We start from the raw sequence: 56596 nt of genomic DNA, 5'->3' as shown, positions 1-56596 counted from the left end.
CCACGTCGTTCGCAGTCGAGCAGTCCGGCCTGGCGCAGCACCTTGAGGTGATGCGAGATTGTCGGCTGAGACAGATCGAACGTGTCGGAAATGTCGCAGACGCAGGCTTCTCCACCCTTGTGGCTGGCCACCAGGCTCAACAGGCGCAGTCGCACGGGGTCGCCGAGTGCCTTGAACATCCGGGCCAAGTCACCGGCCCAGTCCTCGGTCAACGGTTCGCGGACAAGTGGGGTGCAGCACGCGTCGGATTCCGGCACGTCTTGATTCGACATTCGTCAATATTGACAGATGTCGAAATAGGGCGCAATTCGGCGATGGCCGAACCGTCGCTCGAAGACCTCAGGCGGACTCGGCCGCTGATCTCCGTTCGAGAAGAACGGTGTCGCGCCAGATGCCGTCGAGTTGGGCGATCTTCTCGCGGATGCCGACGGTGCGGAACCCGGCGGAGTGATGCAGTGAGATCGAAGCGCGGTTTTCGGGGAAGATCGAGGTCTGCAAGGTCCAGAAGCCGTCATCGTCGGCGGACATAACCTGCTTGCGTAGCAGTGCTTTTCCGACGCCTCGGCCACGCATCCCGTCGGCTACATAGACGGAATTCTCGGCAACCCCGCGGTAGCAGTCTCTCCCGGAGGCTTGGCTCAGAGTCGCCCATCCCACGACGAGATCGTCGATGGTCGCGACCCAGCGGTGTTTTGGCAGCCACTGCACATCGAGTTGCTCGCGGGTAGGAACCTCGACGGCGAAGGTGGCGTTGCGGGTGTCGATCCCTTCGCCGTAGATCCGTAGGACCGCGTCCCAGTCTTTGTCGGCCATCGCCCGCACGGTGACGTCGTCGGGCAGATCGGTCGGGCAGCAGGGCCGCGGCGCGAGAACTCCCATGACGATGTCGGCCGGCTGCGGCAAGGCAACGCAGCACGTCGGACTCATCGCAACAACGGTGCTGGTTCCATCCTTGCGCAGATCTACGAATCCCACGTCGGCGAGCTTGCGTAGATGGTGGGAAACGGTTGGTTGTCCGATTCCCAGAGCTTCTGCGAGTGCGCCGACGGTAATCCCGCCGGAAGCGCTCGCGACCCGGTGCAGGAGTCGGACCCGCATCGGCTCGGCCAGGCAAGCGAACCACTGTGCATACGTGTCGGCGTCACTCTGTTCGATCAGGTTCGAACCGATCTGGCCCTGAGCCGAATCGCCGATGCGAACGGCCGGAGTCTGCAGCGATGTCATATTCACACTATATCGATAACGGTCGATGGTTGCATTCATCGACGTTCGTCAATATAGTCGGATTAAATATTGATGACTGTCGATGAAGGAGTGTTGGTGATGGATGAACTACCTGTTGTGGTGATCGGAGCCGGACCGATCGGTCTCGCTGCCGCTGCGCAGTTGCGCGAGCGCGGCCTCGCACCGCTGGTGTTCGAGCGCGGCGAGGTGGCGGGCGCAGCGATATCCGAATGGAATCACGTGCGGCTGTTTTCGCGTTGGTCCGAACTTGTCGACCCGGCGGCTCGGCGCCTGCTCGAGCAGAAGGGATGGAACTCGCCCGACGCCGATACTTACCCGACTGGGCAACAATGGCGACGGCTCTACCTCGAGCCGCTCGCCAAAGCCCTCGGCGATGTGGTCCAGTTTGGCACCGAGGTGGTCGGCGTTGCCCGGCGCGGCCGCGACCTGGTCGTTGACGACGGCCGGGACTCGGAACCCCTCTCGATTCATATTCGTCGTACCGACGGGACCGAGGATCGAGTCTTCGCTCAAGGTGTTGTCGATGCGTCAGGGACCTGGGGAGAACCCAATCCTCTTGGCGGGGAAGGTTTGCCGGCGCTCGGGGAAAATGCGGCCGGGGATGTGATCACGTACCGTGTCCCCGATCTCGACGACGAGGCCGTGCGCGCACGTTTCGCGGGAAAGCACACCGTCATCGCGGGCAGCGGTCATTCGGCGCTGACGGCGATGGTCGCTCTGGCCGCACTCGAGGCGGAGGGCACCCGAATCACCTGGGTGGTCCGGCGGGGGAATGTCGGTTCCGCGTTCGGCGGCGGCGAGTCTGACGAGCTGCCCGCTCGCGGTGCGCTCGGACTGCGCGCGAAGAAGGCCGTCGACGACGGGCTCCTCACACTGGTCGCCGGATTCCGCACCGCAAGTGTCGAATCCGCGGGGGACGGCCAGGTGTCGCTGATCTCCGATGGCGGTCACCGGGTCGAGAACGTCGACAATGTCGTCGCATTGACCGGCTTCCGTCCTGATTTGTCCTGGCTCTCGGAAATCCGCCTCGGTCTCGACCCCGTATTGCAGGCACCGACACAGCTCGCGCCGCTGATCGACCCGAACGTCCACTCCTGCGGCACGGTGTATCCCCATGGCGCGAAGGAACTTCGACACCCCGAACCGGGTGTGTACCTGGCGGGGATGAAGAGCTACGGCCGCGCGCCGACGTTCTTGGCCATGACCGGATACGAGCAGGTTCGCAGCATCGCCGCCGAACTTGCCGGTGATCACGAAGCTGCTGCCCGGGTGGAGTTGATTCTCCCGGAAACCGGAGTCTGCGGTGGGGCAGGAGTTTTCGACGAACCCGATACAGCGGAAAGTGAAGGTGGTTGCTGCGCTACACCGGCTCCGCAACTGATTTCACTCTCCGGCCGCGCCGGTAGTGCCAACTCCTGCGGATAGAACCCAACCGATGACCACCGTCGAGGATCCGTCCGTTGCCCTCGCTCCTTCGGGTCTGCGGCGGGTCCTGGCGGCGTTGTGCCTGACAGAAATTACCAGTTGGGGAATCCTGTACTACGCGTTTCCTGTTCTGTCGGTGTCGATCTCACGCGACACCGGATGGTCGATCACGGTGATCGTGGCTGCGTTTTCCGTCAGTCAGCTGATTGCTGCCGCAGTCGGGATTCCGGTCGGGCGAGTCCTTGACCGACACGGGCCCCGCTGGGTCATGACCACGGGTTCGGTGCTTGCGGTCCCTGCGGTTGTCGCCATTGCGACAGCACCTACGATCCCTGTCTTTTTTGCCGGGTGGGTACTCGCAGGAGTCGCTATGGGGGCGGTGCTGTATCCACCGGCATTCGCCGCGTTGACGCGTTGGTACGGTGACGGCCACGTCAAAGCGCTGATGATTCTCACACTTGCCGCCGGTTTGGCCAGCACGGTATTCGCGCCGATTTCCGCTGCTCTTGACGATCGATTCGGTTGGCGCACAACGTACTTGGTTCTCGCGCTCATTTTGGCTGCAGTTACTATCCCCGGGCATATCTGGGGTTTGCGAGGTTCGTGGCCCGAACCGGTTCGCCTTGCCGGGGCGCACCCAGCCGATTTCCGAAACGCCGTCCGCAGTCCTGCGTTTCTGGCACTCGCCATTGCTCTCGCAGCCGGGGCGTTTGCCGCGTCGGCGGGAGTGTTCAATCTTGTGCTGCTGTTGATCGAACGAGGTTTCAGTCCCGGTCTTGCCGCTCTGACGCTCGGGTTGGGCGGCGCCGGCCAGGTTGTCGGCCGACTCTTCTATCTGCCGTTTGCGGCACGAACGACCGTTCGTATGCGCACCGTATCCGTTATTGCAGTCGCCGGACTGAGCACCGCCGGACTAGGTCTCACTGGCGTGGCCACCGTATTGATCGGTCTGGCAATCGGCGCGGGATTGGTCCGCGGAATCTTCACCCTCATCCAGGCCACTGCGATTACCGATCGATGGGGAAGAGAGCACTACGGCCGTCTGAGCGGAATCATGTCGGCGCCGATCGTCATTGCCATGGCGCTCGGGCCGTGGGCCGGCAGCGTGCTCTCGATGTGGTCCGGGAGTTATGCCCACGCCTACCTGATTCTCGGAGCGATCGCCGTCGTTGCCGCCGCGATCGGTGCCGCAAGCATTCCGGTTGCGGTCTCTCAGAAGTGAGAGAATCTTCCTCAATTGTCGGTGCCTTCCTTTACCGTTGGCCCATGACACTGACTCTGGGAATGATCACATTCGACAGCCTTGATCCAGGTCCACTCGCGCGATGGTGGGCTGAGCAGTTGGGCGGCAGCGTCACACAGGAGAACGACGGATGGTTCTACGTCGTCGAGGTCCCCGGCGCCTCCACCAATTTTGCCTTCCAGAAAGTCCCGGATCCCACGGCCGGAAAGAACCGAATCCACCTCGATCTGTCCAGCGAGGATCTCGACGCTGAAGTGTCGCGGCTGATCGAGGCCGGCGCTTCTGAGCATCACCGCGAGAACATGGACGGATTCCGCTGGGTGACACTGACAGACCCAGACGGCAACCAGTTCTGTGTGTCCGGCGCCCACAGCTGAGTGGTGGCTAGTCGGGCATGATGAAGGACATGACTTCCCACCCTTCTCTGACCGGGGCCGACGCTACTGGCCTGTGTAGTTTCGTTGATTCGTCGCCGTCACCGTTCCACGTGTGTGCAACAGTGGCGTCGCAGCTCACAGCCAGCGGATTTGTGGAACTGCAGGAGACCCAGGCGTGGCCGTCGGAGCCGGGACGGTATTTCCTGGTGCGGGGCGGTTCACTGATCGCGTGGAGTACCGACGGAGTCAGCGATTCCGCGCCGTTCCGCATCGTCGGTGGTCATACCGACAGCCCGAACTTGCGGGTGAAGCAGCATCCGGATCTGACGTCGGCGGGCTGGCAGATGGTAGGCCTCGAGCCGTATGGCGGAGCTTTGCTGAACTCGTGGCTTGATCGCGATCTCGGTATTTCCGGCCGTGTGAGTGTTCGGGTGGGAAACACTGTGGAGCAGAAGCTGGTTCGCATCGACGACCCGATTCTTCGCGTCCCGCAGTTGGCGATCCATCTGTCCGAGGACCGGAAGGGCGTCACACTGGATCCGCAGCGGCATGTCAACGGAATCTGGGGTGTGGGCACCAAGCCCAAGTCCTTCATCGGATTTGTCGCCGATCGGGCCGGAGTGGCTGAATCATCCGTTCTGGGTTGGGAGTTGATGACTCACGACCTGGCGCCGAGCGCTGTGGTTGGCCTGGGCAAAGAGCTCGTCAGTGCGCCGCGGCTCGACAACCAGGGCACGTGTTATGCCGGGACACAAGCACTTCTAGCCGCCGCCGAATCTCCGGGGAGCCATGTGCCCGTGCTTGCGCTCTTCGATCACGAAGAGGTGGGCAGCATGTCGGATCGCGGTGCGTTCTCGGATCTGCTCAACACGGTCCTCGAACGAATAGTGTTGGGCCGCGGCGGTGGGCGCGGCGAATTCCTACAGGCGATGGCAGGTTCGGTGTGCGCATCCGGCGACATGGCGCACGCGACGCATCCCAACTACCCAGAACGTCACGAACCCGCGCACCGCATCGAGATCAACGGTGGTCCGGTACTCAAGGTCAACCAGAATCTGCGATACGCGACGGACGCTGCAGGTGCCGGTGAGTTCGCGCTTGCCTGCGACCAAGCGGGAGTTCCGTTGCAGCGCTATGTGCATCGGGCTGATCTGCCGTGCGGTTCTACCATCGGACCGATCACCGCATCGCGTACCGGGCTGTCCACCGTGGACGTCGGGGCGCCTCAGCTCGCAATGCACTCGGCTCGCGAGTTGATGGGCGCCGCCGACATCACGATGTATGCGGACGCTCTCGGCGCATTTCTTACACCAAGGAGTTAGAGGCCATAGCGGGGAGTTTCTCGAAGAATTCCGTGGTCGGGGTGAAGAACATCGAACCCGTCACGGCTGTCGAGAAGTCGAGAAGGCGGTCGTAGTTACCGCGCGGTGAGCCGAGGAACATGTTCTCCAACATGCGCTCGGTGATGGCGGGAGTGGCGCAGTACCCGATGAAGAATGTGCCGATCTCGTCATCACCGAGGCGTCCGTAGGGCATGTTGGCGCGCAGAATTTCGAGGGAGTTGCCGTCGTCGTCCTTGATCGCGTTGAGCGCGACGTGTGAGTTGGCCGGCATGACGTCCTTGGACATCTCGATGTCCTCGAGTTTGGTGCGGCCGATGACGCGTTCCTGTTCGTCGACTGTGATCGCTTCCCACTCACGCATGTTGTGGATGTATCGCTGGATGTGGACGTAACTGCCGCCCGAGAAATCGGGATCTTCGTCGCCGACGGTCACGGCAGCGATCGCGGCGCGGCCCGACGGGTTCTCGGTTCCGTCCACGAAGCCGATGAGGTCGCGGTTCTCGAAATACTGGAAACCGTGAATCTCGTCGACGACAGTTGCCGCGCCGTGCAGGCGCTTCGTGATCTGACGAGCTACCTCGAAGCACGCGTCCATGCTCATCGCACGAATGTGGAAGAGCAGATCTCCGGGCGTCGACGGCGCGTGATGGACGTCTCCCTGCAGAGCCGTGAACGGTCGTAGCAAGGCGGGCCGTGGACCGGCGAACAAACGATCCCAGACGTCCGAACCGATGCTGGTCACCACGTCCAAACCGGAACCGGGAACGCGCAGACCCACCGACCGCTGCAGGCCGGCCACATCGGCGAGCAATGCGCGCGTTGTGTCCTCGCCGCCAGGATTCACCGTCGCAACCAGGAAAATCGCCGCGGGAGTCAGCGGGGTCGTCACCGACTGGGATTGAGCCGTGACGTCCGACTGACGCACATCCTGTGGCATGGGGAAACCTTCCGTTCGAGTACCAAGCGACACCGGACCGAAAATAAAAACCGACCGGTTACCGAAACCGTAAACGAGTGTGACGGGGACGACTTCGAAGACCCACTGCTCGCGTCGGTGCCGCCGTCTGCGGAAGTCGTCGGCCCACCCCGATAGACTGTCTCCCGGCACGTTCTTTCGTTGGGCACATTTGTGGTGTCCCGCTCCGCGCCGGCTCGCTCTTGACTCCCGTAGGGAAGGGACCCCTCTCCAGTGTCTGCTCATCAGGTCGATACCGTCACGCACGCATCGGCTGATCCCGATGCCGCTCAGCCGTTCAAGGAGCTAGGTCTCAAGGACGACGAATATGCCCGCATCAAGGAGATCCTGGGTCGCCGTCCCACGGACGCCGAACTGGCGATGTACTCGGTGATGTGGAGCGAGCACTGCTCGTACAAGTCCTCCAAGGTCCACCTCGGCTACTTCGGCAAGACCACCACCGACGAGATGCGCGCCAACATGCTGGCCGGTATCGGTGAGAACGCCGGCGTCGTCGACATCGGCGACGGTTGGGCAGTCACGTTCAAGGTCGAGAGCCACAACCACCCGTCCTACGTCGAGCCATACCAGGGTGCGGCAACCGGCGTCGGCGGCATCGTCCGCGACATCATGGCAATGGGTGCCCGGCCGATCGCCGTCATGGATCAGCTGCGTTTCGGCGCTGCTGACGCCCCCGATACCCGTCGCGTCGTCGACGGTGTCGTGCGCGGTGTCGGTGGTTACGGAAACTCCCTCGGCCTCCCCAACATCGGCGGCGAGACCGTCTTCGACGAGTCCTATGCCGGTAACCCACTGGTCAACGCCCTCGCTGCCGGCGTCATGCGCGTCGAGGATCTGCACCTTGCCTTTGCTTCGGGTGCAGGCAACAAGATCATCCTGTTCGGCGCACGAACCGGTCTCGACGGCATCGGCGGCGTCTCGGTTCTCGCGTCGGCAACGTTCGACGGTGACGGTGGCGGTCGTAAGAAGCTCCCTGCGGTTCAGGTGGGCGACCCCTTCACCGAGAAGGTGCTCATCGAGTGCTGCCTCGACCTTTACAAGGCCGGACTCGTTGTCGGTATCCAGGACCTCGGCGGCGCCGGACTGTCCTGCGCCACCTCCGAGCTGGCTGCAGCAGGTGACGGCGGAATGCACATCAACCTCGAAAAGGTTCCGATGCGTGCCACCGGAATGACCCCGGCCGAGGTTCTCTCCAGCGAATCGCAGGAGCGCATGTGCGCCGTGGTGACGCCCGAGAACGTCGACGCGTTCATGGAGGTCTGCAAGAAGTGGGACGTCCTGGCCACCGACATCGGCGAGGTCACCGACGGTGAGCACCTCACCATCTCCTGGCACGGCGAGACCGTCGTCGACGTTCCCCCGCGCACCGTCGCTCACGAGGGCCCGGTCTACCACCGTCCCGTCGAGCGTCCGGCCACCCAGGACGCGTTGATCGCGAACACCACCGCAGGCCTCAAGCGTCCCGAGACGGATGAAGAACTCGAAGCCACCCTGCTGAAGATGATTGCTTCGCCTGCGCTATGCAGCCGCAAGTGGATCACCGAGCAGTACGACCGCTACGTCCGCGGAAACACCGTTCTGGCCGAGAACGCCGACGGCGGCGTCATCCGCATCGACGAGAAGACCGGCCGCGGAATCGCGCTGTCCACCGACGCCTCGGGCCGCTACACCGCGCTCGACCCGTACACCGGTGCGCAGCTCGCTCTCGCAGAGGCATTCCGCAACGTGGCAGTCACGGGCGCAACGCCCAAGGCCGTCTCCAACTGCCTCAACTTCGGTTCCCCCGAAGACCCGGGCGTCATGTGGCAGTTCCAGCAGGCCGTTCGCGGCCTCGCAGATGGTTGCGCCACACTCGGAATCCCGGTCACCGGCGGCAACGTCAGCTTCTACAACCAGACCGGCACCACGCCGATCCTGCCGACACCGGTGGTTGCCGTCCTCGGTGTGATCGACGACGTTCACCGCCGTATCCCGACGGGCCTCGGACTCGAGCCCGGCGAGACGCTGATCCTGCTCGGCGACACCCACGACGAGTTCGACGGTTCCATCTGGTCGCAGGTCGAGCACGGCCATCTCGGTGGCGTGCCGCCGAAGGTCGACCTCGCCCGTGAGCAGCTTCTCGCCGACATCCTGCTCGCGTCGTCGCGTGACGGCCTCGTCACCGCAGCCCACGACCTGTCCGAAGGTGGACTGGCGCAGGCAGTAATCGAAGCAGCACTGGCCGGCGAAACCGGCTGCCGCATCCTGCTTCCCGAAGATGCCGACCCGTTCGTGGCACTCTTCTCCGAGTCCTCGGGTCGCGTCCTGGTGGCGGTTCCGCGCACCGAGGAAACGCGCTTCACCGGAATGTGCACCGCTCGCGGCTTGCCGTGGACGCGTATCGGCGTCGTCGACGAGGGCAGCGACTCCGTGGAGATTCAGGGACACTTCTCCGTCACGATGGCCAAGCTCCGTGAGGCCTTCGAGGGAACGCTGCCTGCCCTGTTCGGGTGATAGATGGTCGATTCCGGAGAACTGACTTCTTCTGACAGCCAGCCGCAGGAACACCACCTGCGGCTGGCTGTTCCCGCATCTCTCGAGAAGCTCGACAATCCCTTCACCGAGTGGGCGTGGGGGCTCCTCAAACTCGACTTCACCGGCATTGCGTTTGCCGCGTTCTTCTTCTGCTGGTCGCTGACTCCTTCGCTGTTGCCGCGTGATTGGCTGTTCCAAGGTTTGATCGGCGGTATCAACTCGGCCATCGGTTACGGCGTCGGAACGGCAATCGGGTGGGCCGTGGAGCGGTATTTGCTCAGTGGCCGTCGCTGGTGGCCTCTTCCCGAACCGGTGCCGAGCGCGATCAAGATCTTTGTTCCGGTCGCGTCGATCGTTGCCTCGATCATCATGCTCGTCTACGCCGCGGGGTGGCAGCGCGAAATCGCCGCGCTGACCGACGCGGAAGGCACCACCACCAGCGGATACATTCGCACTCTCGGCCTGAGCGTGCTCATCGGTGGTTCACTGATCGCGTTGTGGCGGTTGCTTCACGATCTGGTGAAACTCATTGCGCGCGTGCTGATGCGACGCTTCCGCTGGTCGCGGTCGGTTGCCAACGGCGTCGGCGTTGTGGTTGTGACGGTTCTGTTCTTCATGTTGGTCGACGGCGTACTGGTGCGCGGAATCTACGCCGCGACCAACTCGATTTTCAGTCTGCAGAACTCCACCACGCGCGACGGCGTCGTAGAACCACAGGATCCGATGAAATCGGGCAGCCCCGAATCTGCCGCGCCCTGGGACACATTGGGGTTCGAGGGACGGAACTTCGTCTCACGCGGATTGAACGCACAGGAACTCGAAGCGGCTAACGGCAAGCCCGCGACGGACCCCATCCGCGTGTATGCGGGCTTGGAAAGTGCCGAAGATCCGGATGAGCGCATGGATCTGGTCATCAAGGAACTCGAGCGGACCGGCGCTTTCCAGCGCAAGGTGCTCGTTGTCATTCCGACGACCGGTACCGGTTGGGTGAATCCCACCGCTGCGCAAGCGATCGAGTTGGTCGGAAACGGCGATACGGCGCTGGTCGCCAGCCAGTACTCGTATCTGCCGAGCTGGATCTCTTTCCTCGCAGATCAGGAAAAGGCGCAAGCTGCCGGACGCCTCTTGATCGAGCGGGTTCACGAAAGATGGCTCCAGGAACCGGAAGCCACCAGACCCAAGTTCATGGTTTACGGCGAAAGCCTCGGCGTCATGGCCGGCGCTGGAGCTTTCGACACTCTTCAAGCCGCCCGCGAGACCGCTGACGGAATCTTGTGGGTGGGCCCGCCAAACGCCACGTCGCTGTGGCGTTCGATTGTGCAACGACGCGACCCCGGCACAACCGAAGTGGCTCCCGTCTACGCTGACGGTCTGGCTGGGGTCCGGTTTGCGGATCGAGCCGAAGACATTCCGACCGCCGCAATGGTGTGGCCGGACCCCCATGTGCTGTTCATCCAGCACCCATCGGATCCGGTGGTGTGGTGGTCGCCCGACCTCATGTTCAACCGGCCACCGTGGTTGAAGGAGATTCCTGGATTCGACCGGTCACCGTCGATGAAATGGTTCCCGATCGTCACGTTCTGGCAGGTCTCTGCAGATCTCGGTAATGCTGCGGGTGTTCCGGACGGGCACGGCCACAACTACGGAACCACCGTGCTCGACGGCTGGGTCAGCGTCGCTCAACCAGAAGGCTGGACGGCGGCAGACACCGAGCGAGTGCGGGCGTCACTGGTTGCCGCGTTGCAGTCTCAAGGCCCGGAGAAATGAGGGGAGTAGCGTCGATTGCGCTCTCGGTAGCTGCGATCACGTGGAGCAATGCGGTGCTCCCGGCGTTCGGACTTTCACCCCGCGCGCGGGCAGTGGTCAACACCGTGGTGGGGTGCTCGGCCATCGGAGTCCTTCGGGCGCGCGGTTACAGCCGTGAGGAATTGGGTTTGGCCCACACCGGTATTCGTGGCGGTGCGCAGTTCGGGGGAGCTGCGGCCGGGGCAGTCCTTACCGGTTACAGCGTTGCCTTGGCCGTTCCGTCGTTGCGCGCGACCCTCGCTGCCGACGAGCGCGCGGACGGTCGCGAAGACTTCCTCGAATGGATCATCCTGCATATCCCGTTCGGTACGGTGTTGTCCGAAGAATTGTTGTTCCGCAGCGCTATGTCCGCAGTCTGGAATCGTGAACTGAACCGCCCAACAGCGCAGGCCGTGCATGCTCTCACCTTCGGGTTGTGGCACGTCGCGCCGGCGCGCGGCGCCGGCGACAATGTCCCTGCCGCAGTGGCCTTTACGGGCGCGTCGGCGTTGCTGTTCGAGTGGCTGCACCGCCGAGGTGGCAGCGTCCTCGCGCCGGCGTTACTGCACCTGGCGACCAATGCTGGTGGAGCACTTGCCGTTCGAATCGCCACCAATGGACAGGGAGTGAACTGATGCCACCGCGCCGCGCGGTCGACCCCGCAGAATTTCGTGCCGCGATTCTTGCTGTCGGACCTTGGCTTCGAGATCCGGAGCTTCCGAAGCCTTCTCGTGCTGAACTCGGTGCGGCAGTGAAGATGAGTGCGCGCACTCTCGAACAGATTGCTCCTGGATCGAGCGTCGAGGTGCGGGTCCCACCCTTTGTCGCGGTGCAATGCATCGAAGGTCCGCGTCACACTCGCGGAACCCCACCCAACGTCGTCGAAACCGATACTCGTACATGGTTGTTGATGGTGACCGGCCTGCTCGAGTTCGGTGAAGCTGCCGCTGACGGCCGGGTTGATGCATCCGGCAGTCGGGCTCCCGAAATTGCGCACTGGTTGCCGCTACTGCGATTGTGACATCAAGCTACGAACGGTTAGCTGACGAAACACTCAGTAGGGGGTTGACGTCGTAGTGGGGTCCGAATCTCTCGCGAGCGACTGATGCAGCCCTGACATGGTGCAGGTGGATCGACCGGGCGATCACGACGCTCAATTCGAGAATGAGAACGGTCGGCTCATCAGTGGAGATCCTTCCAGGCGATATCTTTTTCGGCGAATACGGAGTAGTCGGTTGCGGGGCTCCGAACTGAGTGGCGCGCCGTGAGCCATCGCTGAAATTCGCCGCGGCGACTGCAGAGACTGATCGGTCCGATTCAAGGCAAGGTTGCCCTGGGCAAGGCACGAGGAGAATTGGCCGTAGACTGTGTATGCCCCCCAACCCCTGCCCACAAAGGGAGCGCCACGTGACTCGTGCCGATCTGTCGGTCAACAGTCCAAATCTCCTCGCTACGAACCCGTCCGACGAGGACGAGAACGAGCCCCGCGAAGAATGCGGTGTATTCGGCGTCTGGGCGCCGGGAGAGGATGTGGCGAAGCTCACGTATTACGGACTGTATGCGCTACAACACCGTGGTCAGGAAGCTGCCGGCATTGCGGTGGCCGACGGCTCCCAGGTGCTGGTGTTCAAGGATCTCGGCCTGGTCAGCCAGGTGTTCGACGAGCAGACCCTCGCAGCGATGCCAGGTCACGTCGCCGTCGGACATTGCCGCTACTCCACGACCGGGTCCACGACGTGGGAGAACGCGCAGCCCATCTTCCGCACCACGACGGCAGGCACGGGCATCGCCCTCGGCCACAACGGCAACCTGGTGAACACCGCTGAACTCGCGAGCCGCACTCGCGCAGCCGGCCTGGTCAACGACAAGCGCCCAAACGCTGCGACTTCCGACTCCGACCTCATCGGTGGTCTGCTGGCACACGCTGCCGGCGACAGCACCATCGAGCAGGCCGCCATGGAACTGCTTCCCACTCTGGAAGGCGCGTTCTGCCTCACCTTCATGGACGAGCACACGCTCTACGCAGCGCGTGATCCACACGGAATTCGTCCGCTCTGCCTCGGTCGCCTGGATCGCGGTTGGGTGGTTGCCAGCGAGACCGCAGCCCTCGACATCGTGGGCGCGTCGTTCGTCCGCGACATCGAACCCGGTGAGCTGCTCGCGATCGACGCCGACGGCGTCCGCTCCTCCCGTTTCGCGAACCCGACGCCCAAGGGTTGCGTCTTCGAATACGTCTACCTCGCCCGTCCCGACAGCGTGATCGGTGGCCGTTCGGTCCACTCGACCCGCGTCGAAATCGGCCGCCTGCTCGCCAGCGAGCATCCTGCCGAGGGTGACTTGGTCATTCCGGTTCCCGAGTCCGGCACTCCCGCAGCAGTCGGGTACGCACAGGGTTCAGGCATCCCCTACGGCCAGGGACTGATGAAGAACGCCTACGTCGGCCGTACCTTCATCCAGCCGTCGCAGACCATTCGTCAGCTCGGCATCAGGCTCAAGCTCAACCCGCTCAAGGAAGTTATCCGCGGCAAACGGCTTGTTGTGGTGGATGATTCGATCGTCCGCGGCAACACGCAGCGTGCGCTCATCCGGATGCTCCGCGAAGCCGGCGCCCTCGAAATTCACGTCCGCATCGCTTCGCCGCCGGTCAAGTGGCCATGCTTCTACGGCATCGACTTCGCCTCACCGGCCGAATTGATCGCCAACGGAGCAGGCGGACAGGATGCCACGTTCGAGGAGATGCTCGACGGTGTGCGTCGTTCCATCGGAGCGGACAGCCTCGGCTACATCTCCACCGAAGGCATGATCGCGGCTACCGAGCAGCCCGCAAGCCGTCTCTGTGCTGCCTGCTTCGACGGCACCTACCCGATTGCGCTCCCGAAGGAGACGTCGATGGGTAAGAACGTCCTCGAAGGCATGCTCGAGAGTGCGGCCGGTTCGGCTGCCACGCGCGACAACGACAACGCGAGCGCACTCAGCCGCCCGTAATCCGCCGAAACGGATAATTTGCCGCCCCGATTGTCGGGGCGGCAAATTTTTTTATGTTTCCGGTCACGTCAAGTGTCGCGGCTATCTGGCATAGTGCCCTCGTGGCGCAACTGAGAATGGATGGGCATCGAGTCCTGGTCGCGGACTTGATGGGGGACACCATCAAAGCGATCAGCGGATCTATGGTGGCGTACGAGGGTGCGGTCACCTTCAAGAACGCCGGAATGGGCGGAGGCGGTGGAATCCGCGCTGCGCTCAAACAGAAGGCAGCCGGAGAGTCGCTGTCCTTGATGGAAGTCAGTGGTCAAGGCACCGTTTACTTCGCCGTGGACGCCCAGGACATCACGATCATCGAACTCAACAACGACGCTCTCCACGTAGAAGCATCACAGCTGTTGGCAATCGTGGGACAGCTACGCACCGACGTGAAATTTGCCGGCCTCCGCGGCGCCGGCTCCGGCCAGGGATTGTTCACGACAGTTGTCAGCGGCACCGGTCTGGTGGCCGTGCTGTCGAAGGGCGGGCCGATCATCGCCCTCGAAGTCAGCCCGCAGTACCCGCTTGTTGCCGACCCCGACGCCTTTGTCGCCCACCGCGGACAACTGAATCAGAGCTTCGTCACCGACGTCACCTGGCGGTCCGCGATCGGCGGTGGCAGCGGTGAGGCGTTCTCGCTGCGCTTCGACGGATCCGGCGTCGTCTACATCCAGCCCGAGGAGCGCTGAACCATGCCGTTGGAAAAGGTGAACAGCAAGGTCGTCAAGTCGACTCTCGTTCCAGGGCAGAACGTGCTGGCCCGAACCGGATCGATGCTCTACTACACCGGCGACGTCAGATTCGTCCCGCACAGCATGGGCGGCGGTCCTGGTGCGATGCCGAATATGGGTGGCATCGCGGGCATGGCCGGCCGGATGATGTCGGGCGAACATGCACGCATGATGGCGGCAGAAGGACAGGGCGAGGTCCACTACGGTCACGCCGGACTGTACGTCGACGTGATCCATCTGGACGGCTCGTCCATGCTCACCGTGGAAGCAGATCGTCTTCTAGCGCATGACGCCTACCTGCAAAGTTCGATCGTGGCCTTGACGTCGCAAGGTGGTGTTCGCGGCGCCGTCCGCGGTGCGATGACAGGGCAAGGACTGTTCACGACACAACTGCACGGGCAGGGAAGCGTCGCGGTGCTCTCGCACGGCGGGGCAATTCCTCTGCAGGTCGGTCCGAACAATCCCCAAGTTGTGGTGGACCCACAGGCGTACGTGTGCCACCTCGGGCAGATCACCGTCGACATCTCCGCCAACGTCGGCTGGCGTGAAGCCGTCGGCAAGGGCTCGGGGGAGTCCATTCAGCTGAAGATGACCGGTATGGGCACCGTCTGGGTTCAGGCGTCCGAGCAGAAGTTCTGAGGGAGAAATCGAATGAGTATCGAAATTCACACTCCGGCATCTCTGCCTGCGAACGACAACGTCCCGGGGAATGACTACGCCTTCTGCATCGAGCTGACCGGGCAGCCCTGGTTCACGTCCAAAGGCGCAATGATCGCGTACTACGGCATGGTCAATTTCGAGCCGCTCGGACGCACGAGCATGTCGGCGATGGTGGCGGCCAGATTCTCGTCGCCGCTGTACGCGGACGACTGGGTAATCGCCCAGGGCCAAGGCAAGCTGATTCTGGGCGACCGGGGATTCAACATCAATTCCTACGATCTCGACGACGGCAACCTCACGATCCGCGCTGCCAACCTGCTTGCCTTCGAGAACGGGCTCGAACTCAAACAGTCAATCGTGCCAGGCTTTTTGACGTTGCTCGGTACCGGGAAGTTTCTGGCGTCGTCCAACGGTCCGGTCATGTTTGCCGAACCTCCGTTGCGGATCGATCCACAGGCTCTCGTCGGCTGGGCTGACTGCCCGTCGCCGTCCCACCACTTCGACGCCGACTGGATGCAGAGCTTCCTCGGTTCGGTGCGGGGAACCATGTTCGGTGCGAATACGGGTGAAGAGAAACAGTTCGATTTCACCGGCGCCGGAACGGTGCTGATCCAGTCGAGCGAGAAGGTTCTCAACGACGGACACCTCCTGCGGCACATCCAGTCGGAGACTGTTGCACTCGGGCAGAACAGTCTGCGGGCGCTGCACACCTCGATCGGTTCGCAGCTCCAGAACTGAGCGCGAACGGTACGCGAGGTCTCGTCAGCTGCCTGTGTCCGGTAGCGTAAGGGCGTAATCGTCGGTATTTGTGTGCGCTGAGGGTCTTGTTCGCTCGAGTCGACCGCCTCGGCACGTCGCGAGGATTACACAACACATACCTGTGCACGGAGAAAACGTGCGCGAGAAATACTAGGGCTGGAGTAGTAATCCGATGACCGAGGACAGTCACCGCACAGCAGGCGCCTCCTACGCAGCAGCAGGAGTCGATATCGCCGCCGGCGACCGGGCGGTGGAACTCTTCGCCCCCATGGCCAAGAAGGCCAGCCGCCCCGAGGTCATGGGCGGCCTCGGCGGATTCGCCGGATTGTTCTCGCTCAAGGGTGACTACAAGGAGCCTGTCCTCGCTGCTTCCACCGACGGCGTCGGAACCAAGCTGGCCGTCGCTCAGGCGATGGACAAGCACGACACCGTCGGCCTCGACCTCGTCGCGATGGTTGTCGACGACCTCGTCGTCTGTGGCGCCGAGCCGCTCTTCCTTCAGGACTACATCGCCGTCGGACGCGTGATTCCCGAGCGAGTTGCCGAGATCGTGGGCGGCATCGCCGAGGGCTGCATTCAGGCCGGCTGCGCGCTGCTTGGCGGCGAGACCGCCGAGCACCCCGGCATCATGGCCGATGGTGACTACGACCTCTCCGCCACCGGCGTGGGCGTCGTCGAAGCGGAGAAGCTGCTCGGACCGGACCGCGTCCGTCCCGGCGACGTTGTCATCGCCATGGGATCCTCGGGTCTGCACTCCAACGGTTACTCACTGGCCCGCAAGGTGCTTCTCGAGATCGACCGCATGAACCTGAACGCACACGTCGACGAGTTCGGCCGCACCCTCGGTGAGGAGCTCCTCGAGCCCACCAAGATCTACGCCAAGGACTGCCTGGCCCTCGCTGCCGAGACCGACGTCCGCACCTTCTGCCACGTCACCGGTGGCGGCCTCGCGAACAACCTCGGACGCGTCATGCCCAAGGGACTCGTTGCCGAACTCGATCGTGGAACGTGGAGCCCCGCGGCAGTCTTCGCGATGATCGCGCAGCGCGGACGCGTCGAGCGCGCCGAGATGGAGCAGACCTTCAACATGGGTGTCGGCATGGTTGCCGTCGTCGCTCCTGAGGACGTCGATCGTGCGCTGGCCGTGCTCACCGCACGCCACATCGACTGCTGGACGCTGGGAAGCATCAAGAAGGCCTCGGACGCCGCAGCAGAGCGTGCGTTCCTGGCCGGAGATCACCCGCGCTTCTAAGCCGGTAAGACCACAAAGCTGCCCCACCGATTCAGTTCGGTGGGGCAGCTTTTTTGTGCGGATCGAGCACCTGGAAGAAGCACGCAAAAATGAGGAAGAGCGATCAGCTCTTCCTCATTTCACAGTCTGCGCAGATGGCAGTGCGCGGTCAACGCCGCCAGTCGTCGTAGTCGTCCTCTCGCGAATGCCCTTCCCTATCGGAAGTCTGGTCCGATCGGACACTGCTCCGATGCGAGTTGGTCGATCCACCTGCGAGCTCTCGTTGCAGGCTATCGAAATCCGTGGTCGGTACGCTGTACTTCAATTCGCGTGCAACCTTGGTCTGCTTTGCCTTAGCCCGGCCGCGGCCCATGGCTGACCCCCTCGCGCTTTCGCGGGGCGGCCTGGGGAATTTGGCGGCCCCGTTTGAGTGTGTAAGTTTCCTGACACACACTCTAGCCTGGAAAAGTCGCTTCCGCTTCCACGTGGCCCTCGTCGCCGTGTCTGTTTGCTCTCACTATGGCCGCGAGCTGCCAGGATGCTGACAGAACTGCTCAGAACTTTGTTAGAACTGCGCAAAAGTTTTCCCGGAACTACTCAGAAGTTCCCCGGAATCGCTCGAATCGTGCCCACGCGGGCATCCCCGCCGAACACCGGAGCCGACGCCAGAGCCGCCAATTCTTCGGTCCATTCGGTATTCATCCGCTTGAGTAGTGCGGCGGCCAACGGAAGCAGCGCCCGCTCGTGTCCGTCGTCGATCTTGAGAGCAAACGCCGAACCGTCGGGGAGGGCTCCCGCGTAGATACCGTCGTATCCGGTCTTGGTGAACAGGCCGCGCACCGCGGACATCAGACGCTGATCGTTGCGCCCGGTTCCGGAGACGAGGAATGGGTTGGCTCGCACGGCGTCGGCGACAGCGCGTTCCGGGGAATCAGGCGTCGCCGACGGCAGTCGACCGAAAGCTCGAGCCAGATTCGAGAGCGAGAGTGGCACGATCGGCAGGCCGCAGCCGTCGATTCCCAACTCCTGCTCCTCCTCGCCGCTGAGATCGAAGATCGTCTCCGCGATGGCGAGTTGCAGGGGATGTGTCGGTTCCATGTACGTCTCGAGCGGCCAGTCGTTCACCACGCACGTGGCGAGCATCGCGGAGTGCTTGCCCGAACAGGTCATGTAGATCGGGCTGGGGAGCTGGCCTGCGGCAATCAGCTCGGCGCGGGCCAGTTCGTTGCCTGGCAGATCTGCAGGGCACTGCAATTGATCTACGCGGAGGTCGTAACGTTCGAGTAGGCCCTCGACGAGTTCGATGTGGTCGGCTTCACCGGCATGCGACGACGCCGCGACGGCCAGTTCCTCCGGGCTGCTTGGTTCGAAGCCGTTGCGGAGCGCTGCGACGGCCTGCAGCGGCTTGTTTGCCGAGCGGGGATAGATGGGTGTGTGGATTTCGCCCACCCCCACAACCAGGTCGCCGTTGGCGTCGAGGATGACGGCCGATCCGCGGTGTACACACTCGCGGAATCCGGAGCGGACAACTTCGACCAGTTCAATGCTCACGAATGCACCTGTGTTTCCGCTCGTTCGACGAATGTGCTGATCCGCTCGAGGACGTTCGGCGCAAGATCGTGGTGACCGTTCAACAGTTGCCGCAGATGTTCGGGATCTGCGCCTGTGAATACTTGTCGAACCGTGACGCCGTGATCGGGGACGTGCACTCGCGTGACCGTATCGCCGGCTGCGAGTGTGCCCGTTCGGTTCACTCGCAGATACGCGCCGACATCGGCTCGCTGGGTGAACCGCTTGACCCAGCCCTTCTCGCCCGACCAGAGTCCGAAGGTGCCACACGGCACGCGGGGCCCGGTGACTTCGAGTTCCACCACATCGGACGAGTCCGCTCCGGTGATGTGCCAACGTTCGCCGATGACCGCGTCGGTCACGGCGATACCGCTGAGGCGAAGGTTCTCACCGAACCAACCGGGATGGAGAGGTCGGCCCAACTCCGTCGACCAACGCTGCGCTTCGGCATGGTCGTACGCGTAGACGGCTTGATACGCGCCGCCGTGGAATTCGGTGTCGCAGACATAGTCGCCGCCGAGGCCGAGTCGGCCCAAGGGGACCCGGCCGTCGACGGATCGTTTGTCGATTGCGGTTCGAGTCACGCGTTTGACGCCGCTGTCGCGTTCGGCATGTACGACGCACACGGCGTCCACGATGCCGGTCACTTCCCGCGCAATCGGTTGACGGCTTCACGTCCGGCCTGAGGTGCGTTGTCGTCGACTATCGAGTCCGGATCGATCGACGCGGCGCTGGGACCGGCAACTAATTCGGTCCCAGCGGGGACGTTGCGCTTGACCAGTGCGAGCGCGATAGGCCCGAGCTCGTGATGATTGACGACGGTTCCGACGCGGCCCACTGCGCGGCCACCGGCTGTGACGGGGTCGCCCGGTTCGGGGAGGGCTTCGGCGCTTCCGTCGAGGTGCAGGAGAACGAGGTGACGCGGCGGCTTGCCGAGGTTGTGCACGCGCGCGACGGTTTCCTGACCGCGGTAGCAGCCCTTCTCGAGGTGGACCGCGCCGTGTTCGTCTGGGCCGCCGATCCACCGAACCTCATGCGGGATGGTCTTCTCGTCGGTGTCGAGCCCGATTCGGGGGCGGACGGCTTCCACACGAAGGGCCTCGAAGGCCCAGGTTCCGGCGGGTGTGGCGCCGGCGTCGGTGAGCTTGGTCCACCAGGCTGCCAAGTGCTCGCGGGGTACGAGGAGATCGAAGGAGTCTTCGGTCGGCCACGGCATCCGACGGACGAAGCCGCCGCCTGGCAGGGCATGCGCGTCGTACACGTCGACGGGCGCACTCGTGCCGACGGCGTCGAGGACCGAGGCGGCTTTCGGCCCGAGAATGCTGAGAACGGCAAGTTCGTTGCCGTCGCGGGGTTCGGCCTTGGACCAGAACACCATCTTCTTCAGAAAGGCGAGGAGTGCGGGGCCTCGATCGGCCTCGGTGTCGATCCAGGTGACGCCGCCGAGGTCCGTCTGGACAAAGTGGTGCTCGACGCGGCCGTTGATGTCGAGGCTGAGATTCTCGGCGCTCTTCCCGTCGGGGAGCGCGGCAACGTGCTGGCTCGAAATGGTGTGCAGCCAGGTGAGTCGCTCGTCGCCGGGAATGGCGATGACAAATCGGTGGCTGCGATCGACGACGATCGCGTCGCGCTGCGCAGTCCGTTGCTCACCGAGTGGATCGCCGTGATGCCACGCGACACCGATGTCGACCGATCCGTCCGGGGCTGCGACCGCACCGGGGGCAGTCATGAGTGGGCTGTTGGGCACAAGAGCGTTGTCGACCACGTCACCAGTCTAGGAGTGTGGTCCGCGCGTTGGTCGAGTGCGGGGCGTGAGCGGTGTTTTCCGTCGCTAGTGTTGAGGGTATGGCTGATCGCGTATTGGTAACTCTCGACCATGAGGTGCTCGATGCTGACGCACCCTTTCTCCATGCTGACGACTTGGCTGTCGTGCGGGGCGACGGGGTATTCGAGACGTTGTTGGTTCGGGGTGGCCGAGCGCGGGTAGTCGAAGCTCACCTGAGCCGACTGGTTCTCAGCGCCGAGGCATTGGGTTTGCCTGCCCCGATACTGGACGACTGGCGTCTGGCGATCGAGATGGCCGTCGAGGAGTGGGGCAGCGAGAAGGAAGGCGCGTTGCGTCTCGTCCTGACGCGCGGGCGCGAGAGTGGGGACAAGCCGACGGCTTTCGTGATGGTCGGACCGGTGGCGGATCGGGTGCGGCAGGTGCGAGAAGCGGGTTTGTCGGTGATCACGCTCGAACGCGGATTCTCGGTGGATTTGTCGGCACGCGCGCCGTGGCAGTTGCTGGGAGCGAAGACGTTGTCCTACGCAACCAACATGGCTGCACTGCGCTACGCCGGCACTTTGGGGGCCGATGATGTGATCTTCGTCAGTTCGGAGGGCAATGTGTTGGAAGGGCCGCGTTCGACGGTGGTGGTCGTGCGGGACAGGACTTTGATCACACCGCCGCCCGCTCAGGGCATTTTGATGGGCACAACACAGCGTGCTCTGTTCGACGTCGCCAAGGGAGCGGGCTTCGACAGTCGTTACGAAACCCTGCGACCTGCGGACTTGATCGCAGCGGACGGTGTGTGGATGGTTTCGAGCGTCACGCTGGCAGCGCGCGTCACTACACTGGATGGCTTTGCTTTACCAGAGCCTAAAGTCGCTGCCGAATTCACGAAGTTGGTCGAACGGGCCGTCGACTAGAGAGCGGGGCCGAAATGGGCGAATAGGAATCCTCGACGGTCTCTACTACCTTGAGTAGTAGCAAAGTCCTGCGGTCCAAACCGGACAGCAGTACCGTGTCCGCAGGGGCCGAGCGAACGCCCGCGTCTCGAACCCCGAAGCCTGTCCCAGGGCCCTACTCTCGGAGTAGCCAATGGATACTTTGGACGTCTCCAGGTGGCAGTTCGGTATAACTACCGTCTATCACTTCATCTTTGTTCCGCTGACCATCGGATTGGCTCCGATGATCGCGATCATGCAAACCATGTGGGTCGTGACCAAAAAAGATCATTGGTACCGACTCACCAAGTTCTTCGGCAAGCTGTTCCTCATCAACTTTGCCATCGGCGTAGCTACCGGCATCGTGCAGGAATTCCAGTTCGGTATGAACTGGAGTGAGTACTCACGATTTGTCGGCGACGTCTTCGGTGCACCGCTGGCTCTCGAAGGTCTTGTGGCCTTCTTCATGGAGTCCGTATTCATCGGGCTGTGGATCTTCGGTTGGGGCAGGCTACCCAAACTTGTTCACCTGGCATGTATTTGGCTCGTGGCGATCGGCGTCAACGCGTCGGCGTTCTTCATCATCGCAGCCAACTCGTTCATGCAGCACCCTGTCGGAGCGGTGTACAACCCGGAGACGGGTCGTGCTGAGCTCACCAGCATCTGGGAGTTGTTGACCAACAACACCGCTCTTGCCGCATTCCCGCACGCAGTAGCAGGTGCCTTCTTGACTGCGGGAACCTTTGTCGCCGGCATCTGTGGTTGGTGGATGGTGCGAAACATGCGCCGCACCAAGACCGTCGGCCCAGCGGAGGCGACAAAGCTCGAAACCGATGCCAGGACGATGTACCGTCCCGGTGCCCGATTCGCGTTGCTGGTGATCATCATTGCCGGCATCGGCGTCATCTACACCGGCGACGTCCAAGGCAAGCTCATGTTCCAACAACAACCCATGAAGATGGCGTCGGCAGAGTCGCTGTGTGAGACCGAGATGGATCCGGATTTCTCACTCCTGACCATCGGAACTCACAACAACTGCGACAGCGTGACTCACGTAATCAAGGTGCCGTTCGTTCTTCCGTGGCTGGCCGAGGGCAAGTTCACCGGTGTCGAGCTTCAAGGCGTCAACCAGCTGCAGGAGCAGGCCGAGCAGGACTTCGGCCCCGGCAACTACCGTCCGAATCTCTTTGTCACGTACTGGTCATTCCGCGCGATGATCGGCCTCGCCGCCGGTTCCGCAGCCTTGGCACTTGCCGGTCTGTGGGTAACCCGCCGGGGTCGGGTACCGGACCAGAAGTGGTTCGGAATCCTGAGCCTCGTCGCGATTCCCATGCCGTTCCTCGCCAACAGTGCGGGCTGGATCTTCACCGAGATGGGCCGCCAGCCCTGGGTGGTGCATCCCAACCCGACCGGCGTGGACATGATCAGACTCACTGTCGACCAAGGTGTTTCGGACCACGCGTCGGCAACGGTCTGGGTCTCGTTGATCACCTTCACCCTCCTGTACGGCGCTTTGGGTGTCGTCTGGTTCAAGCTGATCGTGCGATACGCGAAGGAAGGCCCGTTGGAACACGACATGCATCCGCCGGGAGATACCGACCACGAAGAGCCGGAAGATCCGGACAAGCCCAAACAACTGTCGTTCGCGTACTAGGAGGCGATCATGGGACTTCAAGAAGTATGGTTCGTGCTCGTCGCAGTACTGTTCGTCGGCTACTTCGTCCTCGAAGGCTTCGATTTCGGTGTCGGAATGCTCATGCCGATTGTCGGCAGAGGCAGTGGCCTACCGGCAGATACGCGTCGACGCGTTGCGCTCAACACCATCGGTCCGGTCTGGGACGGAAACGAAGTGTGGCTCATCACGGCCGGTGGTGCGTTGTTCGCCGCGTTCCCCGAGTGGTACGCGACGTTGTTCTCCGGCTTCTACCTACCGCTGCTGATCATCCTGGTGGCCTTGATCGTTCGCATCGTTGCCATCGAATGGCGAAGCAAGATCGACGACGACAAATGGCGTCAGCGTTGCGACTGGGGCATTATTTTCGGCTCCTGGGTTCCCGCAGTTCTGTGGGGCGTGGCATTCGCGAACATCGTTCGGGGCGTGGAGATCAATGCCGACAAGCAGGTCGTTTCAGGATTCTTCGATCTGCTCAACCCGTACGCATTGCTCGGCGGCCTGACCACTGCTCTGGTGTTCGCGCTGCACGGCGCAGTGTTCCTGGCACTCAAGAGCGCCGACGAGGTTCGCGAAGATGCGGTGAAAATTGCTGCCCGACTCGCGATTCCGGCGGTTCCGGTGGCCGGCGCATTTGTACTGTGGACCCAGCTTGCATACGGCAAGGGATGGACGTGGATTCTGGTTGCCGCTGCGGCAGCAGCATTGATCGGCGTTATCTTCCTGACCCGCGCTGAAATGGAAGGGTGGGCGTTCGTGCTCACCACGGTGGCCGTCATCGCGACCGTCGTGCTGCTGTTCGGCTCCCTGTTCCCGAATGTCATGCCGTCGACGCTGGATCCGGCGTACAGCTTGACCATCGAGAACGCGTCGTCGAGTCCGTACACGCTCAAGGTGATGACATGGGCCGCGGCGTTCATGACGCCGATCGTGATCATCTACCAGGGCTGGACGTACTGGGTATTCCGTCAACGCATCTCCACCAAGCAGATTCCACCGTCGATCGGGCTGAAGTTCAAAGCCAAGACGTGGTAAATCCGGCATCAGTGCCTCGAAAGAAGTGACGGTCGAATTCAAGTGACAATCGAGGTAGGCGACGTTCCCACCACTCGGGAGCGTCGCCGCGGACCGATCGATCCGCGCCTGTGGCGGCATTCCGCCTCTGCGCGTGGATATCTGATTCTGACAGTCGCCCTGTCGATGATCAACGTCGTGATGGTCATTGTCTCGGCGCTCATGATCGGCCGGGTGCTGGCCGGAGTCATCACCACCCGAACCGTCGATATTTCTTCGTGGACAACCGAACTCGGTGTCCTCGCAGGCGCTGTCGGGATTCGGATACTGGGAACCTGGCTGCAAGCGCGGTTTGCTCACCGCGCGTCGACCCGTGTGGTGGCCGAGATCAAGGAGGGTGTGCTCACGTCGGCGACGGCGATGAGTCCCCGCGATCTCGACCCACGTCGAGATGAAATCGCTACGGTTCTCACCCGTGGTGTCGACGGTCTGGCTCCGTATCTGACGGGTTATCTGCCGTCGTTGATCCTGTCGGTGACTCTGACCCCGATCACGCTGATAGTTATTGCCCTGCAAGATATGACGTCGGCAGTGATCATCTTGATCACGTTGCCTTTGATTCCGATCTTCATGATCCTGATCGGATTGCTGACAAAGGGTAAGTCCGAGAAGACCCTGGCTGCGATGACAACGTTGTCGTCGCAATTGCTCGATCTCCTCTCGGGTTTACCCACGTTGCGAGCGCTGGGTCGCCAAGACGGTCCGGCCGAGCGGGTTCGGGAACTGGGCGATTCGCATCGCCGCACCACGATGTCCGCGCTGCGGGTCGCCTTCCTTTCGTCGATGGTGTTGGAATTCCTTGCAACGCTGAGTGTTGCGTTGGTCGCAGTCAGTATCGGCTTGCGGCTCGTGTACGGGGACATGTCGCTGGAGCCGGGCGTCGTTGCGTTGATTCTTGCCCCGGAGGTGTATCTGCCGTTGCGGATGGTGGGAATGCAATTTCACGCGGCCGAGGACGGAATGGCGGCTGCGGACAAAGCTTTCAGTGTCATCGAAGCGGACACCTCTGCACCCGTCGGCGGCGCAGTCGTGGTTGATGCGCGCGGCACGGACATCGTTTTCGACACGCTGAGCGTGAATTCGCGTGGTGGTGTTGCGCCGTACGAGCTTTCGGGAGTGGTGCGACCCGGTGCGATCACCGTGCTCACCGGAGCAAATGGTTCCGGCAAGTCGAGCGCGGCGCAGGCCCTGCTCGGGTTGATCGAACCCAGCGGTGGTTTTGTGAGCGTCGGCGGAACGGACGTTCGACAACTCGACGAGAATACGTGGTGGGCGCAGATCGCTTGGCTGCCGCAACATCCGGTCATGGTGCCGGGAACCATTCGGGAAAACCTCGAACTCACCGGACCCATCGACTCCGATGCGCTGCACAATTCTTCTGTGGCCACAGGGTTCGACGGAGTTCTTGCCGAACTGTCGTCAGGTCTCGATACCGTGGTGGGGGCCGGGGGTGTCGGTCTCTCGCTCGGGCAGCGGCAGCGGCTGGCACTGACACGTGTGCTGTCGTCCGATCGGCCCGTCCTTGTGCTGGACGAACCCACCGCCCACCTGGACGCGGATTCGGAAACTACGGTCCTGGATGCATTGCGAGCGCGAGCGAAGGGCGGCGACACCGTCATAGTCATCGGACATCGCCCCAGCGTGCTTGCCGTCGCAGATCAGATCATCGAGGTGCACGCACATGAGAACTGACCACCGCGATCCGTTGCTGCGCGCTCTGGGTCTCCTCGAACTGCAACCACGACGCGTACTCATCGCTGTCGCGGCCGGAGTGGCGACGCTCGGCAGTGCTCTGGCGTTGGCGGCGCTGTCGGCCTGGTTGATCACCAGGGCCTGGGAAATGCCGCCGGTACTGGATCTCAGCGTTGCTGTTGTCGCCGTGCGTGCTCTGGGTATCTCCCGGGGTGTATTCCGCTACTTGGAGCGTCTCACGACGCACGATGTTGCGCTGCGCGGGACAACGTCCGCGCGGGCCCAGATATACGCGCGTCTTGCAGCGGGTAACCCGGCTGCGGCCGCCGGCCTGCGCCGTGGCGACTTGCTTGCGCGTACCGGAGCCGACGTCGATGCAGTTGGTGATGTGGTGGTGAAAGCACTTGTCCCCATAGCTGTATCGGCTATTCTTGCCGTTTCCGCCGTGGGCATCTTGATGTTCATCTCCGTGCCGGCGGCAATGGTCTTGGCGATCGCGCTCGCGGTCTCCGGAATCCTGGCTCCCTGGTTATCGGCCCGCGCTGCTCGAATTGCTGAATCCGACAGCTCTTCTGCTGCTGTGCGATTCAGTGCGTCAGCGGTCACCGCGCTCGATCATTCTGCCGAGCTTCGAGTGGCGGGACGTTTGGACGCTGCCGTGTCCGACGCGGTGTCGGCCGAAGGCGACGTAGTCGATGCTACCGACCGCGCTGCGGTGCCGAGCGCATTTGCCGCTGCCGCAACACCTCTCGCAGTGGGAGTCAGCGTCCTGGCGTCGCTGCTCATCGGCATCGTGCTCTACGGGAATACCGACATGACACCGATGGCACTGGGCATCCTGGTATTGCTCCCGCTCTCGGCGTTCGAGGGAACTGCGGCTCTGCCCACTGCTGCAGTGGCATTGACCAAAGCCCGGTTGGCGTCGGCGCGAATCATGGCGGTACTCGACCGCGCAGACGAGGAGATCGCAGAGGGCGACAACGCGTGGCCCGAGTCGGATGTCCTGACAGTCGACGGACTCTGCGCTGGGTGGCCTGGAGGCAACGTCACCGCGCCACTCACGTTCGAGGTGCGTCCCGGCGCGCGGATCGCGTTGATCGGCCAAAGCGGATCAGGAAAGACAACGGCCCTGATGACGATGGCGGGGCTCCTCCCACCGGTATCGGGGACAATTTCCGCTGGCGGCGTTCCGATTTCAGAGATCGAACCAGCAGAGCTTCGCCGACACATCGGGTTCTTCGCAGAAGACGCACATCTCTTCGAGACCTCCGTGCTCGAAAATCTGCGAGTAGCGCGCGGCGATCTCACGCCTACCGCCGCGGCGACAGTACTCGGTGACGTCGGCCTGGGGGAGTGGCTCGCTCACCTGCCCGACGGACTCGACACCGTTCTCGTCGGCGGCATGCGAGCAGTCTCAGGCGGCGAGCGTCGGCGTTTGCTGCTGGCCCGGGCAGTCGTCTCACCCGCGCAAATCCTGCTGCTCGACGAACCAACCGAACACATGGATGCCGAAGCCGGCGCGGAGGTGCTGCGTGAACTGCTCGGACGAGACGGCACTCTGCTGGCTCCGCATCGGACCGTCGTGGTCGTCACCCATCAACTTCCGGAACACACTGGAGCTGACCAGGTGATATGCGTCGGAAATATTTCGGCGGAAAATAGATTGCCGTCGCGGTGAAGTGGGCGTACTTTCTCCTGTACACAAGGAAGGAGGTGGTCTGAAATTGAAGTACAGACGGACGCGTGAGGTGGCTGCCAGCTAGCCGCAATCGCTGACGGAATTCACTTACCGCAGGAGCGGCCGGCGAATCCCGGGCAGCCACCCGACCCCCGAGCCCCCGATCAGTCCGACCGGGACCCACGCGAAAGCGTGGGTATGGCTCGGGGGTCGCTTCGTGCGGTGGGCAGCAGTTAGCCGATGTAGCGGGTGAGCCGCGCCGAGTAGCGCGGTTCGAGCGCGCCGTCCGCGAGGATTCGCTCCTCGACGTATGCGAGGTCGCCACCTTCGACGATGCCGTAAAGGCGCTTTGCGCCGCCGTACAGTGCACCGGACTGGCTGCGGATCACGACGTCGGTCGCGAGCTCCCACGAGGACTGGGTGAGCGCGGTTCCGTAGTACATTTCGACGACGCCTGAGCTGTGGGTGAGGAGTAGTTCGACTACTTCCTCGTTCACGCTGCCGGGGATGCCGTCGCCGCCCATGCGCCAGTAGCCGCTTTCGCGCGTGTCTGGCTTGGTGTAGTTGCCCTCGGCATCGAGAACCCAGGATCGGGATTCCCAGCACAGGTAGGGGCCACCGTCGTGGGAGATGACGATTTGTTGTCCGAAGGGGTAGTCGCCCGTTTCCGGGTCGTGCCCTTCGCCTTCGCCGCGCCAGACGCCGACAAGCGGCAGCAGGGCGAGAAGGGCGGGATTGATGTCCGGGCCGAGTCGCAGATTTGCGGTGTCCTCGGGGACCGGGAGATCCGGGAGAGTGGGAATGTTGAGTGAAGCTGTCGACTTGGAACGTTCGACAGCTATTGCGACTGCCTCATCCCCGCTTCCGCGCCTGATGGCACCTGAAGCGGTGGAATCGTCAGCTGTCGCGTCAGACCCTGATCCCGGAGCTTGACTCACGATTCGTCGGTGACCAAACGGTAAACGACGTACACGGAGAACCAAGCGATCATGACGGATGCGAGTGCGAGAAGTACCTCGAAGAAGATGACCACGTGCCTATCTTAGACGGCCTCGACCTGCCGGAAAAATCGGGAGGCTGTGACAAATCAAACGACAAGAAAAGGTCCCGCATCCTCCTGGGATGCGGGACCTTTGCCGGTGAGTCCGGAACTTACTTGCTGACCGTGACATCCACGTTGTGGACGCCCGATGTTTCGGGGTTCACGGCGCTTGTGCCGTTGCCGGAGCTGGAGAGTGCACGCACAGTCCAGGATCCGGGGGCGGCGAAGAAACGGAAGTCGCCGGTAGCGGACGCGACGACCTCGGCGGTGAATTCGTCGGAGCCGTCGAGCAAGCGCACGAATGCGCCGCCGATGGGCTGGCCGTCAGCCGCGAGGACACGGCCGGTGATGACGGTTTCCTTCTCGACGTCGACGCCGGCAGGCAGGGTCTGACCCTGAGTAGGTGCTCCGCACATGTTCTATGCTCCCAATTCGATCGGTGCGCCGACGAGTGAGCCGTATTCGACCCAGCTGCCGTCGTAGTTCTTGACGTTGCTCTTGCCGAGGATTTCCTGCAGTACGAACCAGGTGTGGCTCGAACGCTCACCGATGCGGCAGTAGGCAATGGTGTTCTTGGTGTCGTCGAAGCCCTTGTCCGCGTAGAGCTTTGCAAGGTCGTCGTCGGACTTGAAGGTGCCGTCTTCGTTGGCGGTGGTGCTCCACGGGATGTTGATCGCTGTGGGGACATGGCCACGCTGCTGAGCCTGCTCCTGCGGAAGGTGCGCGGGTGCGAGGATCTTGCCGGAGAACTCGTCGGGGCTACGGACGTCGACGAGGTTGACGGAGCCGATGGAGGAGATGACCTCGTCGCGGAATGCGCGGATCGAGAAGTCGGGTGCCTCGGCCTTGTACTGCGTTGCGGGACGGGTTACTTCGTCCTTGGACAGCTCGCGCCCGTCGAGTTCCCACTTCTTGCGGCCACCGTCGATGAGCTTGATGTCCTTGTGGCCGTACAGCTTGAAGTACCAGTAGGCGTAAGCGGCGAACCAGTTGTTGTTGCCACCGTAGAGGACGACGGTGTCGTCGTTGGCGATTCCCTTGGCCGAGAGGAGGTCTGAGAACTGCTCCTGGTTCAGGAAGTCACGGCGGACGCTGTCCTGGAGGTCCTTGCGCCAGTCGAGCCGGACTGCACCTTCGATGTGGCCGCCGTCGTATGCACTGGTGTCCTCGTCCACCTCGACAAAAACGGTCTTGGGGGCGTTGAGGTTCTGCTGCGCCCAGTCGGCGGAGACTAGGACGTCGGAGCGAGCCATGGTGTTCCTTTCGATGTGGTCGTGCTCGATATGGTCTTGCGGGGGTATGTGTCCGGTGGGGTCACCGGTGATGCGCTTTCACGCGGTGGTTGCTCTTCCGATTGTGCGGAATCGCGTTACGAGTGGGTAGATCTGGCAGCCGAGGCAGATGCCGAAGGCTGCGTTCAGAAGAGCAGCGAACAGGGCAAATCCTGTGGCGACTGTGCCGACGACGGTGGATCCGGCAAGGAATCCGACGGTCCCGGCGAGCGCGAAGACAAAGCCGACGAACTGTGCGAAGCGCAACGGCGCAACAGGTTCACGTTCGCGCACGGGTGAGATGCGAGGGGCGACGAGTTTGCCGAAGATCAGTCCGTACGGGCTGCGCTTGGGTCCGGTGACGGCGCCGATCGCGAAGACTATTGCCTGCAGTGCCAACAGTGCGGTGGCGGCGGGCAGAGAGAATGTTGAAAGGATCAGTGTCAGAACAAGTATCGCGGTGGTGATCCACGCGGCGAACCGCGGACCGCGCACGTCGACCTGCTCGGATTGCGAAGTGGTGGTGGACATCGGGTGTGCTCCTGCGTTGGTTGCATGGTGCCTGCCTGGGCCGAGAATTTCAGGCTTCAGGCTCGGAGATATGTGGGCTGGAAGGCCCGTTATCGGCGAGAGTGATCACGTGAGCGAAAGGCTCGAATCTCAGCGAAGGCTGAGCGCTGGGTGATCAGCAACAAGAACAGCAACAACCACCGAGGCGGCACAGGTCTACTGCGCGGCGTCGGGTGAGCATGAGCTCGTGGCGGGTTTGCACGGTTGGGAGTTTACCCTGCAGACGGCGAATTTGGGGTACCGGGTGTTGAGAAGGGCGCGAGCGCGCTTGTGAGGTCCGCGGTGGACGGCACCCCGGACACTCGGAATCGTTCCACCAGGTCGCGGTCGAGGATAAAGGTGGTCGGCAACGACAGGACGCTCATCTCACGCGCAAGCGCCGGGTTCTTGTCGATGTCGAGTTCAACGTCGACGGGTGGATGAGGGGCGTTTGCCATTGTGGTCACCACCTGATCGACGACGCGGCGGACGGCGCTGCACGGACCACACCAGTCTGCGGAGAAATGCAGGACGACTGGTCCGGAGTCGGGCGCTATACCTGCTGCGGCGAGGAGTTCGATGCGGCTGCCGACGGCTTCGGAGGTACCCGAGCCGCTGGCTCGAACGGCTCCGCTGCGTGATTTGAGGAGCAGTCCGACCGCGACAACGGCGACGAGGGCGATGAGTAGAACTGTGATACCGGTCATTGGTTCTGCAGATCTGCGAGGTTGATGACTGTGTTTTCCGTGCTGCCTTCGATCACTATGCGACCGCCTTCTGCGTAGACGAGGCTCGGCTTCAGATTGAAGGGAAGTGACTGTGGATCGATGGTGTAGCTGAACATGCCGAGGACGATCGGCTCGAGAACCGCCGGGATCGAGAAGTTCGCTTCGCCTTCGGGGCCGAAGTAGAGATTGCTTGCCACGATCTTGACCTGATCTCCCTCGAGCACGAGGTTGGCCTGAACGCTGACCGCGGTGTCGATGGGGCCGACGGGGACCGTTCCGCTCAGAACGATCGCGCCCGCGGTGCTCGCCCCGGTACCGCCGCTGCCGCCCGTACCGTCGGACTTGTCGGCAGGAGGAGAGGAAACCTGCAGGTCAGGTATATCGAGGAGCTTGCCGAGGTCCGTGGCGTTGATGCCCATTCTGCCGTCAAGCTTGTCGACGGGAAGTTCGGTCACCCTGCCGTTGACCAGGTCCGAGAACGGGACGGTGACGCCCCGCAGATCCGCTTCGACGGTGACTTCGCCGACGATGTTGCTCTGGACTCCGGTTGCCCGGATGTAGACGTCTTCGTACTTGCCGCCCAGCGCTTGCGTGAGGAACGGGAAGCCGTTGAACGTGACTTCGGGGTCGGCATCGAGTGATGCGCCGGCTCGTAGCTCGCGGGAAACTCGGTATTCCGCGTACGCGGCGGCACCGAAATCGGCGACCAGTCCGAGGCCGAGGAGGAAGACGATGCCGATGATCAGTTTGCGCACAGCACCATTGTGACGGACTCCGTCGTAGGTTCGGTGCGACGGTCCCAACGGCGCGCACGCTAATGTAGGGACCGACCAAAAGGGTCGAACTACCAGAGCGTCGCCCTGTCCGGGGTGCGCGGGCTACTAGATAGGAGGCCGTGTGGAGCTGCTTCTCCTCACCTCCGACCCCAACCCGGATGCAGTTCTTCCGGCGTTGGCGCTGCTGGCGCACTCGGTTAGGCCTGCTCCCACTGAGGTTTCGTCGCTGCTCGAGGCAAGTTCGGCCGACATCGCGTTGGTCGACGCACGCACCGATCTGGCTGCCGCACGAGGGTTGTGTCGATTGCTGGGAAGTACGGGATCTGCCGTGCCGGTCGTGGCTGTCCTGACCGAGGGCGGGCTTGTTGCCGTCAACGCGGACTGGGGGTTGGACGACATTCTCCTGCCCGGTACGGGACCCGCTGAGGTGGACGCCCGATTGCGGTTGTTGCTCGCCCGCAGTGGCGGCGTTGCCAGTCCCGAAGCGTCAGGAAAGATCACGCTGGGCGAATTGGTTATCGACGAGGGGACGTACACGGCACGACTGCGTGGACGGCCCCTTGATTTGACTTACAAGGAATTCGAACTGCTCAAGTACCTCGCGCAGCATGCGGGACGGGTGTTCACTCGTGCGCAGTTGTTGCAAGAGGTGTGGGGTTACGACTTCTTCGGTGGCACCCGGACCGTGGATGTTCACGTGCGTCGGTTGCGGGCCAAGCTCGGCACCGAATACGAATCCTTGATCGGTACAGTCCGAAATGTCGGATACAAGGCGGTTCGCCCGACGCGTTCCAAGAACGGGGCTGCGGCGCCGATTCGATTCGAGGACGACGATGTCGATTACGAGGCTGCGGACGGATCGGTGTTGTGACATGAGTTGGAGCGATGTGCTGACGCCGGATCAGGCTCGGCAGGTGTCGGGACTTGTCGACCGTGCAACGGAGTTCGACGGCAAGGCGCCGGTTTCCGAGCAGGGTCGGCACGCGATTGCCGGCCGTGGTCAGGCTCGGCACCTCGTGATCCTCGACGACGGTGTTGTTGTCGGATACGCCCAACTGCAAGCCGGTTCGGACGAGCACCCGGACATGGCGGAACTCGTCGTGGATCCTGCTCACAGGCGGCAAGGTATCGGAACTGGCCTTGCCGCTTCGGTTTTCGACGAAGGCCGACCGGGAACGCGAGTCTGGGCGCACGGAAACATCGACGCGGCAGTGGAGTTCGCCAAGAGTCTGGATCTGGTCAGTGTTCGTGAACTCCTCCAGTTGCGCAGACCACTCGGTGCTCCGCAGCTTCCGGAAATTGTTGTTCCGGAAGGTGTTTCGCTGAGGACGTACCGCGGCCGCGAAGACGATTCCGAGATCTTGCGGGTCAACAACGCCGCATTCTCGTGGCATCCCGAGCAAGGTGGCTGGACGCAAGCGGAGATCGATGAGCGAACCGCCGAGGGGTGGTTCGATCCCGCCGGGTTGTTTCTGGCGTTTGCGGACACCGATCCGAACACGCTTCTGGGGTTTCACTGGACCAAGGTTCATCCGCCCGAGGGCGACGAACCGGAGCTCGGTGAGGTGTACGTCGTCGGTATCGATCCGGCGGCGCAGGGACGCGGGCTCGGTCGGGTTCTGACGCTCGCCGGCATGCACTACCTGCGTGAGCGGGGTCTCGATACGGTTCTCCTGTACGTCGAGGGAGACAACACGGCAGCCCTCAACACGTACGAGAAACTGGGCTTCGAAAAGTTCCACACCGACATGGCCTATGCCCGAAATTCCTGACTTTCTCGGACGACTCGAATAAATCTCCGGTCTGTTCATGCTCCGTTCACTTTGTGTGGTCCAGCCGGACACCGCGCCCCCCTACTTTTCTCTATGGGCAGCGCCGCGCTGCCTGATGCAGTAATGCGCTGCATCTCATGTCGCCGCCTGATCGTGGGCCCGGCGGTAGCTATTTCCGGAGGACCGAAGGTGAATTTCAAGCGCAGTGGTGCTCTGCTCGGCGTAGTGGCCGTGGGTGCTATGACCTTGGCAGCATGTGGCAGCGACAACAACGCATCGTCGAGTGGTGTGGACACATCCGCTTCGACTGCAACATGTGAAGGCAAGGAAAAGATCTCTGCGGCTGGTTCATCGGCGCAGAAGAACGCGATGGATCAGTTCGTCGCCACGTACATCGCTGTCTGCCAGGAAAAGGGCAAGACAGTCAACGTTGCTTACAACCCCAGTGGTTCGGGTGACGGCCGCACCCAGTTCATCGCCGGCCAGATCGACTTCGCCGGCTCCGACTCGGCGATCAAGGACGAGCAGGCGGACAAGGCCAAGGAGCGTTGCGTCGGCGGCGAAGCCTGGAACCTTCCCCTCGTTTTCGGTCCGATCGCGGTGGCCTTCAACCTCGACGGCGTCGACAACCTCGTGCTCAATGCCGAGGTTCTTGCCAAGATCTTCAACGGCGGCATCACCAACTGGAACGATCCGGCCATCGCTGCCCTCAATCCGGACGCGAAGCTTCCCGATCTGAAGGTCACGCCCGTGATCCGCTCCGATTCCTCGGGAACCACGGACAACTTCCAGAAGTACCTCGAGGCAGCATCGAACGGTGCCTGGACCTCGGGTGCCGGTTCTGACTTCACCGGTGGCGTCGGTGAGGGCGCCAAGGGTTCGGCCGGAGTCGCTCAGGCAGTTTCGACGGCACCGGGCTCCATCACCTACGTCGAGAAGTCGTTTGCCGATCAGAACAAGCTGTCGATGGCCGAGATCAACACGGGCACCGAAGCTGTTGCACTGACCAATGACACTGCTGCCGCGTCGATCTCCGGCGCGAAGTTCAAGTCGGACGCAACCGGCGACCTGACGCTCGACCTCGCGTCGATCTTCAAGACCAACGAAGCCGGCGCCTACCCGCTGGTTCTCGCGACGTACTCCATCGTCTGCTCCAAGGGCTACGACGCTGATACGTCTGCCGCTGTGAAGTCGTTCCTGACGAGTGCCGCGAACGAGGGACAGGCCAACCTTGCCGAGCAGGGTTACGTCCCGCTGCCGGCAAACGTGCAGGACCGTCTGAACGCGTCGATCTCAGCCATCGGCTGATTCGACCGCGGACTCGTACGGACAAGCCCATGGATCTACATTCAAACGTGAAGGAATGTGAGCGCACATGAGCGACGCGCCCATCACATCAGCATCTCGTTCCTCCGGCTCCGCAACCAGCGGAGCCGGGGTGGGCGGTCCGAACGGCATCACGGAGGACACGATTACTTCCATCAAGGCTTCAGAAGTCGAGCAGCCACCGAAGGACGACGGTCCGGCCGGCGGTAGCAGCAAGACCGTGACCCGACCGGGTGACCGCATCTTCAGTTCGCTGGCTTCGGGTTCGGCCATCTTCATCACCGTAGTCATCGCGGCGATCGGTGCCTTCCTGATCTGGCGCGCCGTCCCTGCGTTGAGCCGCAACCAGGTCAACTTCCTGACCAGCCGTGAATGGGTCACGCAGGACATCAACGCGATGGCGTTCGGTGTTCTCGACCTCTTCCAGGTCACGGTCCTGGTGTCGCTGTTCGCTCTGGTGCTGGCGATGCCGATCGCGCTCGGTATCGCGATCTTCCTGACGTCGTACTCGCCTAAGTGGCTCACGCGTCCGCTGTCCTACACGATCGACCTGCTCGCGGCAGTCCCGTCCATCGTCTACGGACTGTGGGGCCTGCTCGTGTTCGCTCCGGCGATCACTCCGGTTGCCGTGTGGCTCAACGACACTCTCGGCTGGTTCCCCCTCTTCGCCGACGGCAGCGGTTCCATCACCGGCGGCGGCACCATCTTCACCGCCGGCATCGTGCTGGCCGTCATGATTCTTCCCGTCATCACCGCGGTGACCCGCGAGGTGTTCATCCAGACCCCGCGCTCGCAGATCGAAGCCGCACTCGCGCTCGGTGCGACCCGTTGGGAAGTTGTGCGCACCACCGTCATTCCGTTCGGTAAGTCCGGCTACATCAGCGGATCGATGCTCGGTCTCGGTCGCGCACTCGGTGAGACCATGGCCCTGTACCTGATCCTGCGCACCACCTCGCAGGCATTCGGCTGGTCCCTGTTCGACGGCGGATCGACCATCGCCTCCAAGATTGCCCTCGGTTACGCGGAGTTCAACAACGACATCCAAGCGGGTGCGTACATCGCAGCCGGTCTGGTGCTGTTCGTCCTGACCTTCGTGGTCAACGCTGCTGCCCGCGCCGTGATCGCCGGAAAGAAGGACTGACCCATGAGCACCACTCTGGACCGCCCGGTCAAGGCGCCCACCTTCCAAGGCGTCGGAGCAAAGCGTCGGGCCACGGACGTCACTGCGACGATCCTGGTCAGCCTCGCCGTTCTGGTTGCCCTCATTCCGTTGGTCTGGGTGCTCTACACGGTGATCGCAAAGGGTCTGCCCGCGTTGACGTCTGCGACCTGGTTCACGAACTCGATGAGCGGACTGACAGCGTCGGCGTCCGGTGGCGGTGTCTATCACGCACTGGTCGGCACCTTGATGCAAGGCATTGTGTGCGCGGTCTTCTCGATCCCGCTCGGAATCTTTGTTGCCATCTACCTGGTGGAGTACGCAGACCGTAAGTCCAAGCTCGGCAAGCTCACGACCTTCATGGTCGACATCCTCAGTGGTGTTCCGTCCATCGTGGCCGCGCTGTTCATCTACGCACTGTGGATCGCGACGTTCGGATTCCCCAAGTCGGCATTTGCCGTCTCGCTCGCGCTGGTGCTGCTGATGGTCCCGGTCGTCATCCGATCCACCGAGGAAATGCTTCGCATCGTTCCCATGGACCTGCGTGAGGCGTCGTACGCGCTCGGTGTTCCCAAGTGGAAGACCATCTCGAAAATCGTTCTGCCGACGGCACTTCCCGGCATCATCACCGGCGTCATGCTGGCCCTGGCCCGCGTACTCGGTGAGACCGCGCCGCTGCTGATCCTCGTCGGCTATGCACCGTTCATCAACTTCGACCTGTTCAACGGCGAAATGGGCACGCTGCCTTCGCTCATGGTCGCCGAGATGAACAACCCGACCGACGCCGGCACCAACCGCATCTGGGGTGCCGCCCTGACTTTGATCCTGCTGATCGCGATTCTCAACATCGTCGCCAAGCTGATCGGTCACTTCTCACAGGTCCGCAGCAAGTGACGCGGCCACAGAACATGTTTGTACTCGACAGCATTAACAACTCAGTAGGGAGCCGGTAATGGCCAAGCGTCTGGATCTCAAGGACGTCAACATCTACTACGGCAAGTTCCACGCCGTTGCCGATGTCGGCCTCTCCGTCCCACCTCGGAGCGTCACCGCGTTCATCGGTCCGTCCGGTTGCGGTAAGTCGACCGTGCTCCGGTCCCTCAATCGCATGCACGAGGTCATTCCCGGTGCGCGCGTCGAAGGTTCCGTGTTGCTCGACGGTGAGGACATCTACGGCTCCAACGTCGATCCGGTCGGCGTTCGCAAGACCATCGGCATGGTGTTCCAGCGACCCAACCCGTTCCCGACCATGTCCATCAAGGACAACGTCGTCGCCGGGTTGAAGTTGCAGGGTGAGCGCAACAAGAAGCGCCTCGACGAGGTTGCCGAGCGGTCCCTGCGCGGAGCCAACCTGTGGAACGAGGTCAAGGATCGCCTCGACAAGCCCGGTGGAGGACTCTCAGGCGGCCAGCAGCAGCGTCTGTGCATCGCGCGGGCCATCGCGGTCTCGCCCGACGTCCTGCTCATGGACGAGCCGTGCTCGGCTCTCGACCCCATCTCGACTTTGGCGATCGAAGACTTGATCACCGAACTCAAGAAGGACTTCACCATCGTCATCGTCACGCACAACATGCAGCAAGCTGCTCGCGTGAGTGATCAGACCGCGTTCTTCAACCTAGAGGCAACCGGCAAGCCGGGTCAGCTCGTCGAGATCGACGACACCGAGAAGATCTTCTCCAACCCGACGCAGAAGGCCACTGAGGACTACATCTCGGGCCGCTTCGGATAAACCGCTTCGGATAGACACTGCACGACCATGTTTCACCCCCGTTTCCAACAGGAGACGGGGGTGAAACTTTTTGGTGGTGGTGATAGTTCCCACTTCGGCCCGCAGTGCCGAGCATCGTTGGGCGCGCGAATAATTCGATGAGCAGCGCAAGTGCGTCCATCGGGCGGCGGAGTGGCCGACAGTGTGAATCTCGTAGATACTGGCGACGCTTCGGGCAATGCTAATCTCGCCCAACAGTGTGCTGTCGAATCTGCGTCGTCAGCACAGTGCCAGATCATTTTTCGTTCCACAACCGGAAGGGCTAGTCAGTGCACCTCACCCCTTCAGATACCGAAAAGCTGCTGTTGAGCGTTGCGGGCATGGTCGCTCGCGATCGACGCGAGCGCGGGGTACTTCTGAATTACCCCGAAGCGATGGCGCTGATCTCGTGTTGGATTCTCGAGCGGGCGCGTGACGGTATGACGGTTGCGGAACTGATGAACGCCGGTCGCCAGGTGCTCACGCGCGACGACGTCATGGAAGGGGTACCCGAGATGATTGCAAATATCCAGGTGGAGGCCACTTTCCCGGATGGTCGCAAGCTGGTCACCGTGACGGAGCCCATCCGATGATTCCCGGCGAAGTGCGGGTGTCTTCCGAACCGCTCGAGTTCGGCGCAGATGCTCACAGGATCACGCTTGTTGTCGTCAACGACGGCGATCGACCTATCCAGATCGGATCGCATCTGCACCTCCCGGCGGCCAACCCGGCGCTGACATTCGATCGCAAAGCGGCCGACGGGTTTCGGCTCGATATTCCGTCCGGGACCTCGGTGCGTTTCGAGCCCGGCGTCTCTCGCACGGTGACGCTGATCGAACTCGGTGGACTCAAGCGAGTTCCCGGCCTGCAGATCGGATCCGGCGACCAACTGCCCACCCATGCGCGCGAACCCAAACCGGTGTTGCCGTTCGGGACACCGGGCGTCGAGGTGGAGGAACCGCTTCGGGCGTCGTCGGTGAATGTTCGCATCAGTGACATCGCGGCCACGGATGGCGCAGTAGCGACAGACGACGCAGCGCAGAGTGACGACACAGACGAGGTGACCGCGTAGTGAGCACGATGGATCGGCGTGGATACGCGTCGCTGTTCGGCCCCACCGCGGGCGACCAGATCCGGTTGGCAGATACCGACATCTGGATCGAGATCGAACATGACTACACCGCAACCGGCGACGAAATGGTGTTCGGCGGTGGCAAGAGCATCCGTGAATCCATGGGGCAGGGCACAACCACCCGGGATCAGGGCGCACTCGACGTGGTCATCACCAATGCGGTGATTCTCGATCACTGGGGAATTGTCCGGGCAGACGTCGGAATTCGTGACGGCCGCATCGTGGCGATCGGGAAGTCGGGTAACCCCGACATCATGAACGGCGTGCATCCCAAGCTGCTCATCGGACCGAGCACCGACGTGATCGCCGGGGAGGGAAGGATTCTCACCGCTGGGGCGATCGATACGCACGTTCATATTCTCAGTGAGATCGAGATGCTGGAAGCGCTCGCCACCGGCACGACAACAATTGCCGGCGGTGGAACCGGACCGACCGAGGCCACCAAGGCCACCACGGTCACCCCCGGTGCGTGGTCGCTCACGATGATGCACCGCGCGCTCGACCACATTCCGCTCAACGTGTTGCTCCTGGGCAAGGGCAGCACCGTCAGCCACGAGGCGCTTCGTCAGGAAGCGCTCGCCGGGGCCGGTGGATTCAAGGTGCACGAGGACTGGGGTTCCACCCCCGCCGCGATCGACGCAGCCTTGCGCGCTGCCGACGAATTCGGTCTCCAGGTGGCACTCCATGCCGACAGCCTCAACGAAACCGGCTACGTACAGCACACTTTGGACGCTATCGCCGGTCGAGGCATTCACGTATTCCACGCTGAAGGCGCAGGCGGTGGGCACGCTCCCGACATTATCGTGACGGCCGGTGAAGCGAATGTTCTTCCGGCATCGACCAATCCGACGTTGCCGCACACCGTCAACACGGTTGCCGAGCATCTCGACATGCTCATCGTGTGCCACGCGCTCAACCCCCGGGTGCCGGAGGATCTTGCGTTCGCAGAGTCTCGTATCCGCCCGACAACCATTGCGGCAGAGGATTTCCTGCACGATATCGGCGCAATCTCCATCACGTCGTCCGACGCTCAGGCCATGGGCCGGATCGGTGAGGTGACCCTGCGAACCTGGCAGGTAGCGCACGTGATGAAGGCGCAGCACGGCAAGCTGGGCTCGTCGATGCCCGCCGACAACGAGCGTGCCCGTCGATACGTCGCGAAGTACACGATCTGCCCGGCAGTGGCGCACGGTATCGATCACGAAATCGGTTCGGTCGAGGCCGGCAAAATGGCCGACCTGGTCCTGTGGGATCCCGCGTTCTTCGGCGTGCGCCCGGCCGCGGTCATCAAGGGTGGCGCGATAGTCGCTGCGCCGCTGGGAGATCCCAATGCCGCGATTCCGACCCCGCAGCCGGTGTTCGTGCGTCCCGCAATGGCGTCCGCACCGGGTTCGGCTCCACACCTGTCCACAACCTTCGTCTCCCCGATGGCAATCGAGGACGGGTTGGCAGGCCGACTCGGGCTCACTCGCACGCTCACCGCGATCCGCCCGACGCGTCACCTCACCAAAGCCGACATGCCGAACAACACGGCACTACCGTCCATCGACGTCGACCCGGAGACCTTTGCCATCAAGGTCGACGGTGATCTGATTCAACCCAATCCCGTCGATGTAGTGCCGATGGCTCAGCGCTACATGCTGTTCTGATGCCCGGTGCGAGTTGAGATGATGTCCGCCGAGATAGCGTCGATGCTCCTGGCAGACGGGCGTCTGCCTACCGGTGGGCACGCGCACTCGTCCGGGCTGGAACCGGCATTGGCGGCCGGCCTGCACCAAAGTCAGGTTCCGGATTTCATTCGAGGTCGACTCGAGACGGTCGGGCTGGTCGAAGCCGCCGCAACGGTGATCACGCGGCGCTGGGCCGTAAGTGAGGGTAGTGCAGGTGAACTCGAGGCCATCTCGAACGAATTGCTCGCTCGCACGCCCAGCGCGCCGCTGCGTGAGGCGTCCATCCAGCTCGGACGTGGGCTGGCCAGGTTGGCGTCGCGGTTGTGGCCGGGGCACCCCGCGGTGAAACTTCTCATGGCGCTACCGGGGCATCCGATGCGGCCGTTGGCATTGGGAGTGTTCACCGCCGTCTCCGGCATGGACGATCTGGCGGCGGCGCGATCTTGCCTGTACGACGACGCGCAAACCGTCGCGTCGGCGGCGCTGAAACTACTGCCGGTAGATCCGGCAGAACCGGTCGAATGGCTGCTTCGGGCGGCCCCGACCATCGAGACCGTCGCCGCGGCAGCCGTCGCGGTCGAGAGTGCCTCGGCTATACCTGCAACAACAGGACCGTTGGTCGAACAATGGTCACTCGAACACCACGCTCGATCCAGGAGGATTTTCCGTGCTTGACAATCTGAACACAACCACCGATACCGCAACTGCTGCAAGAGGTTTGAGGCTCGGTGTTGCCGGCCCGGTCGGCACTGGCAAAAGCACCCTGATCGCCACCATCTGCCGCGAGCTCGCGTCGGAGTTCGAGATCGCGGTTGTCACCAACGACATCTACACCGATGAGGACGCGCGACTGTTGCGCGCCGCAAACGTCCTGCCGATCGAGCGCATCGTCGCAGTCGAGACCGGGGCGTGCCCGCACACGGCGATCCGTGACGACGTGACACCCAATCTGATTGCGGTGGAAGACCTCGAGCGCGAATTTCATCCCCTCGACATGGTGATCGTGGAGAGCGGCGGCGACAACCTCACTGCGACGTTCAGTCCCGCACTCGTCGATGCGCAGATCTTCTGCATCGATGTTGCCGGCGGCGGCGATGTCGCGCGTAAGGGTGGACCCGGAATCGAGCGCGCAGATCTGTTGGTGGTCAACAAGATCGACCTGGCTCCGTATGTCGACGTCGATGCCGTTCAAATGGTTGCCGATGCAACAGCAGCACGCGACGGACTGCCCGTCCTCGCGCTCAGCCAGAAGGACCACGCCACGATCGATCAGCTCAGCGCGTGGCTGCGCAAGGTCATCGCGGCTCACCGCGAGGGCAATCATGTGCCCCAGGACCCGGGACCGATGGCACCGCACTTCCACGCCGATGAAGAAGACCACGACCACGGACACGGTCACGGGCACAGTCACTCTCACGCTCACTGATGACTGCGGGAGCTACGCGGGTCGTCGTCGAGCGAGTGGGCGGCACCGCTGTTGCCAAAGAGTTGATCTCCGGGGATTTCCTGGCGCCACGCCTGGTGAGTGCTCACGGGTTGCACGTGCGCGTTGCCCTGGTAGGACACAGCGCGACACTGTTGGCCGGCGACGACCTACGCATCGAGTTCGACGTGGCGCCGGGAGCGTTCCTCGAGGTGCTCGAGCCGTCCGGCACCGTGGCGTACAACGCCCGCGGCGGTCACGCATCGTGGACGGCTTCGGCGACGGTGGGTGCCCGCGGCGCTTTGGTATGGCGAGCGGCGCCCTTCGTGGTAGCCGGCGGCGCGGATGTCGCTCGGCGAATTGACATTTCGCTGCAGCCGGACGCGGTTGCCCTGCTCGACGAGATGGTGGTGTTCGGCCGTACCGGTGAGATCGGTGGCGCACTGCGTTCGGATCAGCGCATCACCGTCGACGGGACGCCGCTTCTGGTGGAGACTCTGGACTTGCGAAGTGTTCCCGATCGTTCCCGTCCCGGTGTTCTGGGAGGACATCGGGTTATCGGCACCACCATGTTGCTGGGGATGAAGACCTCGGACGCGGCCGAGGGGCATGTGAGCCCCCTGGCCGGTCCGGGCATGCTGGCCCGGGCTGTTGCAGACCAGGCGCATGAGGTGTCTGCGGCCTTGGACCACATCAGCTTGGATTGGCGTGCACGCGTGGCGAGTCGGTTCACGGAGGACTAGATTCCTGCCGTGACGTAAGACTCCGCGCGAGACTCTCACACCTGGAGGCCGTTGTCGTCCAAGATGAGGAGAGAGGCGAACGTCGAGGAGACATCATGCGGATAGCAGTGCTCGGTGGGACAGGTTTGATGGGCAAGCTCGTAGTTGCGGAAGCCGAGGCGGCGGGCCACGACGTGGTGATCGCGGCCCGCTCGACCGGCGTCGATATCAGCACTGGTGCCGGGCTGGCCGGAGCTCTCGCGGGTGTCGACGCGGTTGTCGATGTCAGTGACCACGTCACCAACAGTGCAAAGAAGGCCGTCGCATTCTTCGAGGCCGCGGCGCAGAACATTGCCGCAGCAGAGAATGCGGCAGGAGTAAAGCACCATGTTGTGCTCTCGATCGTCAACTGTGACGATCCGCGATTGAAGGCATTCGGGTACTACCAGGGTAAGGCTGCGCAGGAACGCGCAGTCAGCGCGTCGGGCATCCCGTTCACGATTCTGCGATCCACGCAGTGGTTCGAGTTCGGCGAGAAGACGGTGTCGCTCATGGGTTTCGGCCCGTTGGCCCTCGTACCGCGAATGAGATCGAAGCCCGTCGCTGCCAAGACCGTTGCGAAGGCGTTGGTGCAGGCAGCGGAGAAGGGGCCGTCGGGTCGCACTGCTGATCTCGCCGGTCCGGAAGTCCTCGAGATCCCGGAGATGACGAGGAAAATACTGCGTCGTCGAGGCACGCGGAAGTTGCTGATCCCGGTATCCATGCCAGGAGCAGGCAAGGCAATGCGCAGCGGTGCTCTCCTGCCGGGAGCGGACTCGATCAGCGCCGGGCCGACGTTGGACGAATGGCTGGGTTCTCACTGAAGGGACATAACAGAAAGGCGGCCACGCACATGCGCGGCCGCCTTCTGCTCGTGACGGGGAGTGGTTACAGATCCGGGTAGGCGGTCAGTTTGTCGACCTTTTCGGTGGATTCGGGCTCTTCGGGCAGCTTGCCGGTAACGAGGAAGATCACTCGGCGTCCGACCTCGACAGCGTGGTCTGCAAAGCGCTCGTAGAAGCGACCGAGCAACGTGATGTCGACTGCCGCTGCAACCCCGTACTTCCAGTCACGATCCATGAGGACCGTGAACAGGTGACGGTGCAGGTCGTCCATCGCCTCGTCCTCTTCGCGCAGACGGGCTGCACGCTCGGGATCACGGGTCTCGAGGACTTCCTTTGCCGCGGCACCGATACTGACGGCGATGCGGCCCATCTCGGCGAAGTAGCCGTTGACGACCTCGGGGAGGACGTGGTTGGGATGGCGACGACGCGCAATCTTGGCGACATGCAGGGCAAGGGCGCCCATGCGGTCGATATCGGCGACGATCTGGATTCCGCTGACGACGGAGCGGAGATCGCCGGCAACGGGAGCCTGCAAGGCGAGCAGCGCGAAGGCGCGCTCCTCGCAAAGGGTGCTGAGTTCGGTGATCCGGTCGTGTTCGCCGATCACCTGCTCGGCCAGGGTCAGGTCTGCTTGGAGCAGTGACTGGGTGGCTCGCTCCATGGCGGTGCCTGCCAGTCCTGCCATCTCGCCGAGCAAGTCTGCAAGCTCGGTCATCTGTTCGTTGTAAGCCACGCGCATGAGGTCAGAGCCTACGTGCAGTGAAAGACCAAGTCACAAGCGACAGGTGAACGCAAGGTGAATGATCACCGCAGCGTCGTGCGAAATGATTACCGCAGCGTCAGATGCAGATGATCACCGCAGCGTCAGATGCAGGCTGTGTCTCCGGCGTTGACTGAGGCAATGTCGGAGGGCAGTGACGTCGACACGCTGGTGTCCACCGATGACGGTTCTGCGGACAACGAGGTTCCCGGATCTGCCGGCGCTACGACTGTGCCGGAAAAATCGCTGCCGATGACAAGTTCGACCATGTCGCCCATGCTCGGGGTGAGAACGAGTACGGCTCCGGGAATTGCGGATGCGACGGTGGCGGCCTCGGCTTCGTAACCGGCCGCATACCGCACCACAGTCGCTGAGGCCTGGACATTGGCCAGTCCCGTCGCTGCACTGAAATTCCCGATCGTGGAGATCTGGAATCCGTATGCAGCAAGTTGGTCGGCAGCGGTCGCGGCCTGGCCCGAAACACCTGACGCGTTCGAAACGTCGATGTAGATGTTGTACGGACTCATTGCCGACACGAGTGTTGCCTCGGGCACCGGCGTCGTGGCGGTGGAGGGCGCTGAGCTGGTCGATGTCTTGTCGGTATCTGTGTCACGCTCTTCGCCCGGAAGCGGCTCGTCGTCGATGATTGCCTGGAACAGTGCTTTGATCTCGTCGGTCCGGGGGATTTCATTGCCCCAGTCGTTGGTGCCGTCGGTGGGCACGGTCAGGAAGGTGACGGCGCCCGCATCGACGTTCTGCAATGATCGACCCAGCGTGACCAGGGATTTTGTATCGATGTTCTCGACAAACGTGTCCTGCGTGAATGCGTTGATGAACCCGTTGAGCTTGCTGGGATTGAGCAGCACATTGTTGGACAGTGCCGAGCGCAGCAGCGCGGACAGGAACTTCTGTTGCCGCGTGATGCGCCCGTAGTCGCCGTTGCCCTCGGCTTCGACATGCCTGGCGCGGACGTAGTTCAGCGCGGTCCGGCCGTCGAGTACCTGGTTTCCGCTGTTTGCGAGGACAGTGCCCAGAATGCCGTCTTCGATGGGAACCGGGGTGCAGATGTTGACCCCGCCAACTGTGTCGACCATGCTCTCGAATCCGGCGAAGTCCATGCCGACGAAGTGGCCGATCTTGAGTCCGGACATTTTCTGGATGACCTTGACCAGACACTTCGGGCCACCCAGGGCGTAGGTCGCGTTGAGTTTGTCGCCAGAGGCAGCGGGGAAGGACTCGCTGGTGTACGTCCCGGAACTGTTGTCCCAGCCCTGGCAGACCGGCCGGTCGACGTCGAGGTCGCGGGGAAACGAGACGGCGACGACGCGGCTGCGGTCGGCGGGGATGTTGACCAGCATCACGGTGTCGGCCCGGGCGCCTTCGGCGTCCTCGACGGTGCCGGCGCCGATCTCACCACTTGCGCCGGCCCTGGTATCGGTGCCGACGATCAGATAGGTTTCGTCGCCGAGCTGGCCGCCCGCGTCGACGATGTCGTCGGAGTTGGTGTCGAGCGCAGCGATCTGCTCGAACTTTCCTTCGGTGGTGCGAAGGTAGCCCCAGACGACGCCAGTCATGGTCAGTGACATCACGGCAAGAAATGCGACCGCGGATCGGCTGAACGTCTTCATACGCTGGCGGCGTCGAATCTTGTTCAGCGCAAGCCGACTACCACCGGTTTCGCTGACGACACGCGGAGAAGCGGAGGATGGCGGGTCGCTGCTGATCCATTCGGCCGCGGCCGGTGCGATCGGTGGGGGAGGCAGCGGCTTTTCGGGGGGCAGCGGTTTGTCGGGGGGCCTGATGGGAGGCCTCGAGTCAACAGGTGGCGCTGCCGGGCTGCTCTTTTTCGGGGCCGGCGGTTCGACTACACGCTGGCCGGCTGTATCGCCGACTCGTTGGACGAGTTCTGCGACGGAGATGCTGTCGCTCGGTGGTGCGTCACGTCGACCGAATCGGCCGAAGCGTTCACTGCCCCGACGCTCTGACGGCGGGGCGTCGGACTGTGGCGCGCCAGTGGGTTCGGGTTTAGACGAACGACGATTGCGGTATCGCTGATCTGCGAGGGGGCGCTCCCACGGGGCGCGGCTTTCGGGCGAAGGCGGGCCCGAGTCGTGATCATCACCCACCGATGCAACCTGTCTCGTCGTTGACTGCCGATACGGACAGTGCGTCTCTTGTCGTGCGCCGTCCAACTGCTGTTGACGAAGCTGGAGCCATATTACTGGTGGATCCTGAGTTATTCACTCAGAAACTTGGCGAATTGCCCGAATTCACAGCAATGCGTTATCCGCCCGAATGCATGATGTCCGCTCCGACCGGCACCAGATCGTCCTCGGGATCATCGAGCCAGCCCTCGGGCAGGGCGACCTGACCGGGGGAACCCTGCCGGCCGCGGGGACCTTCGGCGTCCTTCGGGAATGGAACGGAGCTGTCCAGCTGGGCCAGCAGTTCGTCGAGTTCGGTCAGGGTGCTGACCAGTGCCATCGACACGCGCAGGTCCGACCCGACCGGGAATCCGCGCAGATACCAGGACACGTGCTTGCGGAGTTCACGCAAGCCCTTCATCTCGCCGTGGTGTGCGGCGAGGAGCTGGGCGTGGCGGGCGATGATCGTGGTGACCTCGCCGAGCGTCGGAGGCGTTGCGATGGGCTGACCGTTGAGAGCCGCGCTGAGCTCTGCAAACAGCCATGGACGGCCCAGGCATCCGCGTCCGACGACAACGCCGTCACAGCCGGTCTCGTCCATCATGCGGGCGGCGTCGGACGCGTCGAAGATGTCGCCGTTTCCGAGAATCGGAACGTCGGGAACGTGTTCCTTCAGGCGGGCGATCTCGTTCCAGTCGGCCGTCCCGGAGTAGCGCTGCGACGCGGTGCGCGCGTGCAAGGCAATTGCGGCGGCGCCCTCGGCAGCGGCGATGCGACCCGCGTCGAGGTGCGTGTGATGGTCCGCGTCGATACCGACGCGCATCTTCACCGTGACAGGAATGTCGGTGCCCTCGGTGGCGCGAACGGCAGCTGCGACGATCTGTCCGAACAGTCGACGCTTGTAGGGGAGCGCGGAGCCGCCACCTTTTCGAGTGACTTTCGGCACTGGGCAGCCGAAGTTCATGTCGATGTGGTCGGCCATGTTCTCGTCGACGATCATTTTGGCCGCAGCGTAGGTCGTGTCCGGGTCGACGGTGTAGAGCTGCAGGGACCGCGGAGTCTCGGTGGGGCCGAAGGTGGTCATGTGCATGGTGGCCGGCTGGCGCTCTACGAGCGCGCGGGCAGTGACCATCTCACACACGTAGAGCCCGGAGGTGCTGCCTGCACGTTCGAGTTCGAGTTCACGACAGAGCGTGCGGAAAGCGACATTGGTGACGCCGGCCATGGGCGCGAGGACCACGGGGCTGTGCAGCTCGAGTGAACCGATACGAAGGGAAGACATGACTACCTCTGAACAAATATTTCTGACAAGTGAAAGTGCCCGGTACCGAATCCGGTACCGGGCACAGAATAGCTGGTGAAACTAAGAGGCCTGCTGTTCACGCTTGGCGGCTTCGCGGGCGAGCATGCGATCGCGCTGCTCCTCGAACTTTGTCGCCTGGGCGGCAAGTGTCTCGAGGAAGGCAGCCAGTTCTTCGCGAGTGTTCTCGCCTTCGGCGCTGAAGTCGTTGCGCTCGAAGATGTTCCACTTGCGCAGAACGGGCCAGATGACCTCGTCGAGGTGCTGACGGAGATCGTAGATTCCGTGCTTGGCCATCAAAACGCCGTTGCGACGGAAGTTGGGCATCCCAGCACCGGGCATCTGGAAATTCTGCACGATGTTCGACACGGACTTCAGTGTCTGATCAGGTGCAAGATCGAGAGCGGCGGCACAGATGTTGCGGTAGAAGATCATGTGCAGGTTCTCGTCGGCGGCGATGCGCTGAAGCATCTTGTCGGCGATCGGCTCGTTGCAGGCCTTGCCGGTGTTGCGGTGGCTGACGCGAGTCGCGAGTTCCTGGAAGGTGACGTACGCGACAGAGTGGAGAACGCCGGCTCCGTCGTCCGGGATGGGCGGGTTGTAGCCGGTGATCATGTGTTCCATGCGGTAGCGCTCGAGCTCGACGGGATCGACGGCGCGCGTGACAACCAGGTAGTCGCGCATCACGATTCCGTGGCGATTCTCCTCGGCGGTCCAGCGGCCGACCCAGGTGCCCCAGGCTCCGTCCTGCGAGAAGTTCTCGGCGATCTCGCGGTGGTACGACGGCAGGTTGTCCTCGGTGAGGAGGTTGGTGATCATCGCAGCTCGGGCGACCTCGCCGAGCCGGGATTGTTCGAGACTCCAGTCTTCGCCGCCCATGGCTGCGAAGTTGCGACCCTCGTCCCACGGGACGTAGTCGTGCGGGTGCCATTCCTTTGCCATGGAGATGTGCCGGTTGACGTTCTCTTCGGCAACCGGCTGCAGTTCTGTCAGCAGTTCGAGCTGCGTCAGAATCCTCGTCATTTATTTGCCTCCGTGTTGAGTGAATGCCCGACTTCGCTCCAGCCTACGGTACCGTAGGTTTGGCCTGATCGACATGAACTGATCCCCCTGCGCGAATGTTACCGAGTCGTAGCCAGCGTACGTGGACGGAAGATGGACGCAGTCTGAATTGTCCGATGCGTTCCATTCGCTTGTTGCCGAGATCATACCTGCCGGTTTGGCTGTACGTGTGAGTTTCAGGACCACATATTTTCGCGGACAAAATCACGGAAATCGCGCGCTGGCCTCGACAATTCCCGATTCTCGGTCCAGACAAGCCCGATCTTGCGTGTTGCGCCGGCAAGGGGAACGAACACGATTCCCTCTGCCCAGATGGGCGGATCCTGAATCGGCATGACGGCCACGCCCAGGGATGCGGACACCAACCCGCCCACAGTTGCCAGCTCACTGCTCTCGAAGACGAAATCCGGGGTGAATCCGGCCGCGGCACACATCTCGTCGAGAATTCGCCGCATGCCGAAGTCCAGCTGCATTCCGATGAATTGCTCGCCCGCAGCGTCGGCCAGATCGACCTCGGGCAGGTCCGCGAAACGATGTCCGAGCGGAACGGCGAGGGCAAGTTTTTGCTGCGCTATCTGAGTCCATGCGAGTCGAGGGTTGTCCGGCTGCGGCGACACAAGCGCCAAATCGGCGTCGCCGGTGATAACGCGATCACTCAGGAACTGCGCTCGATCCTGATGGAGTTCGAAGCGAACACCCGGATGTTCGGTTCGATATGCCCGAATCATGCGCGGAATCAACCAGGTTCCGAACGAATGGAGGAAGTCGAGTCGCACCGTTCCGGTGTCTGGCCCGGCCAGGGCGTCGATCTGGCGCAACGCGGAATGGAGTGTGTTCAGGGCGCTGGTTGCATGTTCGTAGAGGATGCGGCCGTACCGATTGAGTGTGAGCCGACGGCCGTGTCGGTCGAAGAGCGGCACACCAACGGATCGTTCGAGCCGTGCGAGTTTGCGAGAGAGCGTGGGCTGCGACAGGTGAGTGATATCCGCCGTCGCCGTGACCTGTTGGGTTTCAGCCAGCACGACAAACCACTCGAGATCGTCCGACAACATCACAGGTGGAAGCCTATATGTCTCGGAGGTATGTAGAACAGCAAATTAATGCATTTTCTTTTGTTGTCATGGGCGCGGAAGATTCTTGCCGGAGGTCGTGTCGATGAGCATGTCGGTAGAAATCAGCGCAGGAACAGAAGCCGGCGCAGGAATCGCGTCGTACCGCCGGGGATCCGCCGGATACCGCGCGGTGACGCTTGCATTGTTTGCAGCGGGTTTGACGACATTTGTGTCGATGTACTCGGCTCAGGCACTACTGCCTGCGTTTTCGCACTCTTTCGGAGTCTCGCCCGCGGTTTCGGCCCTGTCCGTTTCGGTGACCACTGGCATGGTTGCATTGGCGATCATTCCGGCGAGTGCATTGTCCGCACGCTTCGGCCGGACCCGCGTCATGATCTTCTCGGCAATCACGTCGTGCGTGATCGGTCTCCTGCTGCCGATGAGTCCGACAATCGAGATTCTGCTGGTGGGCCGAGCGTTCCAAGGCGCTGCGCTGGCGGGAATTCCGGCGGTTGCCATGGCGTATCTCGCGGAGGAGATCGACCCGAAGGATTTAGGCGCAGCGATGGGGCGCTACGTTGCGGGCACCACCGTCGGCGGATTGATCGGACGGTTGATCCCGGCTGCAGTGGTCGACGTAAGTTCTTGGCACTGGGCGCTTTTTGCGGTCGCACTGCTCTCGACGGTCTTTGCGATCGTCATGACCAGGACCCTGCCGGAGTCGCAATTCTTCCAGCCACAACCGGTATCTGTGCGACGGCTAATGTCGAATCTGCGCGTTCACCTTGCGAACTCGGCGCTGCGGACGCTTTTCGCGCTGGGTTTCATTGTGATGGGCGCATTTGTTTCCGTCTACAACTTCCTCGGGTTTCGTCTCGCTGCAGCACCTTTCGGCCTGTCCGAGGCGGTGGTGGGGCTGGTATTTCTGTTCTATCTCGCGGGAACCGTGACATCGACTGCGGCCGGCGCTGCCGCGGACAGAGTTGGGCAGCGGTGGGTGTTGCTTGGCTCCGTATCGGTGACAGCGCTAGGTCTCGCGTTGACCGTCCCCGACAACCTCGCGCTGACGTTGGTGGGGATGTTGCTCTTCACCGGAGGGTTCTTTGCCGCGCATTCCGTAGCCAGTGGGTGGGTCGGCCGACTTGCCCGAGTCCATCGGGCGGAAGCGTCGGCGCTCTACCTGTTTGCCTACTACGCCGGTTCATCCGTTGCCGGCGTTCTGGCAGGTTCAGCCTTTGCGGTGGGCGGCTGGAATGGCGTCAGCATCTTTGTCGCCTGTTTGCTTGTGGTGGCAATGGGATTGTCGCTGAGGATGTTTCGGTCCACCAGGGTTGACTGATTCCAGTTGCGGCGGCACTTCGGCCGCCGCAACTGGGGTTATCGCCTACTTCTTGCCGCCGCCGAGGAGTCCGCCCAGCAGATCGCCGATGCCGCCGCCACCGGAGCCGCCGAGGAGACCGCCGAGTGCTCCGCCGATGCCGCCGCTGGAGTTTCCGCCGCCGAGAAGTCCGCCCAGAAGATCTCCGATGCCGCCGCCCCCGGCAGCCTGCGTCTGAGCTGCCGATCCGCCGCCTGTGAACTGCTTGGCGAGGTACGCCAGCACGATCGGCGCGAGAATCGGGAGTAGCTGCTTCACCAGATCGTTTCCGCCGCCGACGCTACCCAGCGTGCTGGCCACCTGATCGGTGTTGTTGCCGAAGATGTTTGCCACGATCTTCTGACCGTCAGCGGTGTCGACCTTGCTGATGTCGATGCCGTCGTCGAGGATCGTGGTGTTGGCGTGCGACTGCAACGCGCTTTCGAGCGACGCCGCGCCGGCCTCGCTGTCGGCATTGGCGCCGAGACCGCTGACCAGCGTGGGAAGTGCCGATTTCACAGCAGTTTCCGCGGTTGCCTGATCTACGCCGAGTTGCTGCGCGATCTGGTCGATCGGGATCTGTGAGAGAAGGTCGTCAAGCGAAGCCATTCGATGCCCTACTTTTCTGGGGTCCTACTTGTCAGCACCCGGTTGATGCAGACACTAGTGAATGTTCGAGACCGTCGGTAGCTCGGATGTTGCGGAGGTGTCATCGTTGGGTTTTTTCTCGGGGGACCAGACATACGAGAAGCGCAAGTGCGAGGCCGCCGACGGTCAGAATGAATCCTGTCTGATTCGTCAGGATCGTGGAGTAGTTTTCCCTGATGATGTTGTCGAATTGCTCATTGACGCGGTAATAGAAGGTGCCAAGACTGGCGAGTCCGACAATCACTCCGATCCACGCCGCGAGGCGTGAACCGAACACTGCCGCAATCAAGATCGCCACGCCGGACCCGAGAAGAAGAATCATCATGGATCGGTAGAACGGTGCGGACTGATCGGCGATCTGCTCGATAGCCCAGCCGGCTGGAAAGCCATCTCGTAAGTCTTCGAGACGGACATCTGCGGGTTTCACTCCGGCCAATATCGACATGAACGAGCCGACCGTCACGGCGATACCGCAGATCAGCAGAACCACATGTACAAACGTGCGCATATCACTCTCCCGAAGGATCGGTGAACGTCTAACGCGGTCGAGTTACGAGCCTAGCGACGACGCGCGTGCTTTCGACAGGCTTTTCCTGGACGGCCTGAGTTGACCATGCACAATGTCACCATGGCGGACAATATGCGTCGACTCGAAGAGATCTCGCTGAGCCTTCCCGAAGCACAGCGCGTCGACATCGAAGCGTGGGACGGGCATCCCACCTTTCGAGTGCGTGGCAAGAACTTCGTGTTCTGCAACGCCGATGCCACGTCGCTCACGATCAAGCTGAGCAAACCGGAAGCCGAGGCGGTGGTCGCGACCGAATCACGAGCAACTGCGGCAGGGTACGGGTTGGGTCGGCACGGTTGGGTTGCTCTCGATCTCAGTGGCAGGATCGAGGGAGAGTACTGGGATCAACTCGAGGAATGGATCTACACCTCGTACACCCTGGTTGCGCCGAAAAAGCTGGCTCGAATAGTGCTCGACGGGGATGCTGCGGGCGGTAACCCGATAGATTCGTGACGACACGTACGCCGATTAGACGAGGATTGGTCATGACGACACAGCAAGCACCATCGGCTGCCACGACATCCGGCATGCCGCCATGGGCGAAAAAGGCCATCATGATCGGCGTGGCGGCCGTCGTTCTGGTCATCACCTACTTCATTCTCGCCGCGTACCTCCCACGCTGGTGGTCTCAGCGGATTGCGTCGCTCGCCGACGGCAGTTTCAGTGGCGGCATTGCGTGGGGCGTGATGTTCGGACTCGTGTGTACGTTGGTCCCGCTGCTCTTCTTCCGCGCAATCTGGCAGGTGCGGAAACGGAAACATGCGCGGCCGATGCAGATCGGTGCTTTGGTGCTCGGTGTGATTTTTGCTTTGCCCAACTTGCTGACGCTGAGCATCGTTCTCGGAAACAGCAATGCTGCGCACGCCGGCGAGCGAGTCCTCGACGTCGACGGTCCTGGATTCCGCGGCGCCTCGGTACTCGGCGCGATCATCGGTGTCGCGCTGTTCGTCGGCATCGTGTTCCTGGGCTACAGGTACAAGAAGCGTGGCAAAGAAATCGACAAGATGCGCGGCGACCTGAAGCAGCACGAACCGCAGAGCAAGGGCGAGGCTCCGGCTCCCGAAATGTGACCTACCAGAACAGAACAGGCTTGATTACTTTTCCAGCTGCCTGATCTGTGACGGCTCTGTTGATGTCTGCGAACGCATAGGGCGTCACCAGTCGGTCGATCGGAAATTGTCCGGCGGTGTAGAGATCAACAAGCCGGGGAATGAACGTAGCTATGTCGGAATCACCCTCGACGCATCCTCGAATAGTCTTCCCGTTCAACATGATGTCGCCCATGTTCACGGTGAGGTCGTGGGCTCCGAGCCCAACCACGACCAGTGTTCCGCGGCCGCGAAGTGATGTCACGCCCTGATTGACAACCGCACCGATTCCGGTGGTGTCGAGGGAATGAGTCGATCCGCCGTCGGTGGCGTCGCGCACCGCTGCCACAACGTCGTCGGAGCCGGGATCGACAACAACTGCGCCGAACTCTTCGGCCAGCTTCCTACGTTCGGGTACCGGGTCGACGGCAACCAGCGTGGAAACCCCCACTGCTCGCGCCGCGAGGAGAGCTGCGAATCCGACGCTGCCAGCTCCGAAGACCACAAACGTCGAGTCGGGTTCGGGGCGAAGAGTATTCAGAACTGCGCCGCCGCCGGTTTGAAACCCGCAGCCGAGCGGAGCTACGACGGTCAGATCAACCGCAGGATCAACGACGACGGTGTTGTCGGCTGTGGTGATGGCGTATTGCGCGAAACTCGACTGACCGAAGAACGCGGACCTGATCGGAGTGCCGTTCTGGGTGATAGGTGCCGAACCGTCGGTGCGCGCACCTGAGCTGTTGAGTCGATGTGAGCGTTCGCAATACGCCCGATGCCCACTTCGGCATTGGCGGCACGCTCCGCAGCTTCGATAGCTCAGCAGCACGTGATCGCCTTCGAAGATATGGGTGATCGACGAGCCGACGGCCTCGACGATCCCCGCGCCCTCGTGGCCGAACACGCAGGGGCCGAGTTTTTTCGGTAGTGCTGACTTGGTGAACAGATCCGTGTGGCACAGACCTGTTGCGACTATCCGCACGAGGATCTCGTCGGCGCGGGGTTCCTCGATCTCGACGGTCTCGAGGGCAAAAGGGGAGTCGGGGCCGTGCGAGAGCGCGGCGCTCATTTTCCGAGTGGACATCGAATTCTTCTCCGGGCGAATCACACTCGCTCGAGGAGGAAGTAATAGTGCTTGCCGTTGTCGAGGACCAGATTCGATTTTCCGTTCATGATTCCCATGAGCGTTGTGTCGTCGACCTTCTTGAAATGGTCGAAGATCGGTGCGCCGTCGTAGACCATCGTTGCGGTGACTTCGTCGCGGAACTCGATGTTCCAGAGGCTCGCTTCTCCGTTGCCGCCCTTGATGTCAGAGTAGAGGTTCCCGTTCTCGTCTCGGCAGATCAGTGGTTTTGCGTCCTCGACCGAGTTGAAGGTTTTTCCGAACCAGCGGCTTGCCACGAGTTTGTCGTGGAGACGGTGGCCGGTAGCGAAGTCGTCACCTTTCCATTCGCCGAGGATGTCCGCTGCGTCGACGGTCTCCAAAGCAGCCCACACTTCATCGAGTTCTGTGGGGGAGACATCGTTTTCCTGCTCGCGGAGCTTTGCGAAAGCGCTACGGGCGTCGTCGAGGTTCATGGTTCTCCTTGTGGAACGGCGTTGAGAGTTTTTCCCGAACCAATTTGTTCGTGAACTCTGGACGCTACGCCGAACCGGGTGGTTCGGCAACGGTGGAATCGATCTAGGATGTGCGCATGCGTTCAGCCGGGGAAGCGACCAGGGACCGCATTCTTGCATCCGCCAAGGAAGAATTTGCCCGATACGGGTTTGCGGGCGCTCGTATCAACCGCATCGCCAAGGACGCGCGAGCGAGCAAAGACCGCCTGTACGCGTACTTCGCGAGCAAGGAAGATCTTTTCTCCGCGGTCATGGCGCAGTGGACCGTCGAGACCACGGCCGAGACCGCCTTACGTGGAGACGACTTACCTGCGTACACCGGTCGACTGTTCGACAACTACCTCGCGCACCCCGAGAATGCCCGGTTGCAGGAATGGGCGGATCTCGAAGCGCCCGAAACTGTGAGTTACCACGACATTCGACGCAACACGCTGCGCCCGAAAATTGCGGAGATTCGCCAGGGCCAAGCCGACGGGCATATCGATCCCAGCTGGAACCCGGCGGAATTGCTGATCGTGATCACCGAAATTGCCAGAACCCTGGCCCTTCCGCATAGCGGCGGTGACGTGAGACCTGGGTCGTCGAGAGCGCCGGCGCTGCGAAGGCAGACTGCCGTTGACGCAGTCCGGCGCTTGATTCGCAGTTCCTGACGGTGCGTAGGTCAGGCCTTGATCGACGGCCGACCGCTTCTGATCCGGGCTACTTCGGATCGTGCAAATTCGACTCGGTCAGTGTTGTTTCCGCGGGAATAGGCCAGAGCATCGGCGAGATCTGCCGTTGCTTCGAGCACATATCCATTTCGTTTGCGATCGGCGCGGGTTCCTGCGGATCTGCGGAAGGCCCTGCGGGCCTTGTGGTTGCCGCACACTGCTGTGAGCTCGTCATCGGTGATCACGCCATGTTCGGCTTCCGGTGCCAGAATGTCGTGCAAGAAATGACGTTCACGCGGAACGGTCAACCGAAACACCCGCAACACCAAGACAAGTGCGACGACGATGAGTACGAAGAGCAGTGGGAACATGAGTGCGCTGCCCTGTGCAAGAGCGGCGGCAGAGTCCCAGAGGCCGTGCAGAAGCATCGCCGTTGCCATCAGTGCGA

59 protein-coding genes (2 of these 59 only partly in view) are annotated in these 56596 nt (G+C 62.5%); 35 read left to right on the top strand and 24 right to left on the bottom strand.

Annotated features, from left to right (window positions below; all coding sequences use genetic code 11):
- Nucleotides 1-272 carry the 5' portion of an ArsR/SmtB family transcription factor gene (locus EEB13_RS24655; RefSeq protein ID WP_033233940.1) on the bottom strand. The gene continues 106 nt to the left of window position 1, outside the view, so the window shows 272 of its 378 coding nt (coding positions 1-272); it begins with the start codon at nt 270-272; the stop codon falls past the left edge of the window.
- Between the two features lie 67 nt (nt 273-339).
- Nucleotides 340-1224, bottom strand: a complete 885-nt coding sequence (locus tag EEB13_RS24650; protein ID WP_033234329.1) for a helix-turn-helix domain-containing GNAT family N-acetyltransferase — start codon at nt 1222-1224, stop codon at nt 340-342.
- Nucleotides 1225-1323: 99 nt separating this feature from the next.
- On the opposite strand from EEB13_RS24650, the gene EEB13_RS24645 reads away from it, so the two are divergent.
- The 4 genes from EEB13_RS24645 to EEB13_RS24630 are packed head-to-tail and all read left to right on the top strand — an operon-like array spanning nt 1324 to nt 5612.
- Nucleotides 1324-2670, top strand: a complete 1347-nt coding sequence (locus tag EEB13_RS24645) for an NAD(P)-binding domain-containing protein (RefSeq protein ID WP_141486477.1) — start codon at nt 1324-1326, stop codon at nt 2668-2670.
- A gap of 10 nt (nt 2671-2680) precedes the next feature.
- Nucleotides 2681-3892 (top strand): MFS transporter, encoded by a 1212-nt coding sequence (locus EEB13_RS24640; protein ID WP_141486476.1) that lies wholly within the window; start codon nt 2681-2683, stop codon nt 3890-3892.
- Nucleotides 3893-3936: 44 nt separating this feature from the next.
- Nucleotides 3937-4290 (top strand): VOC family protein, encoded by a 354-nt coding sequence (locus EEB13_RS24635; protein ID WP_092806403.1) that lies wholly within the window; start codon nt 3937-3939, stop codon nt 4288-4290.
- 29 nt (nt 4291-4319) lie between these two features.
- Nucleotides 4320-5612, top strand: a complete 1293-nt coding sequence (locus EEB13_RS24630; RefSeq protein ID WP_141486475.1) for a M18 family aminopeptidase — start codon at nt 4320-4322, stop codon at nt 5610-5612.
- Here EEB13_RS24630 and EEB13_RS24625 read toward each other — a convergent pair.
- A complete protein-coding gene (locus EEB13_RS24625) occupies nt 5596-6570 on the bottom strand; it encodes a Dyp-type peroxidase (RefSeq protein WP_116102360.1) in 975 nt (324 codons plus the stop codon). The genes EEB13_RS24630 and EEB13_RS24625 overlap by 17 nt on opposite strands.
- A 252-nt stretch (nt 6571-6822) precedes the next feature.
- Between EEB13_RS24625 and purL the strand changes: the two genes are divergently transcribed.
- The 9 genes from purL (at nt 6823) to purM (ending at nt 17331) form a co-directional block, all read left to right on the top strand.
- Nucleotides 6823-9102, top strand: a complete 2280-nt coding sequence (purL, locus tag EEB13_RS24620; RefSeq protein ID WP_033233942.1) for a phosphoribosylformylglycinamidine synthase subunit PurL — start codon at nt 6823-6825, stop codon at nt 9100-9102.
- A 3-nt stretch (nt 9103-9105) separates the two neighbouring features.
- Nucleotides 9106-10890 carry an alpha/beta hydrolase gene (locus EEB13_RS24615; RefSeq protein ID WP_033233943.1) on the top strand — a complete coding sequence of 595 codons (1785 nt, stop codon included), beginning with the start codon at nt 9106-9108 and terminating at the stop codon, nt 10888-10890.
- Nucleotides 10887-11543: a CPBP family intramembrane glutamic endopeptidase gene (locus EEB13_RS24610; protein ID WP_033233944.1), complete on the top strand. Its 657-nt coding sequence runs from the start codon at nt 10887-10889 to the stop codon at nt 11541-11543. Before EEB13_RS24615 ends, EEB13_RS24610 begins: the two co-directional genes overlap by 4 nt.
- On the top strand, nt 11543-11929 hold the full coding sequence (locus EEB13_RS24605) for a sterol carrier family protein (protein ID WP_045068792.1): 387 nt from the start codon (nt 11543-11545) through the stop codon (nt 11927-11929). The genes EEB13_RS24610 and EEB13_RS24605 overlap by 1 nt, the downstream gene beginning before the upstream one ends.
- A 386-nt stretch (nt 11930-12315) precedes the next feature.
- On the top strand, nt 12316-13893 hold the full coding sequence (purF, locus tag EEB13_RS24600; RefSeq protein WP_033233946.1) for an amidophosphoribosyltransferase: 1578 nt from the start codon (nt 12316-12318) through the stop codon (nt 13891-13893).
- Nucleotides 13894-14009: 116 nt separating this feature from the next.
- On the top strand, nt 14010-14618 hold the full coding sequence (locus tag EEB13_RS24595) for an AIM24 family protein (protein WP_033234334.1): 609 nt from the start codon (nt 14010-14012) through the stop codon (nt 14616-14618).
- Nucleotides 14619-14621: 3 nt separating this feature from the next.
- Complete coding sequence (locus EEB13_RS24590) at nt 14622-15299, top strand: AIM24 family protein (RefSeq protein ID WP_033233947.1); 678 nt, start codon at nt 14622-14624, stop codon at nt 15297-15299.
- Nucleotides 15300-15311: 12 nt separating this feature from the next.
- Nucleotides 15312-16058, top strand: coding sequence for an AIM24 family protein (locus EEB13_RS24585; RefSeq protein ID WP_033233948.1), 747 nt, complete (start codon nt 15312-15314; stop codon nt 16056-16058).
- A gap of 193 nt (nt 16059-16251) precedes the next feature.
- Nucleotides 16252-17331, top strand: a complete 1080-nt coding sequence (gene purM / locus EEB13_RS24580) for a phosphoribosylformylglycinamidine cyclo-ligase (RefSeq protein ID WP_033233949.1) — start codon at nt 16252-16254, stop codon at nt 17329-17331.
- Nucleotides 17332-17479: 148 nt separating this feature from the next.
- Here the strand turns inward: purM and EEB13_RS24575 are convergent, their stop codons facing one another.
- The 4 genes from EEB13_RS24575 to EEB13_RS24560 form a co-directional block, all read right to left on the bottom strand.
- Nucleotides 17480-17683 carry a DUF3073 domain-containing protein gene (locus EEB13_RS24575; RefSeq protein ID WP_033233950.1) on the bottom strand — a complete coding sequence of 68 codons (204 nt, stop codon included), beginning with the start codon at nt 17681-17683 and terminating at the stop codon, nt 17480-17482.
- A gap of 224 nt (nt 17684-17907) precedes the next feature.
- Nucleotides 17908-18861 carry an asparaginase gene (locus EEB13_RS24570; RefSeq protein WP_033233951.1) on the bottom strand — a complete coding sequence of 318 codons (954 nt, stop codon included), beginning with the start codon at nt 18859-18861 and terminating at the stop codon, nt 17908-17910.
- On the bottom strand, nt 18858-19526 hold the full coding sequence (locus EEB13_RS24565; protein WP_045068795.1) for an MOSC domain-containing protein: 669 nt from the start codon (nt 19524-19526) through the stop codon (nt 18858-18860). Before EEB13_RS24565 ends, EEB13_RS24570 begins: the two co-directional genes overlap by 4 nt.
- Nucleotides 19523-20608, bottom strand: a complete 1086-nt coding sequence (locus EEB13_RS24560) for a YgfZ/GcvT domain-containing protein (RefSeq protein ID WP_092806874.1) — start codon at nt 20606-20608, stop codon at nt 19523-19525. Before EEB13_RS24560 ends, EEB13_RS24565 begins: the two co-directional genes overlap by 4 nt.
- Before the next feature lie 116 nt (nt 20609-20724).
- Here EEB13_RS24560 and EEB13_RS24555 point away from each other — a divergent pair, with 116 nt between their 5' ends.
- From EEB13_RS24555 to cydC, 5 genes are all read left to right on the top strand, one after another.
- Complete coding sequence (locus EEB13_RS24555; RefSeq protein WP_045068801.1) at nt 20725-21570, top strand: aminodeoxychorismate lyase; 846 nt, start codon at nt 20725-20727, stop codon at nt 21568-21570.
- Between the two features lie 172 nt (nt 21571-21742).
- Complete coding sequence (locus tag EEB13_RS24550) at nt 21743-23242, top strand: cytochrome ubiquinol oxidase subunit I (protein ID WP_033233955.1); 1500 nt, start codon at nt 21743-21745, stop codon at nt 23240-23242.
- Between the two features lie 9 nt (nt 23243-23251).
- Entirely contained in the window at nt 23252-24295 is a 1044-nt protein-coding gene (cydB, locus tag EEB13_RS24545; RefSeq protein ID WP_033233956.1) for a cytochrome d ubiquinol oxidase subunit II, read from the top strand.
- Between the two features lie 42 nt (nt 24296-24337).
- Nucleotides 24338-26026 carry a thiol reductant ABC exporter subunit CydD gene (cydD, locus tag EEB13_RS24540; RefSeq protein ID WP_141486474.1) on the top strand — a complete coding sequence of 563 codons (1689 nt, stop codon included), beginning with the start codon at nt 24338-24340 and terminating at the stop codon, nt 26024-26026.
- Nucleotides 26016-27704 (top strand): thiol reductant ABC exporter subunit CydC, encoded by a 1689-nt coding sequence (gene cydC / locus EEB13_RS24535; protein WP_141486473.1) that lies wholly within the window; start codon nt 26016-26018, stop codon nt 27702-27704. Before cydD ends, cydC begins: the two co-directional genes overlap by 11 nt.
- A gap of 233 nt (nt 27705-27937) precedes the next feature.
- Here cydC and EEB13_RS24530 read toward each other — a convergent pair whose 3' ends face one another.
- The 7 genes from EEB13_RS24530 to EEB13_RS24505 form a co-directional block, all read right to left on the bottom strand.
- Nucleotides 27938-28579: an FABP family protein gene (locus EEB13_RS24530; RefSeq protein WP_172935982.1), complete on the bottom strand. Its 642-nt coding sequence runs from the start codon at nt 28577-28579 to the stop codon at nt 27938-27940.
- A 277-nt stretch (nt 28580-28856) separates the two neighbouring features.
- Nucleotides 28857-29162: a DUF1416 domain-containing protein gene (locus EEB13_RS24525; protein ID WP_033233959.1), complete on the bottom strand. Its 306-nt coding sequence runs from the start codon at nt 29160-29162 to the stop codon at nt 28857-28859.
- A gap of 3 nt (nt 29163-29165) precedes the next feature.
- Nucleotides 29166-29999, bottom strand: a complete 834-nt coding sequence (locus EEB13_RS24520) for a sulfurtransferase (protein ID WP_045068818.1) — start codon at nt 29997-29999, stop codon at nt 29166-29168.
- Nucleotides 30000-30077: 78 nt separating this feature from the next.
- Complete coding sequence (locus EEB13_RS24515; protein WP_045068819.1) at nt 30078-30548, bottom strand: DUF4395 domain-containing protein; 471 nt, start codon at nt 30546-30548, stop codon at nt 30078-30080.
- A gap of 154 nt (nt 30549-30702) precedes the next feature.
- Complete coding sequence (locus EEB13_RS32485) at nt 30703-30789, bottom strand: putative leader peptide (protein ID WP_353805918.1); 87 nt, start codon at nt 30787-30789, stop codon at nt 30703-30705.
- 10 nt (nt 30790-30799) lie between these two features.
- Complete coding sequence (locus EEB13_RS24510; protein WP_141486472.1) at nt 30800-31273, bottom strand: thioredoxin family protein; 474 nt, start codon at nt 31271-31273, stop codon at nt 30800-30802.
- Entirely contained in the window at nt 31270-32049 is a 780-nt protein-coding gene (locus tag EEB13_RS24505; RefSeq protein WP_045068822.1) for an LmeA family phospholipid-binding protein, read from the bottom strand. The genes EEB13_RS24510 and EEB13_RS24505 overlap by 4 nt, the downstream gene beginning before the upstream one ends.
- A gap of 142 nt (nt 32050-32191) precedes the next feature.
- On the opposite strand from EEB13_RS24505, the gene EEB13_RS24500 reads away from it, so the two are divergent.
- The 13 genes from EEB13_RS24500 (at nt 32192) to EEB13_RS24440 (ending at nt 43884) form a co-directional block, all read left to right on the top strand.
- The gene (locus EEB13_RS24500; protein WP_033233964.1) at nt 32192-32941 is read left to right on the top strand and encodes a winged-helix domain-containing protein; all 750 of its coding nucleotides are present in this window, start codon (nt 32192-32194) and stop codon (nt 32939-32941) included.
- Between the two features lies 1 nt (nt 32942).
- A complete protein-coding gene (gene mshD, locus EEB13_RS24495) occupies nt 32943-33842 on the top strand; it encodes a mycothiol synthase (protein WP_033233965.1) in 900 nt (299 codons plus the stop codon).
- A gap of 189 nt (nt 33843-34031) precedes the next feature.
- Complete coding sequence (gene pstS / locus EEB13_RS24490) at nt 34032-35150, top strand: phosphate ABC transporter substrate-binding protein PstS (protein WP_033233966.1); 1119 nt, start codon at nt 34032-34034, stop codon at nt 35148-35150.
- A gap of 67 nt (nt 35151-35217) precedes the next feature.
- A complete protein-coding gene (gene pstC, locus EEB13_RS24485) occupies nt 35218-36309 on the top strand; it encodes a phosphate ABC transporter permease subunit PstC (protein ID WP_033233967.1) in 1092 nt (363 codons plus the stop codon).
- Nucleotides 36310-36312: 3 nt separating this feature from the next.
- The gene (gene pstA / locus EEB13_RS24480; protein WP_141486471.1) at nt 36313-37221 is read left to right on the top strand and encodes a phosphate ABC transporter permease PstA; all 909 of its coding nucleotides are present in this window, start codon (nt 36313-36315) and stop codon (nt 37219-37221) included.
- Nucleotides 37222-37279: 58 nt separating this feature from the next.
- The gene (pstB, locus tag EEB13_RS24475; RefSeq protein WP_033233969.1) at nt 37280-38056 is read left to right on the top strand and encodes a phosphate ABC transporter ATP-binding protein PstB; all 777 of its coding nucleotides are present in this window, start codon (nt 37280-37282) and stop codon (nt 38054-38056) included.
- A gap of 308 nt (nt 38057-38364) precedes the next feature.
- On the top strand, nt 38365-38667 hold the full coding sequence (locus tag EEB13_RS24470; protein WP_033233970.1) for an urease subunit gamma: 303 nt from the start codon (nt 38365-38367) through the stop codon (nt 38665-38667).
- Complete coding sequence (gene ureB, locus EEB13_RS32340) at nt 38664-39146, top strand: urease subunit beta (protein ID WP_092806423.1); 483 nt, start codon at nt 38664-38666, stop codon at nt 39144-39146. Before EEB13_RS24470 ends, ureB begins: the two co-directional genes overlap by 4 nt.
- A complete protein-coding gene (locus EEB13_RS24460) occupies nt 39146-40855 on the top strand; it encodes an urease subunit alpha (protein ID WP_033233971.1) in 1710 nt (569 codons plus the stop codon). The genes ureB and EEB13_RS24460 overlap by 1 nt, the downstream gene beginning before the upstream one ends.
- A 21-nt stretch (nt 40856-40876) precedes the next feature.
- The gene (locus EEB13_RS24455) at nt 40877-41551 is read left to right on the top strand and encodes an urease accessory protein UreF (protein WP_261984642.1); all 675 of its coding nucleotides are present in this window, start codon (nt 40877-40879) and stop codon (nt 41549-41551) included.
- The gene (gene ureG, locus EEB13_RS24450) at nt 41544-42302 is read left to right on the top strand and encodes an urease accessory protein UreG (RefSeq protein ID WP_095888309.1); all 759 of its coding nucleotides are present in this window, start codon (nt 41544-41546) and stop codon (nt 42300-42302) included. Before EEB13_RS24455 ends, ureG begins: the two co-directional genes overlap by 8 nt.
- Complete coding sequence (locus tag EEB13_RS24445; RefSeq protein WP_261984641.1) at nt 42302-43042, top strand: urease accessory protein UreD; 741 nt, start codon at nt 42302-42304, stop codon at nt 43040-43042. The genes ureG and EEB13_RS24445 overlap by 1 nt, the downstream gene beginning before the upstream one ends.
- A 95-nt stretch (nt 43043-43137) precedes the next feature.
- Nucleotides 43138-43884 (top strand): SDR family oxidoreductase, encoded by a 747-nt coding sequence (locus EEB13_RS24440; protein WP_033233977.1) that lies wholly within the window; start codon nt 43138-43140, stop codon nt 43882-43884.
- A 64-nt stretch (nt 43885-43948) separates the two neighbouring features.
- Here EEB13_RS24440 and phoU read toward each other — a convergent pair whose 3' ends face one another.
- The 5 genes from phoU to EEB13_RS24415 all read right to left on the bottom strand — a co-directional run bounded on the left by phoU (nt 43949) and on the right by EEB13_RS24415 (nt 50223).
- On the bottom strand, nt 43949-44644 hold the full coding sequence (gene phoU / locus EEB13_RS24435) for a phosphate signaling complex protein PhoU (protein WP_033233978.1): 696 nt from the start codon (nt 44642-44644) through the stop codon (nt 43949-43951).
- Nucleotides 44645-44769: 125 nt separating this feature from the next.
- Complete coding sequence (locus EEB13_RS24430) at nt 44770-46791, bottom strand: LCP family protein (protein WP_141486469.1); 2022 nt, start codon at nt 46789-46791, stop codon at nt 44770-44772.
- A gap of 157 nt (nt 46792-46948) precedes the next feature.
- A complete protein-coding gene (gene dusB / locus EEB13_RS24425) occupies nt 46949-48091 on the bottom strand; it encodes a tRNA dihydrouridine synthase DusB (protein ID WP_033233980.1) in 1143 nt (380 codons plus the stop codon).
- Nucleotides 48092-48172: 81 nt separating this feature from the next.
- Nucleotides 48173-49132 (bottom strand): acyl-ACP desaturase, encoded by a 960-nt coding sequence (locus EEB13_RS24420; protein ID WP_033233981.1) that lies wholly within the window; start codon nt 49130-49132, stop codon nt 48173-48175.
- A 215-nt stretch (nt 49133-49347) separates the two neighbouring features.
- Entirely contained in the window at nt 49348-50223 is an 876-nt protein-coding gene (locus EEB13_RS24415) for a LysR family transcriptional regulator (RefSeq protein ID WP_172935980.1), read from the bottom strand.
- 97 nt (nt 50224-50320) lie between these two features.
- Between EEB13_RS24415 and EEB13_RS24410 the strand changes: the two genes are divergently transcribed.
- Nucleotides 50321-51562 carry an MFS transporter gene (locus EEB13_RS24410; protein WP_410055783.1) on the top strand — a complete coding sequence of 414 codons (1242 nt, stop codon included), beginning with the start codon at nt 50321-50323 and terminating at the stop codon, nt 51560-51562.
- A 45-nt stretch (nt 51563-51607) separates the two neighbouring features.
- On the opposite strand, the gene EEB13_RS24405 is transcribed toward EEB13_RS24410, so the two are convergent.
- Both EEB13_RS24405 and EEB13_RS24400 read right to left on the bottom strand, forming a co-directional pair.
- A complete protein-coding gene (locus EEB13_RS24405; RefSeq protein ID WP_033233984.1) occupies nt 51608-52189 on the bottom strand; it encodes a DUF937 domain-containing protein in 582 nt (193 codons plus the stop codon).
- A gap of 100 nt (nt 52190-52289) precedes the next feature.
- Nucleotides 52290-52736, bottom strand: coding sequence for a hypothetical protein (locus EEB13_RS24400; protein WP_141486467.1), 447 nt, complete (start codon nt 52734-52736; stop codon nt 52290-52292).
- Between the two features lie 120 nt (nt 52737-52856).
- Here EEB13_RS24400 and EEB13_RS24395 point away from each other — a divergent pair, with 120 nt between their 5' ends.
- Complete coding sequence (locus tag EEB13_RS24395; protein ID WP_033234342.1) at nt 52857-53249, top strand: MmcQ/YjbR family DNA-binding protein; 393 nt, start codon at nt 52857-52859, stop codon at nt 53247-53249.
- A gap of 32 nt (nt 53250-53281) precedes the next feature.
- The gene (locus tag EEB13_RS24390) at nt 53282-53866 is read left to right on the top strand and encodes a hypothetical protein (protein ID WP_033233986.1); all 585 of its coding nucleotides are present in this window, start codon (nt 53282-53284) and stop codon (nt 53864-53866) included.
- Nucleotide 53867: 1 nt separating this feature from the next.
- On the opposite strand, the gene EEB13_RS24385 is transcribed toward EEB13_RS24390, so the two are convergent.
- Nucleotides 53868-54965, bottom strand: a complete 1098-nt coding sequence (locus EEB13_RS24385) for an NAD(P)-dependent alcohol dehydrogenase (protein WP_187328620.1) — start codon at nt 54963-54965, stop codon at nt 53868-53870.
- Between the two features lie 20 nt (nt 54966-54985).
- On the bottom strand, nt 54986-55459 hold the full coding sequence (locus tag EEB13_RS24380) for a DUF4334 domain-containing protein (RefSeq protein WP_141486465.1): 474 nt from the start codon (nt 55457-55459) through the stop codon (nt 54986-54988).
- A 116-nt stretch (nt 55460-55575) separates the two neighbouring features.
- Between EEB13_RS24380 and EEB13_RS24375 the strand changes: the two genes are divergently transcribed.
- Nucleotides 55576-56148 carry a TetR/AcrR family transcriptional regulator gene (locus tag EEB13_RS24375; RefSeq protein ID WP_033233988.1) on the top strand — a complete coding sequence of 191 codons (573 nt, stop codon included), beginning with the start codon at nt 55576-55578 and terminating at the stop codon, nt 56146-56148.
- 11 nt (nt 56149-56159) lie between these two features.
- On the opposite strand, the gene EEB13_RS24370 is transcribed toward EEB13_RS24375, so the two are convergent.
- Nucleotides 56160-56596, bottom strand: partial view of a PrsW family intramembrane metalloprotease gene (locus EEB13_RS24370; protein ID WP_410055778.1) — the end only. The gene runs 760 nt beyond the window's last position; 437 of the gene's 1197 nt are visible here — the last part of the coding sequence; the start codon falls outside the window, past its right edge — the gene reads right to left on this strand; the stop codon is at nt 56160-56162.

It is taken from the genome of Rhodococcus sp. WS3 (assembly GCF_003797085.1).
GTDB lineage: Bacteria > Actinomycetota > Actinomycetes > Mycobacteriales > Mycobacteriaceae > Rhodococcus_F > Rhodococcus_F globerula.
The sequence above is the reverse complement of the archived record's forward strand: the minus strand, read 5'-3'. Positions and strand labels throughout refer to the sequence as shown.

Coding starts and splice junctions, on each gene's coding strand:
- EEB13_RS24650 (WP_033234329.1), bottom strand. CDS start 1,224: ATGACATCGCTGCAGACTCCGGCCGTTCGCATCGGCGATTCGGCTCAG.
- EEB13_RS24645 (WP_141486477.1), top strand. CDS start 1,324: ATGGATGAACTACCTGTTGTGGTGATCGGAGCCGGACCGATCGGTCTC.
- EEB13_RS24640 (WP_141486476.1), top strand. CDS start 2,681: ATGACCACCGTCGAGGATCCGTCCGTTGCCCTCGCTCCTTCGGGTCTG.
- EEB13_RS24635 (WP_092806403.1), top strand. CDS start 3,937: ATGACACTGACTCTGGGAATGATCACATTCGACAGCCTTGATCCAGGT.
- EEB13_RS24630 (WP_141486475.1), top strand. CDS start 4,320: ATGACTTCCCACCCTTCTCTGACCGGGGCCGACGCTACTGGCCTGTGT.
- EEB13_RS24625 (WP_116102360.1), bottom strand. CDS start 6,570: ATGCCACAGGATGTGCGTCAGTCGGACGTCACGGCTCAATCCCAGTCG.
- EEB13_RS24615 (WP_033233943.1), top strand. CDS start 9,106: ATGGTCGATTCCGGAGAACTGACTTCTTCTGACAGCCAGCCGCAGGAA.
- EEB13_RS24610 (WP_033233944.1), top strand. CDS start 10,887: ATGAGGGGAGTAGCGTCGATTGCGCTCTCGGTAGCTGCGATCACGTGG.
- EEB13_RS24605 (WP_045068792.1), top strand. CDS start 11,543: ATGCCACCGCGCCGCGCGGTCGACCCCGCAGAATTTCGTGCCGCGATT.
- EEB13_RS24595 (WP_033234334.1), top strand. CDS start 14,010: ATGGATGGGCATCGAGTCCTGGTCGCGGACTTGATGGGGGACACCATC.
- EEB13_RS24590 (WP_033233947.1), top strand. CDS start 14,622: ATGCCGTTGGAAAAGGTGAACAGCAAGGTCGTCAAGTCGACTCTCGTT.
- EEB13_RS24585 (WP_033233948.1), top strand. CDS start 15,312: ATGAGTATCGAAATTCACACTCCGGCATCTCTGCCTGCGAACGACAAC.
- purM (WP_033233949.1), top strand. CDS start 16,252: ATGACCGAGGACAGTCACCGCACAGCAGGCGCCTCCTACGCAGCAGCA.
- EEB13_RS24575 (WP_033233950.1), bottom strand. CDS start 17,683: ATGGGCCGCGGCCGGGCTAAGGCAAAGCAGACCAAGGTTGCACGCGAA.
- EEB13_RS24560 (WP_092806874.1), bottom strand. CDS start 20,608: ATGACTGCCCCCGGTGCGGTCGCAGCCCCGGACGGATCGGTCGACATC.
- EEB13_RS24555 (WP_045068801.1), top strand. CDS start 20,725: ATGGCTGATCGCGTATTGGTAACTCTCGACCATGAGGTGCTCGATGCT.
- EEB13_RS24550 (WP_033233955.1), top strand. CDS start 21,743: ATGGATACTTTGGACGTCTCCAGGTGGCAGTTCGGTATAACTACCGTC.
- cydB (WP_033233956.1), top strand. CDS start 23,252: ATGGGACTTCAAGAAGTATGGTTCGTGCTCGTCGCAGTACTGTTCGTC.
- cydC (WP_141486473.1), top strand. CDS start 26,016: ATGAGAACTGACCACCGCGATCCGTTGCTGCGCGCTCTGGGTCTCCTC.
- EEB13_RS24525 (WP_033233959.1), bottom strand. CDS start 29,162: ATGTGCGGAGCACCTACTCAGGGTCAGACCCTGCCTGCCGGCGTCGAC.
- EEB13_RS24520 (WP_045068818.1), bottom strand. CDS start 29,999: ATGGCTCGCTCCGACGTCCTAGTCTCCGCCGACTGGGCGCAGCAGAAC.
- EEB13_RS24515 (WP_045068819.1), bottom strand. CDS start 30,548: ATGTCCACCACCACTTCGCAATCCGAGCAGGTCGACGTGCGCGGTCCG.
- EEB13_RS24510 (WP_141486472.1), bottom strand. CDS start 31,273: ATGACCGGTATCACAGTTCTACTCATCGCCCTCGTCGCCGTTGTCGCG.
- mshD (WP_033233965.1), top strand. CDS start 32,943: ATGAGTTGGAGCGATGTGCTGACGCCGGATCAGGCTCGGCAGGTGTCG.
- pstC (WP_033233967.1), top strand. CDS start 35,218: ATGAGCGACGCGCCCATCACATCAGCATCTCGTTCCTCCGGCTCCGCA.
- pstA (WP_141486471.1), top strand. CDS start 36,313: ATGAGCACCACTCTGGACCGCCCGGTCAAGGCGCCCACCTTCCAAGGC.
- pstB (WP_033233969.1), top strand. CDS start 37,280: ATGGCCAAGCGTCTGGATCTCAAGGACGTCAACATCTACTACGGCAAG.
- ureB (WP_092806423.1), top strand. CDS start 38,664: ATGATTCCCGGCGAAGTGCGGGTGTCTTCCGAACCGCTCGAGTTCGGC.
- EEB13_RS24455 (WP_261984642.1), top strand. CDS start 40,877: ATGTCCGCCGAGATAGCGTCGATGCTCCTGGCAGACGGGCGTCTGCCT.
- EEB13_RS24445 (WP_261984641.1), top strand. CDS start 42,302: ATGACTGCGGGAGCTACGCGGGTCGTCGTCGAGCGAGTGGGCGGCACC.
- EEB13_RS24440 (WP_033233977.1), top strand. CDS start 43,138: ATGCGGATAGCAGTGCTCGGTGGGACAGGTTTGATGGGCAAGCTCGTA.
- phoU (WP_033233978.1), bottom strand. CDS start 44,644: ATGCGCGTGGCTTACAACGAACAGATGACCGAGCTTGCAGACTTGCTC.
- dusB (WP_033233980.1), bottom strand. CDS start 48,091: ATGTCTTCCCTTCGTATCGGTTCACTCGAGCTGCACAGCCCCGTGGTC.
- EEB13_RS24420 (WP_033233981.1), bottom strand. CDS start 49,132: ATGACGAGGATTCTGACGCAGCTCGAACTGCTGACAGAACTGCAGCCG.
- EEB13_RS24415 (WP_172935980.1), bottom strand. CDS start 50,223: ATGTTGTCGGACGATCTCGAGTGGTTTGTCGTGCTGGCTGAAACCCAA.
- EEB13_RS24405 (WP_033233984.1), bottom strand. CDS start 52,189: ATGGCTTCGCTTGACGACCTTCTCTCACAGATCCCGATCGACCAGATC.
- EEB13_RS24400 (WP_141486467.1), bottom strand. CDS start 52,736: ATGCGCACGTTTGTACATGTGGTTCTGCTGATCTGCGGTATCGCCGTG.
- EEB13_RS24395 (WP_033234342.1), top strand. CDS start 52,857: ATGGCGGACAATATGCGTCGACTCGAAGAGATCTCGCTGAGCCTTCCC.
- EEB13_RS24390 (WP_033233986.1), top strand. CDS start 53,282: ATGACGACACAGCAAGCACCATCGGCTGCCACGACATCCGGCATGCCG.
- EEB13_RS24385 (WP_187328620.1), bottom strand. CDS start 54,965: ATGTCCACTCGGAAAATGAGCGCCGCGCTCTCGCACGGCCCCGACTCC.
- EEB13_RS24380 (WP_141486465.1), bottom strand. CDS start 55,459: ATGAACCTCGACGACGCCCGTAGCGCTTTCGCAAAGCTCCGCGAGCAG.
- EEB13_RS24375 (WP_033233988.1), top strand. CDS start 55,576: ATGCGTTCAGCCGGGGAAGCGACCAGGGACCGCATTCTTGCATCCGCC.